The 57,671-nt window shown below is 55.4% G+C and carries 52 protein-coding genes and 2 pseudogenes (1 of these 54 running past the window's edge); 18 read left to right on the top strand and 36 right to left on the bottom strand.

The window, feature by feature from the left end; all coding sequences use genetic code 11:
* Positions 1 to 758, bottom strand: partial view of a helix-turn-helix transcriptional regulator gene (locus NLX71_RS17895; RefSeq protein ID WP_254365161.1) — the 5' portion only. It extends 25 nt beyond the left edge of the window; the window shows 758 of its 783 coding nt (coding positions 1-758); its start codon is at positions 756 to 758; its stop codon lies off the left edge, out of view.
* Between the two features lie 179 nt (positions 759 to 937).
* On the opposite strand from NLX71_RS17895, the gene pyk reads away from it, so the two are divergent.
* Positions 938 to 2,365: a pyruvate kinase gene (gene pyk / locus NLX71_RS17890; RefSeq protein WP_254365160.1), complete on the top strand. Its 1,428-nt coding sequence runs from the start codon at positions 938 to 940 to the stop codon at positions 2,363 to 2,365.
* 125 nt (positions 2,366 to 2,490) lie between these two features.
* Here pyk and NLX71_RS17885 read toward each other — a convergent pair whose 3' ends face one another.
* Positions 2,491 to 3,282 (bottom strand): alpha/beta fold hydrolase, encoded by a 792-nt coding sequence (locus tag NLX71_RS17885; protein WP_254365159.1) that lies wholly within the window; start codon positions 3,280 to 3,282, stop codon positions 2,491 to 2,493.
* Between the two features lie 192 nt (positions 3,283 to 3,474).
* A complete protein-coding gene (locus NLX71_RS17880; RefSeq protein ID WP_254365158.1) occupies positions 3,475 to 4,416 on the bottom strand; it encodes a protease complex subunit PrcB family protein in 942 nt (313 codons plus the stop codon).
* Positions 4,417 to 4,692: 276 nt separating this feature from the next.
* Here NLX71_RS17880 and NLX71_RS17875 point away from each other — a divergent pair, with 276 nt between their 5' ends.
* From NLX71_RS17875 to NLX71_RS17865, 3 genes are all read left to right on the top strand, one after another.
* Entirely contained in the window at positions 4,693 to 5,796 is a 1,104-nt protein-coding gene (locus NLX71_RS17875) for a sugar ABC transporter substrate-binding protein (protein ID WP_254365157.1), read from the top strand.
* 74 nt (positions 5,797 to 5,870) lie between these two features.
* Positions 5,871 to 7,376 carry a sugar ABC transporter ATP-binding protein gene (locus NLX71_RS17870; protein WP_254365172.1) on the top strand — a complete coding sequence of 502 codons (1,506 nt, stop codon included), beginning with the start codon at positions 5,871 to 5,873 and terminating at the stop codon, positions 7,374 to 7,376.
* A 4-nt stretch (positions 7,377 to 7,380) separates the two neighbouring features.
* Complete coding sequence (locus NLX71_RS17865; RefSeq protein ID WP_254365156.1) at positions 7,381 to 8,367, top strand: ABC transporter permease; 987 nt, start codon at positions 7,381 to 7,383, stop codon at positions 8,365 to 8,367.
* A gap of 89 nt (positions 8,368 to 8,456) precedes the next feature.
* Here NLX71_RS17865 and NLX71_RS17860 read toward each other — a convergent pair whose 3' ends face one another.
* Complete coding sequence (locus NLX71_RS17860; protein ID WP_254365155.1) at positions 8,457 to 8,867, bottom strand: hypothetical protein; 411 nt, start codon at positions 8,865 to 8,867, stop codon at positions 8,457 to 8,459.
* 173 nt (positions 8,868 to 9,040) lie between these two features.
* On the opposite strand from NLX71_RS17860, the gene NLX71_RS17855 reads away from it, so the two are divergent.
* Positions 9,041 to 9,184 carry a hypothetical protein gene (locus tag NLX71_RS17855; protein WP_254365154.1) on the top strand — a complete coding sequence of 48 codons (144 nt, stop codon included), beginning with the start codon at positions 9,041 to 9,043 and terminating at the stop codon, positions 9,182 to 9,184.
* Positions 9,185 to 9,283: 99 nt separating this feature from the next.
* Here the strand turns inward: NLX71_RS17855 and NLX71_RS17850 are convergent, their stop codons facing one another.
* The 7 genes from NLX71_RS17850 to NLX71_RS26650 all read right to left on the bottom strand — a co-directional run bounded on the left by NLX71_RS17850 (position 9,284) and on the right by NLX71_RS26650 (position 14,121).
* Positions 9,284 to 9,940: an amino acid ABC transporter permease gene (locus tag NLX71_RS17850; RefSeq protein WP_254365153.1), complete on the bottom strand. Its 657-nt coding sequence runs from the start codon at positions 9,938 to 9,940 to the stop codon at positions 9,284 to 9,286.
* Positions 9,941 to 9,969: 29 nt separating this feature from the next.
* Entirely contained in the window at positions 9,970 to 10,629 is a 660-nt protein-coding gene (locus tag NLX71_RS17845; protein WP_254365152.1) for an amino acid ABC transporter permease, read from the bottom strand.
* A gap of 47 nt (positions 10,630 to 10,676) precedes the next feature.
* Positions 10,677 to 11,528 carry a glutamate ABC transporter substrate-binding protein gene (locus tag NLX71_RS17840; protein WP_254365171.1) on the bottom strand — a complete coding sequence of 284 codons (852 nt, stop codon included), beginning with the start codon at positions 11,526 to 11,528 and terminating at the stop codon, positions 10,677 to 10,679.
* 45 nt (positions 11,529 to 11,573) lie between these two features.
* Positions 11,574 to 12,302 carry an amino acid ABC transporter ATP-binding protein gene (locus NLX71_RS17835; RefSeq protein ID WP_254365151.1) on the bottom strand — a complete coding sequence of 243 codons (729 nt, stop codon included), beginning with the start codon at positions 12,300 to 12,302 and terminating at the stop codon, positions 11,574 to 11,576.
* 243 nt (positions 12,303 to 12,545) lie between these two features.
* On the bottom strand, positions 12,546 to 13,247 hold the full coding sequence (locus NLX71_RS17830) for an AIM24 family protein (protein WP_254365150.1): 702 nt from the start codon (positions 13,245 to 13,247) through the stop codon (positions 12,546 to 12,548).
* Positions 13,244 to 13,753, bottom strand: a complete 510-nt coding sequence (locus tag NLX71_RS17825; RefSeq protein ID WP_254365149.1) for a coiled-coil domain-containing protein — start codon at positions 13,751 to 13,753, stop codon at positions 13,244 to 13,246. The genes NLX71_RS17830 and NLX71_RS17825 overlap by 4 nt, the downstream gene beginning before the upstream one ends.
* Before the next feature lie 236 nt (positions 13,754 to 13,989).
* Complete coding sequence (locus NLX71_RS26650; protein ID WP_302058305.1) at positions 13,990 to 14,121, bottom strand: hypothetical protein; 132 nt, start codon at positions 14,119 to 14,121, stop codon at positions 13,990 to 13,992.
* A gap of 402 nt (positions 14,122 to 14,523) precedes the next feature.
* Here NLX71_RS26650 and NLX71_RS17820 point away from each other — a divergent pair, with 402 nt between their 5' ends.
* Positions 14,524 to 14,997 (top strand): ribonuclease H-like YkuK family protein, encoded by a 474-nt coding sequence (locus tag NLX71_RS17820; protein ID WP_254365148.1) that lies wholly within the window; start codon positions 14,524 to 14,526, stop codon positions 14,995 to 14,997.
* Between the two features lie 292 nt (positions 14,998 to 15,289).
* On the opposite strand, the pseudogene NLX71_RS27095 reads toward NLX71_RS17820, so the two are convergent.
* The 7 genes and pseudogenes from NLX71_RS27095 to NLX71_RS17785 all read right to left on the bottom strand — a co-directional run.
* Positions 15,290 to 15,400, bottom strand: a pseudogene (locus NLX71_RS27095) (sugar phosphate isomerase/epimerase); the annotation flags it as partial.
* A 94-nt stretch (positions 15,401 to 15,494) separates the two neighbouring features.
* Positions 15,495 to 16,313 (bottom strand): annotated as a pseudogene (locus tag NLX71_RS17810) (Gfo/Idh/MocA family protein); the annotation flags it as partial.
* A gap of 78 nt (positions 16,314 to 16,391) precedes the next feature.
* On the bottom strand, positions 16,392 to 17,261 hold the full coding sequence (locus NLX71_RS17805; protein WP_254365147.1) for a carbohydrate ABC transporter permease: 870 nt from the start codon (positions 17,259 to 17,261) through the stop codon (positions 16,392 to 16,394).
* Positions 17,262 to 17,280: 19 nt separating this feature from the next.
* Positions 17,281 to 18,156: a carbohydrate ABC transporter permease gene (locus NLX71_RS17800; RefSeq protein ID WP_254365146.1), complete on the bottom strand. Its 876-nt coding sequence runs from the start codon at positions 18,154 to 18,156 to the stop codon at positions 17,281 to 17,283.
* 69 nt (positions 18,157 to 18,225) lie between these two features.
* Positions 18,226 to 19,563, bottom strand: coding sequence for an extracellular solute-binding protein (locus NLX71_RS17795; RefSeq protein WP_254365145.1), 1,338 nt, complete (start codon positions 19,561 to 19,563; stop codon positions 18,226 to 18,228).
* Between the two features lie 99 nt (positions 19,564 to 19,662).
* Positions 19,663 to 21,198 carry a response regulator gene (locus NLX71_RS17790; protein ID WP_254365144.1) on the bottom strand — a complete coding sequence of 512 codons (1,536 nt, stop codon included), beginning with the start codon at positions 21,196 to 21,198 and terminating at the stop codon, positions 19,663 to 19,665.
* The gene (locus tag NLX71_RS17785; RefSeq protein WP_254365143.1) at positions 21,195 to 22,955 is read right to left on the bottom strand and encodes a cache domain-containing sensor histidine kinase; all 1,761 of its coding nucleotides are present in this window, start codon (positions 22,953 to 22,955) and stop codon (positions 21,195 to 21,197) included. The genes NLX71_RS17790 and NLX71_RS17785 overlap by 4 nt, the downstream gene beginning before the upstream one ends.
* 276 nt (positions 22,956 to 23,231) lie before the next feature.
* Here NLX71_RS17785 and NLX71_RS17780 point away from each other — a divergent pair, with 276 nt between their 5' ends.
* From NLX71_RS17780 to NLX71_RS17770, 3 genes are read left to right on the top strand one after another with little or no spacing between them, the layout of a single operon-like run.
* A complete protein-coding gene (locus NLX71_RS17780) occupies positions 23,232 to 24,338 on the top strand; it encodes an alanine racemase (RefSeq protein ID WP_254365142.1) in 1,107 nt (368 codons plus the stop codon).
* Positions 24,339 to 24,357: 19 nt separating this feature from the next.
* A complete protein-coding gene (locus tag NLX71_RS17775) occupies positions 24,358 to 25,962 on the top strand; it encodes an N-acyl-D-amino-acid deacylase family protein (RefSeq protein ID WP_254365141.1) in 1,605 nt (534 codons plus the stop codon).
* A 29-nt stretch (positions 25,963 to 25,991) separates the two neighbouring features.
* Positions 25,992 to 26,456: a RidA family protein gene (locus NLX71_RS17770; RefSeq protein ID WP_254365140.1), complete on the top strand. Its 465-nt coding sequence runs from the start codon at positions 25,992 to 25,994 to the stop codon at positions 26,454 to 26,456.
* 100 nt (positions 26,457 to 26,556) lie between these two features.
* Here NLX71_RS17770 and NLX71_RS17765 read toward each other — a convergent pair whose 3' ends face one another.
* Positions 26,557 to 26,706 (bottom strand): hypothetical protein, encoded by a 150-nt coding sequence (locus NLX71_RS17765; RefSeq protein ID WP_254365139.1) that lies wholly within the window; start codon positions 26,704 to 26,706, stop codon positions 26,557 to 26,559.
* Positions 26,707 to 26,959: 253 nt separating this feature from the next.
* On the opposite strand from NLX71_RS17765, the gene NLX71_RS17760 reads away from it, so the two are divergent.
* Positions 26,960 to 27,823, top strand: coding sequence for a polysaccharide deacetylase family protein (locus NLX71_RS17760; protein ID WP_254365138.1), 864 nt, complete (start codon positions 26,960 to 26,962; stop codon positions 27,821 to 27,823).
* 69 nt (positions 27,824 to 27,892) lie between these two features.
* Here the strand turns inward: NLX71_RS17760 and NLX71_RS17755 are convergent, their stop codons facing one another.
* Positions 27,893 to 28,903, bottom strand: a complete 1,011-nt coding sequence (locus NLX71_RS17755; RefSeq protein ID WP_254365137.1) for an LLM class flavin-dependent oxidoreductase — start codon at positions 28,901 to 28,903, stop codon at positions 27,893 to 27,895.
* Between the two features lie 332 nt (positions 28,904 to 29,235).
* Here NLX71_RS17755 and NLX71_RS17750 point away from each other — a divergent pair, with 332 nt between their 5' ends.
* Both NLX71_RS17750 and NLX71_RS17745 read left to right on the top strand, forming a co-directional pair.
* Complete coding sequence (locus tag NLX71_RS17750) at positions 29,236 to 30,102, top strand: ABC transporter ATP-binding protein (protein ID WP_254365136.1); 867 nt, start codon at positions 29,236 to 29,238, stop codon at positions 30,100 to 30,102.
* A gap of 217 nt (positions 30,103 to 30,319) precedes the next feature.
* The gene (locus NLX71_RS17745; RefSeq protein ID WP_254365135.1) at positions 30,320 to 30,970 is read left to right on the top strand and encodes a hypothetical protein; all 651 of its coding nucleotides are present in this window, start codon (positions 30,320 to 30,322) and stop codon (positions 30,968 to 30,970) included.
* A 103-nt stretch (positions 30,971 to 31,073) separates the two neighbouring features.
* Here NLX71_RS17745 and queF read toward each other — a convergent pair whose 3' ends face one another.
* Positions 31,074 to 31,568, bottom strand: a complete 495-nt coding sequence (queF, locus tag NLX71_RS17740; RefSeq protein ID WP_254365134.1) for a preQ(1) synthase — start codon at positions 31,566 to 31,568, stop codon at positions 31,074 to 31,076.
* Between the two features lie 352 nt (positions 31,569 to 31,920).
* Between queF and NLX71_RS17735 the strand changes: the two genes are divergently transcribed.
* The 4 genes from NLX71_RS17735 to NLX71_RS17720 all read left to right on the top strand — a co-directional run bounded on the left by NLX71_RS17735 (position 31,921) and on the right by NLX71_RS17720 (position 41,829).
* The gene (locus NLX71_RS17735) at positions 31,921 to 33,042 is read left to right on the top strand and encodes an S-layer homology domain-containing protein (protein WP_254365133.1); all 1,122 of its coding nucleotides are present in this window, start codon (positions 31,921 to 31,923) and stop codon (positions 33,040 to 33,042) included.
* 882 nt (positions 33,043 to 33,924) lie between these two features.
* Positions 33,925 to 40,299 carry a fibronectin type III domain-containing protein gene (locus NLX71_RS17730; RefSeq protein ID WP_254365132.1) on the top strand — a complete coding sequence of 2,125 codons (6,375 nt, stop codon included), beginning with the start codon at positions 33,925 to 33,927 and terminating at the stop codon, positions 40,297 to 40,299.
* Positions 40,300 to 40,492: 193 nt separating this feature from the next.
* Entirely contained in the window at positions 40,493 to 41,227 is a 735-nt protein-coding gene (gene nfsA / locus NLX71_RS17725; protein WP_254365131.1) for an oxygen-insensitive NADPH nitroreductase, read from the top strand.
* A 167-nt stretch (positions 41,228 to 41,394) separates the two neighbouring features.
* Positions 41,395 to 41,829, top strand: coding sequence for a DUF6526 family protein (locus NLX71_RS17720; RefSeq protein WP_254365130.1), 435 nt, complete (start codon positions 41,395 to 41,397; stop codon positions 41,827 to 41,829).
* Here the strand turns inward: NLX71_RS17720 and NLX71_RS17715 are convergent.
* A complete protein-coding gene (locus NLX71_RS17715; RefSeq protein WP_254365129.1) occupies positions 41,817 to 41,990 on the bottom strand; it encodes a hypothetical protein in 174 nt (57 codons plus the stop codon). The genes NLX71_RS17720 and NLX71_RS17715 overlap by 13 nt on opposite strands.
* A gap of 161 nt (positions 41,991 to 42,151) precedes the next feature.
* Between NLX71_RS17715 and NLX71_RS17710 the strand changes: the two genes are divergently transcribed.
* On the top strand, positions 42,152 to 43,057 hold the full coding sequence (locus tag NLX71_RS17710; RefSeq protein ID WP_254365128.1) for a M15 family metallopeptidase: 906 nt from the start codon (positions 42,152 to 42,154) through the stop codon (positions 43,055 to 43,057).
* Positions 43,058 to 43,149: 92 nt separating this feature from the next.
* Here the strand turns inward: NLX71_RS17710 and NLX71_RS17705 are convergent, their stop codons facing one another.
* The 13 genes from NLX71_RS17705 to NLX71_RS17645 all read right to left on the bottom strand — a co-directional run bounded on the left by NLX71_RS17705 (position 43,150) and on the right by NLX71_RS17645 (position 57,191).
* Complete coding sequence (locus NLX71_RS17705; RefSeq protein WP_254365127.1) at positions 43,150 to 44,721, bottom strand: copper amine oxidase N-terminal domain-containing protein; 1,572 nt, start codon at positions 44,719 to 44,721, stop codon at positions 43,150 to 43,152.
* Positions 44,722 to 44,840: 119 nt separating this feature from the next.
* Positions 44,841 to 45,848 (bottom strand): YeiH family protein, encoded by a 1,008-nt coding sequence (locus NLX71_RS17700; protein WP_254365126.1) that lies wholly within the window; start codon positions 45,846 to 45,848, stop codon positions 44,841 to 44,843.
* Between the two features lie 123 nt (positions 45,849 to 45,971).
* Positions 45,972 to 46,247 (bottom strand): hypothetical protein, encoded by a 276-nt coding sequence (locus tag NLX71_RS17695; RefSeq protein ID WP_254365125.1) that lies wholly within the window; start codon positions 46,245 to 46,247, stop codon positions 45,972 to 45,974.
* Between the two features lie 127 nt (positions 46,248 to 46,374).
* On the bottom strand, positions 46,375 to 47,385 hold the full coding sequence (gene mglC / locus NLX71_RS17690; RefSeq protein ID WP_254365124.1) for a galactose/methyl galactoside ABC transporter permease MglC: 1,011 nt from the start codon (positions 47,383 to 47,385) through the stop codon (positions 46,375 to 46,377).
* 33 nt (positions 47,386 to 47,418) lie between these two features.
* Entirely contained in the window at positions 47,419 to 48,927 is a 1,509-nt protein-coding gene (locus NLX71_RS17685) for a sugar ABC transporter ATP-binding protein (RefSeq protein ID WP_254365123.1), read from the bottom strand.
* 90 nt (positions 48,928 to 49,017) lie between these two features.
* Positions 49,018 to 50,091 (bottom strand): galactose ABC transporter substrate-binding protein, encoded by a 1,074-nt coding sequence (locus NLX71_RS17680; protein ID WP_254365122.1) that lies wholly within the window; start codon positions 50,089 to 50,091, stop codon positions 49,018 to 49,020.
* Positions 50,092 to 50,329: 238 nt separating this feature from the next.
* Positions 50,330 to 51,316 carry a substrate-binding domain-containing protein gene (locus NLX71_RS17675; protein ID WP_254365121.1) on the bottom strand — a complete coding sequence of 329 codons (987 nt, stop codon included), beginning with the start codon at positions 51,314 to 51,316 and terminating at the stop codon, positions 50,330 to 50,332.
* The gene (locus NLX71_RS17670) at positions 51,313 to 53,109 is read right to left on the bottom strand and encodes a sensor histidine kinase (RefSeq protein ID WP_254365120.1); all 1,797 of its coding nucleotides are present in this window, start codon (positions 53,107 to 53,109) and stop codon (positions 51,313 to 51,315) included. Before NLX71_RS17670 ends, NLX71_RS17675 begins: the two co-directional genes overlap by 4 nt.
* Positions 53,106 to 54,761 (bottom strand): response regulator transcription factor, encoded by a 1,656-nt coding sequence (locus NLX71_RS17665; protein ID WP_254365119.1) that lies wholly within the window; start codon positions 54,759 to 54,761, stop codon positions 53,106 to 53,108. The genes NLX71_RS17670 and NLX71_RS17665 overlap by 4 nt, the downstream gene beginning before the upstream one ends.
* 140 nt (positions 54,762 to 54,901) lie before the next feature.
* Positions 54,902 to 55,513 (bottom strand): class I SAM-dependent methyltransferase, encoded by a 612-nt coding sequence (locus NLX71_RS17660; protein ID WP_254365118.1) that lies wholly within the window; start codon positions 55,511 to 55,513, stop codon positions 54,902 to 54,904.
* Positions 55,514 to 55,590: 77 nt separating this feature from the next.
* Positions 55,591 to 55,818, bottom strand: coding sequence for a cold-shock protein (locus NLX71_RS17655; RefSeq protein ID WP_090671732.1), 228 nt, complete (start codon positions 55,816 to 55,818; stop codon positions 55,591 to 55,593).
* 73 nt (positions 55,819 to 55,891) lie between these two features.
* On the bottom strand, positions 55,892 to 56,095 hold the full coding sequence (locus NLX71_RS17650; RefSeq protein WP_090671735.1) for a cold-shock protein: 204 nt from the start codon (positions 56,093 to 56,095) through the stop codon (positions 55,892 to 55,894).
* Positions 56,096 to 56,840: 745 nt separating this feature from the next.
* Positions 56,841 to 57,191, bottom strand: coding sequence for a hypothetical protein (locus NLX71_RS17645; protein ID WP_254365117.1), 351 nt, complete (start codon positions 57,189 to 57,191; stop codon positions 56,841 to 56,843).
* A 15-nt stretch (positions 57,192 to 57,206) separates the two neighbouring features.
* Between NLX71_RS17645 and NLX71_RS26645 the strand changes: the two genes are divergently transcribed.
* Positions 57,207 to 57,332, top strand: a complete 126-nt coding sequence (locus NLX71_RS26645) for a hypothetical protein (protein WP_302058304.1) — start codon at positions 57,207 to 57,209, stop codon at positions 57,330 to 57,332.
* 83 nt (positions 57,333 to 57,415) lie between these two features.
* Here the strand turns inward: NLX71_RS26645 and NLX71_RS17640 are convergent, their stop codons facing one another.
* Positions 57,416 to 57,562: a hypothetical protein gene (locus tag NLX71_RS17640; RefSeq protein ID WP_375377938.1), complete on the bottom strand. Its 147-nt coding sequence runs from the start codon at positions 57,560 to 57,562 to the stop codon at positions 57,416 to 57,418.
* Positions 57,563 to 57,671: the final 109 nt, after the last annotated feature.

Raw genomic sequence — 57,671 nt, 5'->3', positions numbered from 1 at the left:
ATGTAGAGGGAAGGCTTCTCGCCCGTGATCCGTTTGAAGGTGCGCTGAAAATACGACTGGTCGCAATAGCCCAGATGGTCGGCGATATCGCCGATCGTCAGCTCCGAATGCCGGAGCAAATACTTGGACGCTTCGATCCGCAAAGCATGAACGTATTCCCCGATCGTTTGCCCGGTCGTTTCTTTAAAGATCGTCGCCGCATAAGCGGGACTTTTGCCGATGAACCGGCCGAGCTCTTCCTTCGTCACTTTTTCCCGGTAATGCTCTTGTACATACTTTTTCATCTGGGCGGTCTGCGCGCTCTTGACATCCGGTCTGCGGAAGGCGTCATAGTCCCGATTAAACTCGGCCAGCAGATCAAGCAGAAGGCTCAGACACTTCACCTGGTAATAATCGGGCCGGTCCGTCCATTGCGCATGCAGCTTCTTCATCAGCCGCAGCAGCAGATCCATATTTCTCGGCTTAAATACAATCGGTCCGGCTTCGTCCAGCACCGGCAGCAAACCCGCTTCCGGCTCTGCGGTGAACTCGACGCGGTATTTCTCGTGAGCGACGGTCGGAATGCTTTTGGCGTAAAACGGCACGTCACGCGGCACAAACAGCACGTCGCCTTTTTCCATCACAATCTTCTCGTGGCGGACCCAGTAGCAGCATTTCCCGTAGGCTACGGCATGAAGCGAATAGGCTGTCGGGTTGTCCTCGGAGTCGATGTTCCACCCGTGCCCCAAATCGTGCGCCGAAGCTATGAGCCGAATCATTTTTCCGCGCCTCCTTCACAAGATGATCAAACTATTTTACAAAAAGTGTACTATATTTCATAGTCCAACGGCAATTTTTTCGTTACAATACGTTCATTACAGACATCATGCACTTGCCCGGAAAATTCGGAGATAACGGAATCCCGGATGTCCGGACAAGCCGAAGGAGAATGAGACCCATGCGAAAAACGAAAATTGTATGTACGATCGGCCCGTCCTGCGAGACGGTGGAGCAGTTGAAAAAGCTGATTGAGGCGGGGATGAACGTCGCCCGGCTGAATTTTGCCCATGGCGAGCCGGCCGAGCACAGCAGCCGCATTGCAAATATCCGGCAAGCCGGGAAAGAGCTGAACCGGCCCATTGCCATTATGATCGATATCAAAGGCCCCGAAATCCGCACCGGCAAGCTGGTTGAAGCCTCGTGTACGTTGAAGCAAAACGAGCAGGTCGTGCTAACGACCGAGCCGATTCTCGGGGACGGACAGCGCATTCCCGTATCATACTCGGACCTCCCGAAGGATGTGTCCGTCGGTACGTCCATCCTGATCGACGACGGGCTGATCGAGTTGAAGGTGGAAGAAATTGCAGGCACGGAAATCCGCTGCCGGATTTTGAACGGCGGTGTCCTTAAAGCGCGCAAAGGCGTCAACCTTCCCGGCGTGAGCACCTCGCTGCCCGGCGTGACCGAGCGGGATATCGAGCACATCCGTTTCGGGGTGCGGGAAGGCATCGACATGATCGCGATGTCGTTCGTCCGCAAAGCGGCTGACGTGCTGGAAGTGCGGCATCTTCTGGAGCAGTACGGGGCGCCCGACATTCAAATTATTTCGAAAATCGAAAATCTGGAAGGCGTCGACAATCTGGATAAAATTTTGGAAGCTTCTGACGGCTTGATGGTGGCGCGCGGGGATTTGGGCGTGGAAATTCCGGTCGAAGACGTACCTATCATTCAAAAGCAGATGATCCAAAAGTGCAACTGGGCCGGTAAACCGGTCATTACGGCGACGCATATGCTCGACTCGATGCAAAACAATCCGCGTCCGACCCGTGCGGAAGCAAGCGACGTTGCCAACGCCGTGCTCGACGGCTCCGACGCCGTGATGCTGTCCGGGGAAACGGCCTCGGGCAAATACCCGGTCGAATCGGTCGCCACGATGGCGCGCATTGCCGAGCAGACCGAATCGTCGCCGGATTACGGCAAGCGCAAGCTGGGCCACGTGCTGGTCCGCAACAGCGTGACCGAGGCGATCAGCCAGGCTGTCGTCGGTTCGGCCGACGATCTGAATGCCAAGGCGATTCTGACCTCCACCGCGACCGGCTTCACCGCCCGCATGGTGTCCAAGTATCGTCCTGACGCTCCGATCGTAGCGATCACGCCGAACGAGACGGTCATGCGGAATTTGAATTTGGTCTGGGGCGTCGTCCCGATCCTGGGCGAACCGGTCAGCTCGACGGACGAGCTGTTCTCCTCCGTCGTCAGCCGCGGAGTAAAAGTAGGCTTGCTGGAGGCCGACGATCTGGTCGTTATAACGGCCGGGGTGCCTCTCGGAAGCACGGGCACGACCAACCTCATCAAGATCCAGCATGTGTCCGACTTGATGCATTAAAATAAACGCAAAGGGATGACTAGCGTCCGTGTGTGCAGGTTCAGCCTGCCGACGGTCGCCGTCATCCCTTTTTTTGAACCGATCCGCTCACTCAAGCGGGACCTTGCTTTTGCTTCATCGAACGATTAAAGCTTCGCCGTAAACGCAAGGACCGCCTGCGCCAGCTCGCCCGGCGCTTCCATTATGCTCATGTGTCCTGCTCCGTCGATCTGACTGCGCTGAAAAGTCTCCTTGTCGACGGAGAACGTACGCTGCGGCGGAATGATCTGATCGCCCGTCCCGGCGACAAGCAGCACCGGCACCTGCGCTGCGGACAATACGCCATTGCGGTCCGGCCGCTGCCGCATCCCTTCCAACGTTCGGACCGCGCCTTCCGCGCTGGTGCCCAGCCCGATCTCCTTCGCTTTGCGCACCGCCTCCGGCATCGTCTCCAAATGGACCGGAGCGAACAGCTTCGGGATCAATCCTTCGATAAACGCCGGCAGCCCTTGCTCCCGGATCGTCTCCATCGCCTTCAGTCGGCCTTCCTTGCCCTTCTCGTCGTCCGGAAAGGCGGTCGAATGAAGCAAACCGAACGCGAGCAGCTTGTCCTCGTACTTCTCGGCCAGCGCGAGCGTCACGTACCCGCCCAACGAATGGCCGAGTACGACCGGACGGCCGATATTCAGCCGGTCGATTAACGCGGCGATATCGTCGGCCATCGCCTCCATCGTATACGTCCCTTCAGGGGCGTCGGATGCGCCGTGCCCGCGCAGATCCGGTATAATTAACCGGCAGCGGCCTTCGAGCAGCGGCGCGACTTCGTCATAATAGGCGGAGCTCCCGCAAAAGCCGTGAAGCAAAACGACAGGAATTCCTTGTCCCCGGTCGATGTAGGCCAGCCTCGTGCCGTTTACGTCCGCATACCGCTTGTCCATGGTGATCCACTCCTCTTTTTTTCGCACGCTATCGATAGATAGCTTTCAAGGGTATTATACCCGTTTTACCCGGGAATTTCTGTCTTGAATCCGAAGCGGCGGCAAAAGAAGCGGCAGCACAAAAAAGCACCGGATGTTCGCTCCCTCGACGGGGATTGGCGGACATCCGGTTTCTGGCGGCGCTCAGGCCGCTTAGGATTGCAGATTGGCCGGGCTGACGCCCGTCGAAGCAGCGGGCTCGGCTACCGGTTTATATTTGGACGACACGTACGTTTCCGCTGTCGGCTCGGTAATCGCCTGGGTGTTCATGCTGTCCGGCTTCGGATCGCTCAAGGTGTACGTAATCACTGCCCGGCCGCCCGCTTCGAACCGGATGCCGCTAATCGTGATACCGTAGCCGCCGGTCGGCTTCTCGCCGCGGGTCAGCACGACTTTGTTCACGTCATCGTTCACTTTTTCTACCGTTACTTGAATGTCTTCCTGCGGCGCGGGCTTTGGCGCATTTGCGTGCGATTCGACGAACTTGATCGCGCCGTGCAGCCAGACGGCCGCTTCGCCGCGGGTCAGCTCCCGCCTCGGATAAAACTTCGCATCCTCTCCCAATTTGATCAGCTTGTGCAGCACCATCCGCTGCACGCTGCCGCTCGCCTTCGGATCGATCTCGTCCTGATCGGCGAAGACGACGAGCATGTTGACGACCGGGTACATTCCTTTCGTATCGATCGCATGGATCAGCAGATCCGCGTACTGCTCGCGGGTAATCGTGCCGTTCGGGTCGACATCCTTCGGAATCGGCAGGTCGTTCAATTGAGCGATTACGAAAGACTCGGCGTACCACGCGTCATCCGGAACGTTCGTATAGTAGTCCGAAGCTTCGGGCTTCTTGATGAAGCGCATCGCATCGATATTCAAATTCAACCCTTTGACCAGCATATGAACGGTTTGCGCATAGCTGGCTTTTCCCATCGGGACAAAATGCTCGCCGTCCACTCCGCTGACGATTCCGCGCTGCTTCAATGCCATGATCGGCTCCTTCTGATCGGCGCTCAAATCGTTAAATGCCGAGGCCGAACCGGCTGCCAAGCTGCCGAACAGCGCCGCCGCCGACAGAAATGCCACTGTTTTTTTCATCATAATCAAGAACCACCTTTCGTTGGTTATTCCAGAGTTATTTACTAGACGGACGGGGCCTGCCCAAGGTTGCAGGAAAGCCGAAACAGTGGCGCCCATTTCGAGGCGGGGGGATGCTGGCTAGCAAATTGTCGTATTTTGTGTTTTTTTGAAGGATCGTCTCTAAAAATATTCCCCTGCATATTGACCATTTGTGAAAAAGAATGGTAAAGTATTTATCACCTACTAATTCCATTGGAATTATATAATTATAACGATTCGGGGGAGGAACTCATCATCATGTCTCATTGGAGAAAAAGCGTTCTGCTGATACTCATCTTCGTGCTTTCGATCGGCATGATCGCTTGCGGCGCGAAACCGCAGGCTTCCGAACAAGGCGGCAAGCCAGCGGAAGGCGCGAAAGCTCAAAGCAGCGCGGACAACCCGCTCGCGAATAAAAAGATCGCGCTTATTATGCAAATCAGCCTCGGCACCTTCTCCGCGCAGTATATTGAAGGCGTGAAGGAGCAGGTCGAGAAGCTCGGCGGCAAAGTGACCGTCACCCCGGCCGACGGCGACCTTGCCAAGATGGCTTCGAACCTCGACGCCGCCATCAACCAGAAGGTCGACGGCATCCTGATCGACCACGGGACTGCGGCAGCGCTTGAAGCAGGCGTGAAGCGGGCGCTGGAGAAAAAAATCCCGGTCGTCGCTTTCGACACCGATCTGAAGGTTCCGGGCGTAGCCGTGCTGGAGCAGGGCGACGCCAAGATGGCCGAAATGACGCTGGACAAGCTGGCGAAAGACATCGGCGGCAAAGGCAACATTGTGAAAATCTGGGTTGCGGGCTTCGCCCCGATGGAACGCCGTCAAGTCGCTTATAAGGAGTTCCTGGGCAAAAACAAGGACATTAAGGAAATCGCCGCTTTCGGCGCCGCTTCGCAGAACACCGCTCTGGACACGCAAGCGCAAATGGAAGCGATTCTGAAGAAATACCCGAACAAAGGCGACATCGCGGCCGTTTGGACCGCTTGGGACGAGTTCGCCAAAGGCGCCTCGCGGGCCATTCAGCAAGCGGGCCGCACGGAAATTAAAGTCTACGGCATCGATATGAGCGACGAGGACCTGCAAATGATCCAGGATCAAAAGAGCCCGTGGGTCGCTTCCGCCGCCGTCGATCCGAAGGATATCGGCCGCATTCAGGTTCGTTACCTGTACCAAAAGCTTCACGGCGACCAAACGCCGGATAACGTCGTTCTCGACCCGGTATTCGTCTCCCGCGAGCAGCTGCCGCAGCAGCAGATTTCGACCGCTCAGCTGAGCGAGCACGTAAAAGGTTGGGGCAATAGCCAGCAAGGCTACACCGATTGGCTGAAGAAAGCCGAGAAACCGGCGGCCAAGTAACCATCTGAATAACCCAATCCCACCCGCTGCGGAGCGGGTGGGATTTTCCATTGAAGGAGCGTGAGACTGTCCCGATGACCACTTCCGCAACTCGATTAGAAATGAAAGGCATATCCAAATCGTTCCCCGGCGTCCGGGCGCTGCATCAAGTCGATTTCGAAGTGCGCGGCGGCGAGATTCATGCGCTGCTCGGCGCGAACGGCGCCGGAAAAAGCACACTGATGAAGGTGCTGTCCGGCGCGTACAGGCCCGATGAGGGCAGCATCCAGATCGACGGGGCCGCGCTGTCCATCGGCGGTCCGCTCGACGCCATCCGCAGCGGCATCCAGTGCGTATATCAAGAGGTCGATACGGCGCTTGTTCCCAAACTGACCGTAGCGGAGAACATCATGCTGGACCGGCTCACCGCCGGGCGCGGCTGGATCGATTGGAGCGGTCTGCAGCGGGAAGCTTCCCGCGTGCTGGCCGACATCGGCTTGACCGGACTCGACGTCCGGCAGCAGGCCGGAGAGCTGTCCATCGCCCAAAAGCAGCTGGTGCTGATCGGCCGGGCGCTGGCGCAAAAAGCGAAATTTATCATTTTCGACGAGCCGACCGCCCCGCTCTCCGGTGAAGAGGCGGAGCAGCTCTTCCGCATCATGAACCGGCTGAAGGCCGACGGCGTCGGCTGCATCTTCATCTCGCACCGGCTCGGCGAAGTGTTCCGCATCAGCGACCGGGTCACCGTCATGCGGGACGGGCAGCGTATCTCGACGAAAGCGGCAGCAAGCACGGACGCGCAAGCCGTCGTCGAAGAAATGCTCGGCAAGCCGTTCGAGGAGGAGTTCCCGAAGGCGGAGGTCGCCATCGGCGAGCCGCTGCTCGAAGCGCGCGGCCTGACCAGCGGCACCAAGGTGCGCGGCGTCGATTTGACGGTGCGCCGCGGCGAAATCGTCGGCGTCGTCGGACTGGTCGGCGCGGGCAAAACGGAGCTGTCGCGCCTTCTGTTCGGCGCTGACCCGCTGGACGCGGGCGAGCTGCGACTGCGCGGTCGCGCGTTGAAGCTCCGCGCCCCGGCCGACGCCGTCCGTGCGGGACTTGCGCTCATCCCGGAGGAGCGGCGCAAGCAAGGCGTGCTTGTCGAGCTGTCGGTCAAAGCGAATCTTGCATTGACGCTCCTCGAACGGCTCAGCCAGCTCGGTTTCGTCAGTCGCCGCAAAGAAACGGAAAATGCGGACGCCCGCATCTCCGAGCTCGGGATTCAGCCGCCGAACCGCGAGCAGCAGGTCAAATATTTGAGCGGCGGCAACCAGCAGAAGGTCGCAGTCGGCAAATGGCTGCCGACGGATGCCGAGGTGTATTTGTTCGACGAACCGACCAAAGGCGTCGACGTCGGCGCCAAAAGCGATATTTTCCGCTTGATCGGACGACTCGCTCAAGAAGGGAAAGGCATCGTGTACTTATCGTGCGAAATCGCAGAAATTCTCGGCATTGCCGACCGGATTCTCGTCATGAGCTACGGACGGATCGTGAAGGAGCTGTCCCGCGACGAAGCGACGCAGGAGAAAATATTGTACTATGCAGGCAGCGGGGAGGCTTAAGCAAGTGAAAGGCAAATGGCTGGATGTTTCTTATAAATACGGGGCCTTGTTCATCATCGCCGCCGTCATTGCAATTTTTTCTTTCGTCAACGAAAATTTCTTATCCTACGACAACATGGCGGACATTCTCCGCTCTATCTCGATTGTGACGTTTATCGCGATCGGCGTGACGTTCTCGCAGATCGTTGACGGGTTCGATCTCTCGGTCGGCTCCACCGTTTCGCTGACGACGGTCGTCACGGCAACGATGATGGTCTGGTTCCAGTTCCCGCTTATCGTCGTACTCATTGTCCCGCTGCTGCTCGGCATCGTCATCGGACTGCTGAATGCGCTCTTGATCGTCAAAGTCCGCATCCCGGACCTGCTGGCGACGTTAGCCGTCATGTACATCATCGGCGGCGTGCACAAAACGTATACCCAAGGCTTCTCGATCTATAACAACATGCAGATGACCGACGGAACGAAAGCGCCGGGCAAATTCACCGAGACGTTCCTCTGGATCGGCCAAGGCAAGCTACTTGGCATCCCGGTGCCGGTCGTGCTGATGATTATCGCCGTCATTCTCGTCCACGTATTTCTGACGTATACCCGCTGGGGCCGCCAAATGTACGTGACCGGCGGCAACCAAGAGGCCGCCCGCCTGTCCGGCATCGCCGTCAATCGCGTGCGTACGTTCGCTTACGTGCTGTCCGGCATCTTCGCCGCCATCGGCGGCATTCTGTTCGCCGCCCGCGTCGGCTCCGGCCAGATCGATGCCGGGGCGCCGTTGCTGATGGAGTCGGTCGCCGCCGTGTTCGTCGGCTTCTCCGTGCTCGGCGCAGGCAAGCCGAACGTGATCGGCACGTTTTTCGGCGCCGTCCTGATCGGCGTACTGCTGAACGGGCTGACGATGCTCAACCTGCCTTACTACGCCTTTGACATCATCAAAGGATCGGTGCTTGTCTTGGCGCTTGCCATTACGTTCATTCATTTGAACCGGCGGCGCGCTTAAAGCTTGGGGTCGCTCCTGCCGTGAATGCCCGCTGCCGCCGGAAATGCGTTTCCGTGCCGCAAGCGGGCATTTTTTTCCGCAAGCCGCCTTCAGTCGAGCTTGGCCACGTGCCCCCGGTGACGGCGGATCAGATCGACGATCTCGTCGTACTGCTCCGCGGCCACCTTCGTGCTGAGCGCATAGCGAAGCTTCCGGTCGTCTACGCCATCGCCATCTTTGTCGTGCCCGGCTTCGTCCAACGTACGGAAGCCGAGATAAGCACCGGCCGCCGCCACGCCGGTTGCGGCGATCGGTCCGGCTTCACTGCCCGCATAACCGACGCCAACCGGAATCGTCCCCGTGCCTGCGATAGCAATCGGAAACAGCAGCGGCGTATCGCGGTCCGGCGCCTCGTCCAATTTTCCGATTTCGACCTGCTCCACCTGGTACGTTTGCAGCTTGATCCGAACGTCCTCGGCTTCGTTTTCCGTATGAAAATAAGCTTGAATCGGTCTGCTCATCCTCCATCGCTCCTTTGTATGGAAATGGCTTTCTCTTTTTCCTTACCCTATGTTGTCCATTTTTACTCAAGTATGTCCGCTCCGTTCATTCTCCATTCGAAGGCTTGAATAAAATAATGAAATAATTCGTCCCTCCTCTTGGTACGCTAAATGTAGAATGGAGGTGAGCAGCCATGACAGGAAGAAACAACAAGCCGGACAACGACGGACCGGCCAGCCAGCCGGGACGCCTCGACCAATTCGGGGACAAGCTGGCGGAGGAGACGGTATCCCGCGAGGCTGGCGCTTGCGACACCCGCTCCGGCCAGAAGAAGTAGCCTCGCAATCCGCGTAAAGAACAGAACCGACTCGCCTGATTGTTTCCCAGAGACTCAAGCGAGCGGTTCTTTTTTGACGTCGAACCGTTTTATTCCAAACTACGCTTGCCGGACTTCCAGCCGCTTGGCCAGCAGCGACAACGCGTAGTTGACCACAAAATAAATCAGCGCTCCGGCGATAAAAACCGGGATGACCCAGTTCGGGTTTTTGGCGGCTACAATCTGCATATTATGCATGAGCTCCGCAAGCACGATGACCGTCGCCAGCGACGTATCCTTGAGCAGCGAGATGAACTGGCTGACGAGCGGCGGCACCATCCGGCGCAGCGCCTGCGGCAAAATAATATGCCACAACGCCTGAACGTAAGTGAGTCCCGACGAACGGGCCGCTTCCATCTGCCCCTTCTCGATCGACAGCAGGCCGCTGCGGACAATCTCGGCAATCATCGCCGCTTCGAACACGGTAAGCGCAGCGATGGCTGCGTACTCGGTATTCTGGAACATTTTCAGGCCGACCTCGGGCAGCGCAAAGCGTGTGAAAAAGATAATGAGCAGCAGCGGCAAATTGCGGATCGTCTCCACGGCCACCGCCAGCGCCTGAGAAAGCACGGGAACGCGCGCATATCTGAGCGTGCCGACGAGCGAACCGAGGATAAAGCTGAAAACGATCGAGAAAAAGGCCACTTTTAACGTCACATAAAGCCCCTGCATCAGAAACTTGAGATTTTCCGGGGCATAAGCTCCGGCGAAGTCCATGTCGCTTCCCCCTCCTCCTGCGCCGGTTGTTAGAACGCCATCCGTTTCTCCAAATACCGAACGCCGAAGCTTAACGGAACCGTCAGCGCAAGATAGAACAGCGCGATAAAAATATAGACGCTGAACGTGACGAACGTCTGCGTCGAGACGATATCGCCGAAGTACATCAGGTCGAGACCGGCGACGACCCCAAGCACGGACGTATTTTTGACCAGATTCAAAAATTGGTTGCCGAGCGGCGGAACGACGATCTTGATCGCTTGGGGAAGCACCACGTGACGCATGGTTTGCAGGTACGTCAGCCCCGACGAACGAGCCGCCTCCGTCTGCCCCTGCGGAACGGCCAGAATGCCCGCCCGGATCGCTTCCGCAATGAAGGCCGCCGTGTAGATCGACAGCGCGATCGTCCCCGACGTAAATCCGTCGAACGGCAGACCGAGCGTCGGGGCCGCCAAATAAATCAACAGAACGATCAGCAGCAGCGGAATGTTGCGGATAAATTCGACGTACGCCGTGCCTAGCCAGTTTAGCGGCTTCAGCGGAGCGATCCGAAATACAGCGATGACCGTTCCCAACACAAAGCTTGCCAGCAGCGCGATCACGCTCGATTTAATCGTATTGCCGAAGCCGAGCATGTAGGTGTCCCAATGCTTGATCAAAATATCGAACCGCAAGAGCTGATCGTTCATGTCCGGTTGAGCCTCCCTTCGGGCAACAAGGATGTAAGCTTAGCTTGTTATTTTGCCGGCTTTTCTCCGAACCACTGCTCATACAGTTTGTCGTACTCGCCGTTCGCGTTCATATCCTTCAGGAACTTGTTGATGTAAGCGACAAATTCACTGTCGCCCTTTCGGATCGCCATCCCGTACGGCTCGTCGGTGAAATTGCCCCCGGCCAGCTGGAAGTTCGGGTCCTGCTTCACCATCCCGAGCAAAATCGCATTGTCCGTCGTCAGCGCATCCCCTTGACCGGCCTTAAGCGCGGTGAACGCGTCCTGATAATTGTCGAACTCCAGCACGGTCGCCTCCGGCGCTTTGGCCCGGATGTTGACCGCCGACGTGGAGCCTTTGACCGCCATGACCTTCGTGCCTTTCTTCAGATCGGCGATTGATTGAATCGCGCTGCCTTTCTTCACAAGCAGCGACTGGCCCGCTTTGAAATACACGTCCGTGAAATCAACCTGCTGCTTGCGCTCTTCATTGATCGTCATCGTAGCGATAATGATATCGATTTCACCGTTTTGCAGCATCGGAATACGTGTTTTGGAAGTAACCTCCTTTAGCTCAACCTTCGTTTCGTCGCCCAAAATGCTTTTCGCCAGCCGCTTGGCCATATCGATATCGAAGCCTTCAGCCTTGCCGGTGCCCGGGTCCTTCAGCCCGAACAGCTTCGTATCGTATTTGACCCCGGCTATAAGCTTGCCTCGTTTCTTAATGGCTTCCATCGCGGAAGCGGCCGCTTCCGGCTTCGCGGGCGTTCCGCCCCCGGCTCCCGCCTGCTCCGCCGGTTTGGCGCCGCAGCCTGCCATCATCGTCAGCATGAGCATCGAAGCGAGCGTTAAGGAAAACAGCTTCTTCACTTTGAGCATTTTCACCATCGAGTCTCCTCTCGAAATTGGAATTTGAAAATCAGATCAGTGATTTAACACCCGGCTAAGAAACGTGCGCGCCCGCTCCTCGCGCGGACTCTGGAAAAATTCGGACGGTGGCGTCGTCTCGAGAATTTGCCCTTGATCCATAAAGACGATCCGGTCGGCCACTTCGCGGGCAAAGCCCATCTCGTGAGTGACGACCACCATCGTCATGCCTTCTTGGGCCAAGTCGCGCATGACGTCGAGCACTTCTCCGATCATCTCCGGGTCGAGCGCCGACGTAGGCTCGTCGAACAGCATGATCTTCGGCTTCATGGCAAGCCCGCGCGCTATCGCCACGCGCTGCTGCTGCCCGCCCGACAGCTGCGACGGATAGGACTTCGCCTTATCGGGAATGCCGACTTTGTTCAAAAAAGCCATGGCCGTTTCCTCGGCCTCCTGACGCGAGAGACCGAGCACCTTCATCGGGGCCAGCGTGATGTTTTCCAGCACCGTGCGGTGCGGGTATAAGTTAAAATGCTGGAACACCATGCCGATGTTTCGCCGCAGGCTGTTGATGTCGGTTTTCTTGTCGTGAACGTTGATATGGTCCACCGTCAGCTCCCCTCCGGATATCGTTCCCAGCCGGTTGATGCAGCGGAGCAGTGTGCTTTTTCCCGAACCGGACGGTCCGATCACGACGACGACCTCGCCCGATTCAATCGTCAAATTGATGTTTTTCAATGCGTGAAAAGGACCATAGTGCTTGTTCACATCCCGGAATTGAATCAAGACGCAACCCCCTTTGGGCAATTCGGCTTTGAAGGATGACGCTTTTTTGTCCTACGGTCTCAGATTAAGTATGCGAGAGCGCCGTAAATTATGACTCGGCAACCGAAATTCCCCCTAGATAGCAAACGCTTTCATTCTACTTTTTATTTCGTATACTTTTACACTCCGTAACCCCGTTTGAAACAGCAAACGCCCCATTCCCGGCGATTCATCGCTGGAAAACGAGGCGTTTTTTCGTACATTTTACTTTATAATGACTCCGCCGAACGGAAGCGCTTCTCTCAAAATCCGTTTGAACAAGGAATCGCCCTGCAAAGGATCGGCCAACCCGAATCTCGGTCTGGAAGGCTGCAAAAGCACCTTGCCCGAGCCGGTAATTTCCCAATGGTAGTTCATGCGCTGACTTGCAAGCGGATTGCCGTAGACGCATAGCTGCAGCTTGGCTTCCTCCGGATAAGCGACGAGACAGCCGATATCGACATAGACCGGCTCCGACGGATCGATCGTCAGCTCGCACAAGGGGCCGCAGCTAAGCAGACCGAGCGTACCGCCGCCGGAAAATTTCATCCGAATCCAGTCCTGCGTTACAACGGCTTGCTTGATTTTTTGAAAGCGGCTTTGTAGCTTCATCCCCTCGCTGTACAACAGCACATACCGGATGTCGAACAGCAGGCTGCTATCCTCCGGCAGCTCCATCGCCCGGAAGCTGAAGCCTGCCGGAACGCCCAGCACAAAGCGCGCAGGCCCGGTCAAACGCGACTCGATCCAACGCTTCTTCCGATAAACCCCGGCCACATTCAGCAGACGGTCCTCCCGGCTTCCGGAACGGCCCTGAAAAGCGATGATTTGCTTCGGGTGCAGCACCAAGGCGGCTTCGCCGGCCGCAAGCTCCACGGCTGCCGCTTTTGCGTCGCTTCCGGCTCCTTCTTCTACATGAATCTTCATCTGTTCCCTCCCCGGTGGCTTGCGCTGCGGTTCCGGCGCCATACGACGAGCCGGATCACGCGCATCAGAACAAAATAGAGCACAACGAGCAGCACTCCCGTCAACGCCGTCCGAACGATTTGTCTCGTGCGCTGCGCACTCGCCTGCTCGGCCTCTTCCAAACGCCGGGTCAGCTGCTCCAATTGCTCATTGCGGCTGCGAAGCTCGCGATTTTCTTCCTTCAGCCGCTGCTCCGTCGCCTTGTATTGCTCCGCGGCTTCCTGCGAGCGCTTAAGCGTCGTCTCAAGCTGCTCCCGGTTCCGCTCCAGCTCCTGCTTTGTCTCGTTATATTGATTCTGGAGCTGTCCGATCTGCTCCGGCATGTCGTAAATGTCTTTCACCCGGTCCAAAAAGCCTGCTTGCGCGACAGGCCAGGGAAGCGTCAGCAGCAGAAAAAGGCAGACCGTCCCCGCTTTGACTTTGATTCCCCATCCCGTTTTTTTAAACGGACGCCGTATCGTTTTCATACGTGCTCTCTCCCCTTCCTATCGTACGAATAACAGGCGTATTTCCTTTATTTTACCTGTTTTTTCGACAAAAAGGAACATGCTCCCCCTCGGCTCTGCGGAGGACAAAGAAAAGACCGCGTTTTTCCGAAAGCTTTCGCCTGCGGAAAGTGCGGTCTTAGTGACGATAGACAAGCAAAGGAGCGAGACGTCCGGGACGGGTCCCCAGGCCATCTTCGCAGCACGTTGGCTGATCATTAGATGATATGAAGGCGGAATACATATTTTAATGCGAAGCCTACGAGCTTCATCCAGCCGATGGCGGATATCCATAGCGGTATACTGAGCATCGTTCCGACAACAAATCCGACGGAAAATCTTCCCTCCATGGCGCCAATCCTCCTTTGTACAGCGATACCGCTGACAGGTTAATTCCATTATATGATGAAAGCGCTCTATTTTGTATGATTTTTCACATTTTTAATGAAATTTACCGATGTTTAACGATTTGAATTTGATCTCCCGTTACTTTACAATAAAAGAGGATGTTTTTTTCATTCGCCTGAGCCGCAAGGCTTAGGCTCTTTTTTAAATTGTTTAGTACACTCAACTCTCTTACCACCGAACTCCTTTTTGAGCCTCGCTTTGTTCTTTGCTTTTCCGTTGATTACTCGTTGCGTTCCAAGTTCCGATTCCAGTCGATTCACTGCAAATTTAAACTATTTTAACGATTTTTGGCGTAAACTGTAGCTATGGGGTCATTTTCAATCTTGGAGGGAGTTGGATAACAGATGATGTTCCTTAGCCCGACTAGAGGTTCCGTTGCATTGGAGGAAATGGTTAAAATCCTGCACGACTTTGTCCAAGAAGATCAGGAAGCAAGCTATAAATTGGTGATCGGAACGGATTCCCATACGACCCGGCGCAGCACGACGCTCGTCACAGCCGTCATCATTCACCGGATCGGCAAGGGAGCCCGCTTTTTTTACCGCAAACGGAGCAGCCGTCCGCTCTTCGACCTGCGCACGAGAATTTACCGCGAAACCGAGCTCAGCCTGGAGCTGGTCGAGCTGTTGAACCGCAGCGGAATGAGCGACCTGACTGCCCAGTGGCCGCTGGAAATTCACATCGACATCGGCCAGCAGGGCGAGACGAAGGTGCTGATTCAGGAAATTTGTGGCTGGGTCACGTCCGTCGGCTACGAAGCGCGGATTAAGCCGATGTCGTTCGGCGCCAGCTCGGTGGCGGACCGATTTGCGGAGTGAATGCAAAAAAAGCGGGCTTGGATGCCCTTTTTTTTGCGCCTATATTATAGTAGATAAAATTCGGTCCAGGTTTGCGATTGAACCGGCTGCATGAACGCTCCATACGCCAGCACAATTTTCATGCTCGTCGCTCATCCGCAGTTGTTCACCGAGCTTCCATGGCTCACGTCCGTTATTTATAGCGGCGAATAAAATCGACCGCGAGCCGGATGTCGACTTCCGGCTGCACGCCGACTTCGCGCTCGATCGTCAGATAGCCTTGATATCCGATCTCCTGCAGCGCGGCAAAATCCGCATAAATCTGCACGCCGTCGGCACCGACCTCCTTCGCCTTGCGCAGCCCTTCGCGAACCCCGACACCGAAGCTGTCGACGATGACGCCGATTTTGTTCGTCAATTTCATCTCCGCTCTCCTCCATAGCCAGAAGTCCGGTGAACGAAGCGGAGCAGACGGACCTTACTTCCACCTGCGCAGCGCGCCATTCACCGGACTTCGTTTAGAATTGAATTTCGATACCTTTTTCGCTCGACTCGTAAATGCCGGAGATGATCTTGGTCAGCTCTACGCCGTCTTCGACCGGACTGATCAACTCGGCCCGTCCGAGACAGCAGTCGACGAACGTATTGATTTCGTTCTGGAAGCCTGCCACAAAATCAAAGGTCGCATTGTCGATCTGCGGCGTCACGTTCAAAATCGTATCGTGCTTTTCCGTGACGATCGTAAAGTCGGGCTCGACCTCCGCGCCGCCCCGCTCACCGAATATTTTCACGGCCACCTCGTTGCTTTTCGCATGCAGTGTAAAGCTGACGTCCACCATCAGCGAAGCGCCGTTCTCGAAACGGATCAAGGCGTTGGCCATATCCTCAACGGAGTTTTTGGAAGCGTCGAAGTCCGCCGCCTGATAATAACTCAGGTTTTGCACGTTCGAGCGGTTGCCGAGCTTCTTGTACGTGTTGCCCGTCACCGATTTCACTTTCGGACGGCCCATCAAGTACCAGCACAAATCGATCACATGCACGCCGATGTCGAGCAGCGGTCCGCCGCCCGAACGCTCGATGTCCGAGAACCAGCCACCGGGATTGCCGAGGCGGCGCAGGTAAGACGCTTTCGCATAATAGATCTCGCCGAGCTCGCCCGCGTCGATGAACTTTTTCAACACCTTGGTGTTCGTCCCGTACCGGCGCACGAAGCCGACCTGCAGCAGCTTGCCGCTCCTGCGGACCGCCGCTTCTACCTCAAGCGCCTTATCGACGGTCGTGCACAGCGGCTTTTCGCACAGTACATGCTTGCCCGCTTCGAGCGCCGCAATGCTGATCCCCCTCTCTCCACCCGGATACTACCACATTTGTCCAAACCTGTGAATTACAAATTTTTCTCCCCGCATGAGACCAATTTATCCCTTGACCGCCCCGGCCGTCATCCCTTTCATAATCTGCTCCTGGAACAGCAGGTAGACGATAATGGTCGGCAGCACCGCGATCGCCATCGCAGCCATCGTCAGCTTGTAGTCGGTAGCATACCCCGTTGCAAAGACGGACAAGCTGAGCGGAATTGTTTTTAAAGCGGGCTTGCTGATAAAGACGAGCGCGAACGCGAAGTCGTTCCAGAATCGCAAAAAGCCAAGAATCGCTATGGTCGACAAGGCCGGCATACTGAGCGGCAGCATCATGCGGAAGAAGATGCCCCAATACCCCGTGCCGTCGATCAGCGCGGCTTCTTCGATCTCTTTCGGAATCGCAGTCAGGTAGGCCGCGACGACGAAAATCGCCAGCGGCAGCTCAAACGCCGTATAAGGGAACACGAGCGCCGCGTACGTATCGAGCAGCCCGACTTTTTTCATCAGGACGAAGAGCGGCACAAGCGTGCTGTGAACCGGAATGAGCATGCCGAGCAAAAACAAGCCCATGAACAAAGGCTTCAGTTTAAAATCAAAGCGTGCCAGCACGTAAGCCGCCAGCGCACCGAGCACCAGCGTCAAAACCAGCGACAAGATGGTAACGATGGTCGAATTGACAATCGACGTACCCATCGCCGAAACTTCCCAAGCCCGGACGAAGTTGTCCCACTGCCATACCTCCGGCAAGGAGAACGGCTTGGAATGAAACTCATCGTTCGTTTTAAAAGCGCTGACGAACAGCCAGAACAGAGGATAAAGCGTAACGAGGGCGTAAGCGGTGAGCAGGACGTTAATCAGCCCGCGGCTCCATTGTGCCCCGGTTTTGCCCGCGGCGCTTCCCGTTTTAACTGAAAAAGCTTGTTCCATGACGGGTCCCTCCTTTCGGTTATCTGTAGTTGCGTTTCATGAGGAATTGGCTTCCCAGGATCAGCAGCAGGCTGAGAATAATGATCGCGGTCGAGACAGCGCTGCCGTAGCCAAAACGGAAGACGTTGAACGTGTTGTTGTACATATACGAAGCGAGCAGCTCGGTTGAGTGCGCCGGTCCTCCGTTTGTCATGACGTAAATCAGGTCGAATGCCTTCAAGCTGCCCGAGATGCAAAGCACGACGGCAACCTTGATCGTGTCCCAAATCATCGGCAGGGTGATCGAGAACAATTTCCGCACCGGCCCGACACCGTCGATTCGCGAAGCGTCGTCAATTTCCGGGGAAATATTTTGCAGCGCGGCGATAAACATAATCATGTACGGCCCGATGTAGTTCCAAATGGTCGGAATCATGAGCATATACATGGATATTTTCGGATCGGATAACCACTGCATCTTCCAGGATTCGAGGCCGAGGCCGTCGAGCAGGAAGTTCAAAATGCCGATTTGCGGGTGGTAAATGTAGCTCCAAATGATCCCCACGACGACCGAGGAAAGCACCATCGGCATAAACACCGAAGCGCGGATCATTCGTTGAAAGAGCGAGCTTTTTGTGAGCACAAGGGCCAAAATAAGCGCGATCGGAATTTGGCCGAACACCGACGCGACGACAATTAGCATGTTGTTTTTAAACGAAAGCCAGAAAATCGGGTCGCGGATTACTTCCACGTAGTTGTCGAAGCCAATGAACTTCGCAGCCCCGATGCCTTTCCAATCGAAAAAGCCGTAATAAGCGGACCAGAAAATCGGTATAATCGCGAAAAATACGAAAATCAGCGTGGCCGGGAGAAGACCTATCGCAATAAACCCTCTAATACGTGCCGCTGCCGTCATGGAATCCCCTCCTTCTTCCGGAACTGGCGATTCCAGCCCCGGTGAAGAGCTGGAATCGCGCGGCCCATCTTATTTTGCGCCGACCGACTTGGCTTGCGCGTCTTGAATTTTCTTCGCTATGTCTTCGGGCTTCGCGCCCATGAGCAGCTCCTGCAATCCGTTGTTCACCACATCGGCTGCGGCGGAGCTCAACCGTCCGTCATAAACCGGCGTCCGCTTCACGGTGCCTGCCATGTTGTGGACTTTGGCGAACAGCGAGGAGACTTTGGTTGTGTCCAGATCGACCTTGTAGCTGACGAGCTGGTTGCTTTCCAGCGTCGCTTTTTGCGCCGCCGGACCGGACATCGCGTAGATCAGCTCATACGCCGCTTCTTTGCTTGCGCCGGACGTCTTCTTGCTCATGCCAAGACCGGTTCCGACGACACCGGCAAGCGAGTTCGGATCGCCTTTGCCGTTCGGAACGGAAGGCAGCACTGTCACGTCAATCCCGTTCAGCACTTCTTTGGTCGCATTGGCCGCAAGGTTCGTCAGCGCCCAGCCGCCGTCGATCATCATCGCCGCTTTGCCTTGCGCGAACATTTGCTCCATTTGCGTGTTGTCGATGCTGTTGAAGCCGTCCTGGAATGCGCCGGCTTTGCCAAGCTGCTGCATGTACGTCAGCGCTTGCACGAATTCCGGATCGGTGAACTTCGCGCCTTTTTGCTCGGCTGCGTTCAAGAACCATTCCGTTCCTGTCACGCGGTCAGCCAAGGAGCTCAAAATACTGGATTGGGCCAGCCATGCCGCTTTGTTGCCGAGCGCGATCGGCGTTATTTTTTCTTTCTTGAACGTTTCGACCAAGCTCATCATGTCGTCCCACGTTTTCGGCGGCTTGACATTATGTTTATCGAACATCGCTTTGTTGTAGTATAAAATCGACGTCGGGGACAGCCCCATCGGAGCGGCATAAATGTTGCCGTTCAGCGTGAAGTCGTCGAAGGAGTTCGGCAGGAAGCCGTTCTTCCAATCCGCCTTGCTGTCCAGCAGCGGGTTGATCGGCTGAAGCAGATCGCCTCCGGCGAACTCCTTGGTCATGACGCCAGGCCACATCACAAACAGGTCGGGCATTTCGTTCGCCGCCGCAACCGTTTTCAAACGAGCTCTGTAACCATCGGGCGGAATGCCCTGAATATCCAATTCCACGTTCGGGTGATCCTTCTTGTACTGCTCCATGATCCCCCGCATCGCTTTGGCGCGCAGATCGTCGCCGGTGAAGTTATGCCATAGCGAAAGCTTTACTTTATCGGACGCTTTTCCTTTGTCTCCGCCCGCGCTGCCTGTGCCCGCTTGACCTCCACCCGAGCCGCAGCCGGCGAGGAGCGAAAGCGAGAGGGTCAACAGGACTCCCGTTGTAGCCGCTTTGTTCATCTTCCGAACCCTCCTTGTGTATGTGTGTACTGCTTCAGTATAGAGGACAATCCTCGGGATACGTAACGGGAGAAATTTCGGCCCTAGGGTGGAAAAAATTCAGGCCTTGACCGACTGCCTGAATTCCGTCGGCGTCTGTCCGGTATGCTTTTTGAACTGCTGGCTGAAATATTTGATGTCCTCGTAGCCGACCCGGCCCGCCACTTCGCTGATTTTCGCCTGCGACTCCTGCAAAATTTCCGCGGCCCGCCGCATCCGCTCCTGCGTGACGAATTCGATATAGTTCAGCCCGGTCTCCCGCTTGAACACTTCGCTGAAGTGGTTCGGGTTCAAGTGAACGAATTTGGCCACCTGCTGCAGCGACAAGTTTTGGTCCAGATGCTCCTTGATATAGGCGATCGATTTTGGGATATACGCAAAGGGCTTGTCGGCAATCGCCTCGTGAAACGCCGTCATCACCAAGGATAGCAGCTTGAACACCTCGTCCCCGGCGCGCGAATCGACCTCGAACGTATGAAGAGCCGCCTCCGGCTTCCCGCCGCCCTGCGACCGCTCCAGCCAGCGGTGGCTGGCAATGACCATCGATTGCAGAAACGCCTGCACCGAAGACGGCGTAGCCGCCGGATCTTCGAGTTGTTCCCGCACCTTCCGGTTCACCCAATGCCGCAGGTCGGCCCTGTTGTTGCTCATCAGAATAGTGGCCAGCTCCGACTCCTCCTTCTGGGAACAGACGGTCCGGCCGCCGCAGCGGCCCGCGATGTCCTCGGACATGTACAGCCCCTCGGCCCCGAGAAGTCCGCGGTACGCATACACCGTCCCGGCTTCCCGGTAAGAGGCCTGCAGCTCGCCGTACGAAGCCACGGAGCGGCCAAGCGCCGCGAAAACCGTACATTTCAGCGTCTGCCGTACCCGGTCGAGCGCCCGCTCCAAGCCGCTGCGGTCGGATACGCGGGCTTCCTCCCGCACGACAAGCACGATTCGGTCGGCCTTCAGCATCGTCACCGCCGGAAGCAGCTCGTAGAGCATATTTTCGGCTGCACCGAGCAAAAGACCGGCGAGCGCTCCGTCCCCCCAGCCTGTTGCCGCGAGCAGCAGCACCCGCATCGGCGCCAGCGCCGATTCGTCCGGCTGCACGCCGTTTTTGCGGAACCAGGCCTGAACCGGCGCCAAAGACGACTCGTCGCCCTGGATCAGCAGCCGATCGAGCAGTTGGTTGCGCAACGCCGCCGTTTGCATCGTTTCCTGCTTGGCGTTCTCCCATTTGTCCATGATGCGCTGCTTCGCTTTCATGGCCGCTTTGATGATTTCCTCCGGGCGGCTTGTCTTAAGCAAATAATCGGTCACTCCTTCGCGCAGCGCCTGCTGGGCATACGCAAAATCGTCGTAACCCGTCAGAATGACGGTTTCCGTATCCGGGAGCAGCCGCTTCACCTCGTGCGCGAGCTGAATGCCGTCCATTCCCTGCATGCGGATGTCCGTCAGCAAAATATTCGGCTTCTCCACCGGGATACGCTCTAGCGCTTCCTCGGCGGACGAAGCCGGGGGAAGCAGCGTCAAGCCAAGCTCCTTCCAGTCGATGACGGTACACAGTCCGTTCCTTATGATCACTTCGTCGTCTACGATTAAAATTTTCATGCAGGCTCCTCCAATACCGGAATGCTAAAAGAAACGCGGGTGCCTTTGCCCGGCTCGCTGTCGATCGTCAGCCCCGCTTCGCTGCCGTAATGCAGCAGCAGGCGCTGATGCACGTTGCGCAAGCCATAGCTGGTCTTGACCGCTGGCGCGCCGTTCCCCGTCCAAGCGAGCTGCCGGCGAATTTCGCGCAGCTTGTCCGCTTCGATGCCGACGCCCGTATCCTCCACGACAAACTTCATCTGCGCGCCGCTCAGTTCACCGTGAACATACACGAAGCCGGGCTGCTGCTTTTTCTGAATGCCGTGAATCAGACTGTTCTCGATCAGCGGCTGAAGCAGCAGCTTCAGCATCGGCGTCTGGAGCATGGCCGGGTCGATATAGACCTCCATCTCGAATTGGCCGGGAAAGCGGATCGATTGCACATACGCATAGTTCTGCGCATGCGCGATCTCCTGCTGCACGGGACAAAACTCCTCGCCCTTGTTCAGGCTGAACCGTAGAAAATCGCTGAGCGCCCCGATCATCTCGGCGATCTGCCGGTCCTGGTTCATCAAGGCCATCCAATGGATCGAGGAAAGCGTATTGTACAAAAAGTGCGGGTTGATCTGCGCCTGAAGCGCGAGGATGTCGGCTTCCTTTTTCTTCGCCTCGTTCAGCTGCACCTGCTCCTTCAGCCGCTGAATCCGGTCGCTGAGCTTGTTGTAGCTGTGCAGCAGCAGGCCGACCTCGTCGCTGCTTTTCACCTCGTACGTCGGGATCGGCTCGTCCGGGTTAATGTCCTTCATCGTCTGCGTCATCCGGGTCAGCGGCCGCGTCACCCACTGGATGAAATAAAGCACCAGTCCGGCCGCCAGCAGCAGGGAGATGCCGACCGCTACGGCAGTAACCGTCAGCACATAGATGTTCTGCGCCGTATAGATTTGGGTCGGGATAAAGCCGACCAGCTTCCATTTCAAGCTCGGGAGCGTGTGGTACAAAATCGTTTTCTGCTCGTCCCCTTGACCGTAATTGAGCACGCCGCTTGCCTCCGCCATCGGCCCGATATCCGGGAACGGCTCGCTGATCGGACGGTTCAGCCACTCGGACTCGCCGCCGGATAAAATCCGGTTGTTCGCGTCCAGCAGCAGAACGAAGCCTTTGGCTTCCCAGCCGGATTCCTTCAAGTAGCGGGCAATCTCGGCTTCGTCCAGGCTAATGGAAAGCTCGCCGAGCGGCTTGAAGTTGTTCACGTTGCGGATCGGACGGACAAGGGAGACGACCTTCTTCAGCCCTTCCGTCGTCTGATTCGCGTACAGCGGGGTCCACCATTTGGTGCTGTTGCGGTAAACCTCCTCGTTTTTCCGCAGCACGTCCGGAAGGCCCGAATAAAGCACCGTCGTGCTCGACAGCGGCGGATAGCCATTGGCCGAATTGATGGTGATGTTGGAAATATATTTTTTGGAAAAGGCCAGATTGGTCAAAAAGCCGACGTTGAGCGTATAACGGGCCACGTCCTCCCGGTCGTTGTCCAGATACGCCTGAACCTCCCGCTGGCCGATAATGAACAAGGACATGTTCTCGACGTCCTGTATTACGAACTCCAGCTTGTCCGCAATTTGACGCAGCGTGTTCATGCCTGATTGCTTCGCCTTCTCCTCCGTGGCGGAGGTCGCTATATTGTACGAAACCGCTCCCGTGGCGAGCAGCGGCAGAACAATCGCAATCAGCAGCAGCAGGGACAGCTTGTGTTTGAGCGACTTTGACAGCCACCGTTTCATTGTCTCGTTCCCCCGTTTAGCTTGGAAATGGAATTGTAAGCGTTGCGATGCCTTAATACTAGCATATTTTTAAGGGGAAGCTAACATACTTTTTTTCAACCAAAAAAACTTTTTGTTTGATTTCGGGCTGGATTATGTTAGTATCTTTTTCAGAATGACCCGGGGACCCTCTAGCCCCCGGAAACGACCGGTCTGAAGAGGGGAATTCGGCTCGAATCAGGGCGGCGCTCTTATGTTTATCAGAATATTCGAAATATTATGGGAGTGAGTGAGACGATGAACGACCGACTGGATACCCCCAGCGTAATCATCGACACGGACATCATGGAGCGCAACATCCGTTCCATGGCCGATTCGGCCAAAAGGCTCGGCATCGCGCTGCGGCCTCATGCCAAAACGCACAAAATGCCATGGGTCGCGCAGAAGCAGTTGGACGCCGGTGCGGTGGGCATCACCGTCGCGAAAGTGTCCGAGGCGGAAGTGATGGCGGAGCACGGGATCAAGAATATTTTTGTCGCCTACCCGCTCGTCACCCCGGCCAAAATCGCACGGGCGGTACGGCTCAGCGGGCAAATCGAGCTGATCGTCGGCGTCGACAGTCTGGACGGGGCCAAGCTTCTGTCCCAAGCCGCCCTTGAGGCCGGACGCGAGCTGCAGGTCCGCCTCGAGATCGATACCGGTCTGCGCCGGACAGGCGTGCCGTACGACCAAGCGGAAGCGCTGGCATCCGCTATCCATGCGATGGAAGGCCTGCGCCTGACGGGCATCTACACGTTCCGCGGCGCGCTGCTCGGCGGCAAGTCGACGCTCGATCTGCAAGCGGCCGGCGCAGAGGAAGGCCGGCTGATGGCCGAGCTCGCGGACCGCATTCGCTCACAGGGCGTGCCGATCGCGGACGTCAGCGTCGGCTCCACGCCGACAGGCCTTCAGGCTGCGATGGCCAAAGGCGTGACCGAAATCCGGCCGGGCACGTACGTGTTCCAGGACCGGATGCAGGCCCGCCTCGGCGTCTGCTCGCTCGACGATTGCGCCGGCGCCGTCCGCGTGACGGTCGTCAGCCGGCCGGCCGCCGATCTGGCCGTGGTCGACGGAGGAAGCAAGACGTTCGCCACCGACGTACAGCCGAACACGGACCCGATGCAGCTGCAAGGCTTCGGGCACGTCGTCGAGCTGGAGGACGCGGTGCTGGAGCGGATGTCGGAGGAACACGGCATGTTGCGCCTCGGGCCGGCTGCCCAAGCTTCCGGCCTGAAGGCCGGCGACGTGCTGCACATCATCTCGAATCATATTTGCAGCACGGTCAATCTGCATGACAAGGTGTATTTCAAGAGCGGCGACAACTATGAGGAGCGGGCCGTTCTGGCGCGCGGCAAGCTGCAGTAAGCGGGGAGGGCTCGAAATCATGCTGGATCTTATCATTCGTAACGGACGTATTGCGGACGGCACCGGAAACCCTTGGTTTTTCGGCGACGTCGGGGTCAAGGACGGGCGGATCGCCGCCGTCGGCCGGGTGGAGCAGGAAGCGCGAAGCGTCATCGACGCGCACCGCCAAGTCATCGCTCCGGGATTTATCGACGGCCATTGCCATTCCGATCTGATGATTTTCGATCATCCGCACAGCGAGATCAAAATCCGCCAGGGCGTGACGACGGAAGTCGTCGGCAACTGCGGACTCGCGCCCGCTCCCTTCGTGAAGGAGCGCGCAGAGCTGCTGCAGAGCTACGTCCAGCCGGTGCTGGGCAAGACGGACTGGGCTTGGCCGTGGGAAACCGTCGAGCAGTATATGGAGCATCTGGCCCGCTCCGGCCCGTCGGAGAACGTCGCCACCTACGTCGCGCACGGCGCGCTGCGCATCGCCGTCATGGGCTTTGCGAACCGTCCGGCCGCGCCGCACGAGCTGGAGCGCATGAAGCTGATGCTGGAGGAAGGGCTGCGGGCCGGGGCCATCGGGCTATCCATCGGCCTGTTATACGCCCCCGGCAGCTACACGGCCAAGGAAGAACTCGCGGAGCTGTGCTCCATCCTGCCGAAGTATGACGGGCTGTTCTCCACGCACATCCGCGGCGAAGGCAACAATCTGATTCCTTCCGTCAAGGAAGTGATCTGGATTGCGGAGAAAGCCGGTGTGCCGCTGCATATCAGCCATTTGAAGGCAGCAGGCAAACGGAACTGGGGCAAGGTGCTGGAAGCGCTGGAGCTGGTCGAAGACGCCCGCGCCCGCGGCATGGACGTGACCTGCGACGTGTACCCTTACCACGCGGGCTCCACGACGCTGACGACCGTTCTTCCGCCATGGGTGCTCGAAGGCGGCATCGAAGGCACGCTGGAAGCGTTCCGCGATCCTTCGCTGCGCGCCCGCATCCGCGAGGAGCTCGGCCGCGAGCAGGACGATTGGGACAACCTCGTCTGCTCCACCGGCTGGCAGAGCGTTGTTATCTCGGCGGTGCATACGGAGAAAAACCGGCATCTGGAAGGCAAGCATATCGCGCAAATCAGCGAGGAGCGCGGCCAGCATCCGGCGGATTGCATGATGGACCTGCTGCTGGAAGAGGAAGGCCGCATCTCGATCGTGTACTTCCATATGTCGGACGACGATGTCTCGCAGGTGGTCCGCTACGAAAAGTCGCTGATCGCTTCCGACAGCCTGACCTGCGAAACCGGCAAGCCGCATCCCCGGCTGTACGGCACGTTCCCCCGCGTCTTCGCCAAGTACGTGCGCGACCAGCGGGTGCTGTCGCTGGAGGAGGCGGTCCGCAAGCTGACGTCGTTCCCGGCGCAGCGTTTCAAGCTGGGCAAGCGCGGACTGATCGTTCCTGGCTATGCCGCCGATCTGACCGTCTTCAACCCGGATACGATTCAGGATCTTGCCACGTTCGAAGAGCCGAGACAGTATCCGAACGGCATCTCGCACGTCATTGTGGCGGGCAAAACAACGCTCACCGGCGACCAGCACACGCATGCCCGTGAAGGCGGACTTATTCGCGCAGTGTCGTGCTGCGCCCATTAATTTAACGAAACTATCGGAGGTATCATTTTATGTCCCAAATCGAACAACGTTTACAAGAACTCGGCATTACTTTGCCCCCATCCCCGGAGCCGCGCTTTACGTACATCCCGTGCAACCGGACGGGCAACCTGCTCTATTTGTCCGGTCAAGATTGCCGCATTAACGGCGAGTTGATGTACGAAGGCAAGCTGGGCAAAGACGTTACGATCGAGCAAGGCCAAGAAGCGGCCCGCCAAACGATCATCAACTGCCTGGCCGTGATGAAAGGCTACCTGGGCAACCTCGACCGCGTGGTCAAAATCGTCAAGCTGCTCGGCTTCGTCAACAGCACACCGGGCTTCGGCGACCAGCCGTATGTCATGAACGGCGCATCCGACCTGCTCGTCGCTGTTTTCGGCGAGAACGGCAAGCACGCCCGCTCCGCGATCGGCACGAGCGACCTTCCGTTCCACACGCCGGTAGAAATCGAGCTGATTGTGGAAATCCGCGACTAAGCGCGAATCGAAGATGTAGACGGTCGGCTTACATTTAGAAGCACCTCCGGCATTGGAATCGCAGATTCCCGTGCTAGAGGTGCTTGTTTTATGCTTCGCCTTACTCGTTAAGCTGCCGGTCAACCAACGCGACGAGCTTGCCCCGCTCCTCCTCCGTTATGCTCTCCACAAGCCGGGCGGCCGCAAGCGGCAGCAGCCACGCCTCCATCGACTCCATCGTGCTGCCGGTGAGCCGTCGGTATTCCTTCAAGTACGTCCTGCACAACTGCCGGCCGAAACACTTTGATGATTTTATCGCTCCCCCACTCGAATACTTCCGCCGTATATCCTTGTCCGATGCGCTTGCCCAGTTTCACGATGTCGACTTCCCCTTCTTTTGCCGGGTTATGGTTGTGCCGGGACGGTAGGACTAAACTTGAAATTCGGCCCCGGAACCGATATAACTGACTATAGACGTTTTTTATCCGGAAGCTGTTTCAGCTTTACCCGAGGGAGACCCTGCTATGATCAAAAAAGTATTGGCTGCTCTGCTGCTTGCCGTTGTCTTGATCGGCGCGCTTGACGCCTGGTCGTATAAAGACGCGCTGCGCTATCGCAACCAAGTAGCCGTCCTGATGTACCATCATGTCCATGATACGGACCAAAGCTCAAGCACCGTCTCCACCGCTTTGTTTCGCGATCAGCTCAATTATTTGAAATCGAAAGGCTATCATTTCATTTCGCTCAACGAATTCAAGCAATTTTACGAGGGCGGAGCTGTACCGGACAACGCGGTGCTCGTGACCTTTGACGACGGCTACAAAAGCTTCTACGATTACGCGTATCCGATCTTGAAAGAGCTCGATGTGCCGGCCGTTAATTTCGTCGTGACGAAGGATTTGGACGACCCGCTGGCCTCGTTCATTCCGGCGCTGTCCCGCGACCAGATCCGGCAAATGCTGAACGAGCGCCCCGGGCGTTACGATTTTCAATGCCACTCCAACAATATGCATTTCAAACAAGGGAAAACGGCAGCGATTACCGGACCGCTTACTCGGGACGACGGCGCGCTGGAAACGCCCGACCAGGCCGTCGCCCGAGTGGCGGCGGACACCAAAGCCTGCGCGCAGCGGCTAAATGAGCTGTACGGTAGCGATCATGCGGCGGACAGCTTCGCTTACCCGTTCGGCATTCATTCCAAGACGGCGCAAGAGCTTCTTACGCAAGCGGGCTTTCGTTACGCCTTTACCATTGTGAACGAGATGGCGACCCGCGCCAATCCGAAGCTGGAAATTCCGCGAATCAACGCAGGCAATCCGGCCATCCGGCCTGAGCTGCTGGATAAGCAGATCATGCTGCGCGTCCAAAGCGTCAAGCCTTTTCCCTAAAAGCTCGCCATGACGCGATACTGGACTCCTTAAAGACCTGTCAGGTCCGATCGGAGTCCCGTTTTCGTGTTATCGGCCGAGCCCGAACACCTCTGCAAGCAGGTCGTACGAGCGCAGCCGGGCCTGGAAGTCGTACGTGTAGGTCAGCACGATCAGCTCTTCTACCCCGTAGCCCTTGCTGAACTCAAGCATCTGCGTTCTCACTTTCTCCGGGCCGCCGACGATCATCCGTCTCCGGTTCGCCCGAATCCGCATGCGATCCCAGTCGGTATACGGGTAATTGGCCGCTTCCTCCGGTGTCGGGAAGGGCCAGCGGAACTGCCCCTGTTCCAGCAGCAGCAGGCGCAAATCGGTCGATGCCGCCAGCCGTTCCGCTTCCTCGTCCGTGTCGGCGCAGATGACGATCACGCATACGTTCGCCTGAGGAGACGCGCCGAGTGGGCCGGGCCGGTAATTAGCAAAATATCGCCGAACCGCTTCGTGTCCGCCGTCCCCATTAATGAAATGCGCGAACGAGAACGCCCCGCCCAGCTCCGAGGCCCGATCCGCGCTGAAGCCGCTGGACCCGAGCAGCCAAAGCTCCGGCGCCGTATCGACCAAGGGCGTCGCCCGCACGCCTTCGAAGCGGTGTCCCGGCTCCATCCAGTCGGACAGAAAGCCTCCGAGATCGCGGAGCATCACGGCGAAATGCTCTTCCCTGTCCTTCGGCCGCCCGTACCGCAGCGCCTCCGAAGCGATCGGCATGCCGCCGGGCGCCCTTCCGATGCCAAGATCGATTCTTCCCGGATACAGAGCTTCGAGCACCCGGAAATTTTCCGCGACTTTATACGGGCTGTAGTGAGGCAGCAGCACGCCGGCCGAACCGACCCGAATCCGCGACGTATGCGCGGCAATGGCTGCGATCAGAACCTCCGGAGAAGAACCGGCGAGTCCGGGCGTGTCATGATGCTCCGACACCCAATATCGCGTATAACCGAGCCGTTCAACCGTCTTGGCCAGCTCTAACGTGCGCCTCATCGCGTCTGCCGCCGTTTCTCCCGGAATGATCGGCGATTGATCCAATACGCCCAGATTTAACATTCGAATCCTCCATTCCCCTCCTCTTATGACGTTCGGACACGTTCATGAAGCCGGAGGATGCCACTTGTTTCTCCGTTCATTATACGCCTGGAAGCCCGGTTGTGCACTTTTACCGTTCCGCGCTGCCCTCTTTCGATCTGGAATTCACAACTTGTAAGAAAACGGACAAGGAAAATTCCCATAAAGGGTTGAAATCCCAGCATGTTCTGTTATACAATTCAATTGATAAAGATTCTCATTATCATCGTTCTTGTCATGGTGCTCTTGTCGGCACCTTGTTGAATAAGATCTCCTGCCTCGGAGTTCAGCTAAATTTTAAGGGAGTGGTTGAATTGGAACGGTTATATACGGAACGGTTGGATATTTCCTACGGGGAACGGTCTATTGTACAAAATTTGAATATCAGCATCCCTTCGGGACAAATTACGGCGCTGATCGGTGCGAACGGGTCCGGTAAATCGACGATCCTGAAAGCGATGGCCCGCATGATGAAGCCGAAGCAGGGCAGCGTCTTCTTGGACGGCAAGTCGATCCATCAGCAATCGACCAAGGAAGTGGCCAAGCAGCTTGCCATTTTGCCGCAAAACCCGACGGCCCCGGACGGATTGACCGTCTCCGAACTCGTCACCTACGGCCGCTTCCCCCATCAGAAAGGATTCGGCTCGCTGACCAAGGAGGATCGCGAGATCATACGCTGGTCGATTGACATGACCGGAATGGAGGAATTTTACGACCGTCCCGTCGATCAATTGTCCGGCGGACAGCGTCAGCGCGCATGGATTGCCATGGCGCTCGCGCAAGGAACCGACATTCTGTTCCTTGATGAGCCGACGACGTTCCTCGATATGGCTCACCAGCTTGAAGTGCTCAAGCTGCTGGAAAAGCTGAACCTCGAAGAGCGGCGCACCATCGTGATGGTCGTCCACGATTTGAACCATGCGACCCGCTACGCGCATCATATGGTGGCGATTAAACGTGGAACGGTTGCGGCGGTAGGCAGTCCGGCGGAAGTGATGACACCGGAGATGCTGCAAAACGTCTTCGGCATCGAAGCGGACATTGTGCCGGACCCCCGCACCGGCGTTCCGTTGTGTATTCCGTACGAGCTGGCGGGCCACAGCCGGCCGGTTCAGGTCGCTTCCGCCTCCCCTGTCGCCAGACGCTCCGAAGTGCGGGAGCTTGTTGCGGCTGCCAAGTAGAACGGCGAACCGCCGTATGCTACATATAAGATTTTTCAGGACTCCTTCGGGGGGTCCTTTTTTTTTTGCTGCTTCTGCTGTGGTTGCTGCCCTCCTCCTTCACAATCTAAGCCACAAATGGGTTGCGGAAAGAAACATTTCCCATGGATTTTTCGTCTAATTTAATATCACAAGTATTCGGAACGATTGTATTCCCGAGCGAAGGAGAGGACGCGAAATGAGCAGGCGCCAACGGTTTGCTATCGCTTTTATGCTCATCACAAGCACCATTATTTTGAATTGGTCCTATCCGGATGCCAAAGCGCTCGGCGTGCGGCTTTTTCAATGGATAGGGCTGCCCATGTGGTCGCAAGGCACCAGCGGCTTGAACTACGTCAACATCATCTCGATGATGCTGCTGTTCGCGGGTGCGTTCACGCTCAGAACCTCGCTGCAGCGCCACGCAAGAAAGGTTGCCCTGCTTGCTTTAATTTTGCCCTTCTGGCTGCCCTCCCAACTGATCGTAGCCTATCAAAGCGTGTGGGCCAAAGGAATCTACGCCCTGGAATACGTCAAGGAAGAAAGCAGATGCAACTACAAAAAAGAAGCGGATCGGGTCACTGGGACGTGCTTGCTGACCTTCGTTAATCATAGCGGTCAAGATATCTTGTTCACCGCTTCTATCCGCGATCGCGACCTGCACACCGGCTCGTTCCTAGAATCCCTTGACATCCTTGAGGATCAAACCTTGACTATGCCTCCCAGGCAGAAAAAGACACTCAACGTAGCTTTCACAAAAATAGCTGCTGACGCCCGCGCTTCTGCCAGTGGATCGTTTCCCGTACTGGAATTGACGGTAACGAGTGGCGAACAAGAACGAGATATATAGGCGTTTCGGCGCCATCGGATGCCAAAAAGCCGCATCGCCCCTGCTGCCAGGGGGTGCGGCTTCGCTTTTGCTGTTAGATGATGCCGGGTTTTAAGGACTCGACTTAGCGATTGTCGATCTTCTCCGGGTACAGATCATGATTCAGGAGCCGGTGCTCGGCCATCTGTTCGTATTTCGTCCCTGGACGTCCGTAGTTGCAGTAAGGATCGATGGAAATGCCTCCGCGCGGGGTAAATTTCCCCCACACTTCAATGTACTTAGGGTCCATTAGCTTTATCAAATCGTTCATGATGATGTTCATGCAATCCTCGTGGAAATCGCCATGATTCCGGAAACTGAACAAATACAGCTTAAGCGACTTGCTCTCGACCATTTTGAGGTCCGGGATGTAGCTGATATAAATCGCCGCGAAGTCCGGCTGGCCGGTAATCGGGCACAGGCTGGTAAATTCCGGGCAATTGAATTTGACAAAATAATCGCGATACGGGTGCTTGTTATCGAACGATTCGAGCATCTCCGGCGCATAGTTCATCGGATATTTCGTTTGCTGGTTACCGAGCAGCGTCAAGTCGAGCTCGCCTTCTTTTCTTCCTGTCATAGTGTGCTTGGCTCCTTTCTTTTTCTAACCATTATTATAGCCGATCTAAGGGCAAAAGGTAAAATTTTGTAAGAAAAAGGAAGTCGATCGATTCGAGTATGATTGAGGGCTTCGGAAGATAGAAATTACGACAAAAATTGCAAAACCTCTTGAAGGTTTCGGCATAAGATGGTAATATAACAACGAATGATGAGCGGAAGAACCGCCTTATCCATGCTTTTGTGGGTAGGGCGGTTTTTGTGTTTTGGCGGAAGAAAAATCTGTAAACAAAGCACTGTCATGGTACAATAGACCTAGTCCTTTTGGATCTGGAAATACATAACTTTGAATTCACTTGAGAGGAAGATTTTTGATGAAGCGAGTTGTCCCTTTAGTCGTATCCATGATGTTAATGAGTGCCTGCAATCCCAATGCCAATATGCTGGTTGCCGCAGAGCAGCCGAAAACGGCTGCGGAGTCAAAAGCAGGTGTGTCTTTAAGCGATATTTCCGGGCATTGGGCGGAATCGGATATTAAGGCTATCGTGGCAGCAGGGTACGTCGACGGTTATCCCGACGGATCATTCAAGCCGGACCACACCGTTACGAGAGCGGAATTTATCACCATGACGGCAAAAGCAGCCGGTTTGAAGCCGGTGCCGGGCAGCGATAACAAGGAGTGGTATGCTCCCTACGTCGCAGCGGTTGTGCAAGCGGGAATCCATCAATACAAGGACTTTTCTTCCGGTGACTGGAATACCCCGATTACCCGGATGGAAATGGCCCGCCTCGCCGTCCGGGCAGCGGATAAATCGCTGCAATCGCCTGAGGATAGCACCGATGCGAAGAAGTTTATGTTTTTGGCGACGCAGAAGGGTTTGATTACGGGGCTGGCCGGCGGCGAGCTGGGTAAAGAAGAGTCGGCTACAAGGGCGCAGTCGGTGAAGATCATTCAGCGGATTTTGGATGTGAGCCAAGGTAAGAAGCTCGAAGTGGACAAGCGTGCAGCGAGCTATGCGGAGGTGGAGCTGACGGGGAGTAATGTGCAAACCATGTGGGGGAGCCGTGTGGTTGAGCTGCCGTATAGGATGCCGTTACGGAATACGAAAGCAACGGTGAGAGTGCATCAGATTCTCATTATGGATTTGAAGGAAAAGGATGGAGCATTTCGCTCGATGTTTGACGGTACACTTGAGAAAGTTAATGATAAGCCGATCGAAGATGAATATTTAATCGCACTGAAAGTGGATATCACCAATGAAACAGGGGCTCCTTTTAGCTACGGATTATTTGGGGAACTATCTCCATATTCAGGGACACGGGTAGTTGTCATAAAATTGGATAAAGTTGATGAAAGGTTTTTCCTTCCTAGCATTGGTACCAAGATGAATCATGCGGAAGGATGGTACCTTTTCGCAACTCCGAAAGGAAAAGTCCGTTCCTTAAGGTTATTAGAAAACAATGGAGCTGAGATCAATCTTGGCAAAAAAGAGTAAGGGAGTGAGGCTGCTGTGGTCAAAAAAAGAAAGTGGAAGATAGCAGCAGCCTCAATCATAATTTTAGGTTTATCCGTATTCGTGTTTCTGAGACCTGACTATATAATGGCCGCAATTAACTTTAAAACATTCGAACCGATGTCAACCTTGACGAACTACTCGGTGCCGTTGAATTCAGGGACTCAGATTGTTAATAAAGTTGATGTGTATATGAGAGATGCTAACGGAATGGAAAGAAAAATCAATGGGAACGCCTACGAGATAGTCAACGACCAGATTGTGTTTAAAAATTTAACGGATGGGGTCCCCGTTACGTTATACGGCAAGAAGTACACGAATCCTGGACACATCATTTGGCGTGATCCGAGCGGGCGATATTGGGACACCGAAGGGGAGAGGACAAAGCACTATCAATTTCCGGGAAGCTGCAGTGGTTCGCCAGATCCAATTCCTTCCCCCTGTCCTGGGTTGTTTCCGAGCGATGCAACAATCTATCCGCCAGATGGAAAAACTTTTCCAGGGAAGTATGTTCTTTTTGACGAACCGGACTTGAGAAAATGGGACGGTTCCGCTGTAACGACAGCATATGAAATTGATTCGCCAGAACAATTTTATTTTAACGAACAATCAGAAGATGGAGAGGCACCTATAGCTCCGGATCGAATAGATCCTAAAAGTATAACCATTACTAAGGCATTCGCAAAAGCCAAAGGATTACAGATCGAAGATTTAGGGAGGAAAGTAGATGGATTCGGATACTTGAAAGTTTCTAAGCCCTTGACTTCTACTTACAATAGATGTGATAGCGACTACATTCTTTGGCCGAAAGGTAGTAGTCGTTGTTCAGATTATCCAAAACTCCAAGAAGGCCGGAATTATGTTATGGATGCGGATACATATTGGAACGCCACGACGTACAAATTCGAAGGCCGAATCGAAGTCTTCTACAAAAAACCGACCTTTCCCGACCTGATCCCGATCGATCTCAAATCGAACGGGCCGGTCAAAATCGGCGAGCCGACGACGTTCACCTACACTTTCCGTAACGTCGGAGAGCCGTTCAAAAACAAAACCTTCTCAATCCTGATCCAAAACCGTTCCAACGGCAAAACGATTCACAAGGCATCGTTTACAAACGCCGAGCAGAACGTGGATATTACCGGCACGTTTCAGTATACGGTGATGGACCCCGGGAAGCTATTAACCGGATTTTATGTCGATTCAGATAATACGATCGATGAAGGCCCGGACGGCGGGGAAGACAACAACTATAAGCCGTTTGATTTTCCGGTCGATATCGGTATCGACGGCGATTTTCGAATTAGGCCCGGACCGACGATCAAAATCCGGGACAATTTCGAGCTGGAGCCTGTTAATTTTAAAATTCCGAAAGGCTGCACCTATTTCGGTCATCAATATCGGTTCAACTATAACGGCCAGACATGGTCGACGAATCGGGTGAAAGGGCAATCGCAGAACAGCGCATTCCCCTATCCGAACGGGAGACCGTTTTATTTTGGAGAAGGCAGCAACTATATAAGTCTGAAAATTCAAACCTCTTGTGGTGAAACGGACTGGATTAAAGAAAAACCATTAACGGTTCTCCCCGATCCGAACAATAAACCGCCCTATTTTAAGGCAGGCTGGTTTTACGATCAAGATCGGAACGGGATCTATCCTCCGGAATATTTTTTGGTAGGCGACATGGTGAATGTCCGTGTTATTCATAACCAGTACACAGACCCGAAATCGCCTTCAGACCCGGACAACGATCCGATCCAGTGGAAATGGGACTTCGATTCAGGTATACACCCTTGGGTTCAAAAGATAGCGAAGCAGCTGCACGAAGATTGGGGCAAGATGCTCGACGCGGAAGGCTATTACCATATCAAAGCGGATACGCCGGGAACCTTCTCCGTGAAAGTTACGGCGGATGACGGGCGCGGCGGGACGCGGACGGAAAACGTTTCCTTGACTGTGATGGAGCCAAACCCTATTGCGGTCTGTACAGCGCCCAAGGAGATTAAAGAAAATCGTCCCGTCCCTCCTGGAGCGATCCATGCAGATAAGAGCTGGAGCCCGGCAAGGAAGTCTATCGACCACTCAAAGGACTTATGGTTTAACAAGCTCGATAAGTACTATAACGGCACCCTGCAGGACGTTACAGCGACTGTTACGCTCGCCAAAGTCGTAGATTACTCCGGCTTGGAATCGACCAGCCCCAGCACCTGCGAAATTACTGTGCATCCGGACTTGCCTCCCATCGGCAAAATCGTCGTACCGCCGCTCGGTATCCGGAATCAGCAGGTCACCATCCGGAACCAATCGTACTCGCCGGACGGCGATCAGATCGTCTCCGTCAAATGGCGGTTTAAATACGACGCGGCTAACAACGGTTTTCAGGACGATCCGTGGCTGGATGTTCTTGGGACAGACGGCAGAGTCGTATCCTTTGATAACAACACGCTTGTATTTAAGGCCGGCATGATCGGTAAGTATCTGTTCGATGTCCAAGTGACGGAGGACTACGGGAAAAGCGCCATGGCATCCGATACGCAGCCGGAAGCACCGCGAACGCTGGATATTGTCAATAATGCGCCGCACGTTTCCTTTGCCATCGAAGGGCAGAACGATCAGCCGGGCATGAACCCGCCAATCATGTTTAACGCCAATTCGATCGTAAATTCGTGGGCTCTGTTCGATACGAACACGAATAACCGGCTCAACAACTATGTTTATCAGTGGGCGGCCCAAGGCAACGCTGCCCTGCGGGCTGGCTTGGGAAGAGAAATGGAGCGCCAGGAAAGCATCATCAAGCGAGATAATCCAATGCAGGGACCCACCAGCGTCTTCGGCACGTTCCTATGGCCGGATCTCGGGTTCGGAGCGAATTTTATCAGCTCGTACAAGGGGACCGTATACAAGTGGATGCACGGCAGCCCCTCGCTCACCAGTACGCCTATCTTAGTCCCTTCTAACCTGTGGGATCCAGATACGAGGACATATATAACCGGGTATGCTCCGGCGAAATTCAATTCGCTCGTCCGCACGAACAAAACGTATCTATATTTTGACGAGGGTTCAAAGCTGTATGCCTTGAATAAAAAGAAGCTGCCGCAGTACAGCAGAAAATGGAACGATGCATCTAACAACTTGACGCATGTTTGGGACCGGGACCCGTATGATTTTACCCTTACGACAGACACGTATAGCGTTCCCGTCCCGTTCCGTGATTCGAAGAACGGGCCAACCTATACCAAAGAAGTTTACTTACCCAGCGAGTACCAAGGTTCTCAAAAGTATGAGGTCGCAGGCGGAATAATCTACCGAGTTTCAAACTACATGATGTACGATTACTTCACCAAGTGCGAAGGCCAAACGACGTGCGGCGTCGGCAAGAGGAATAACTCCTTTGTGATCGAGGCATACGACGCGTATACCGGTAAGCTGATTTCAAGCAATAAGGACAATCCGCTCAAGACCGGCTGGGAAGATCTCGGGATATCGGTTGATGAAAAGGAGTATACAGCAGGGCGGAAAACATTCTCGCTGTTAACCAAAGGCGAAAGCCTGGTTATTGTATATCAAAGAGACCCTAATCGGCCGCGTGAAATTGGATTCATCGAGATGAATCCGCAGCTCCAGGAAGTCAGAAGAGGCGGACAATCGTTCCCGGACAGCACGATTAAGTACCAAAGAAAATATTATAATACGATGGAGGGGCGCGCGGTTCCGGAGCAGTATGTCGAAGATTACCAATGTAGATACAGCGATCTAAACGGGTTATGGAAAGGCCCTGACGGGGAGTTTTACACCTACATCAAGCGTTCCTGCGACCGGGACGACGGGTACATTAAAATCGACAGAAGGTACAACGAAGATGCCCCGATCGGCGTTTATCTGCTGCGGATCAATAACGACTTGAGCATGGGGTGGACCGCCAGATTGGCGGGTATGGACTGGTTCTACCCTTCCAACACGATCTTGGGTGAAGAAATGCTTTACAACGATTTTACGGCACTCGTTGTAAATCCATATAACCGGACCCTTCTAACCCGCAGTTACACGAATATGGATCTTATGAACGGTCGTGGCGATCACCATAGCTTCGGACAATACGTGAATATGGACACCGGCGCGGTATCGGAAGGACCTTATCCGTCCAACCATCCATACACCGTTGGCGTAACTCCTGGTGGCGGATTCGGTGGGATGACAGGCTGCTCCTGGTCAACGGATGGAAAATGCAGCATCTTCAATGTGCATGTAAACGAATTATTGAACGAATCGCCAGGAGAGCAAGAACGGGGAGATACTTACCTATCCGGATTTTATGTAGGGGACGGCCTGTTTTTAGGCATGTACAATACGCTGAAAAGACAAGCTGGCAATGGCTATTACTTCACGCAAACGGATATGTACATGTATCTCGAAAGCGGTCCTTTAGATCAAGATCCGGAGCTACGGAAAGGGTTTGTTCTCGGCCAGTTCGTTTCTCCGGACCGCTATCGCGACACGGACATTACGTTCCGAATGAAGATGACAAGCCCGAACGAGGATACAAGCCTAAGCGGCTTTTCGTTCCGGATGCTCGACCCGACGAACCGGTACAGTCTGGAAACGGACGGCTCCACGCTCTATCTAAGCCGTTACGTCGGCGGCAGCCGAACCGTGCTGCGCAGTCAGGCGTGGCCGTTCGATAACACGGACAATTTGTTCAAGATCAGCCTGTTGGGCGATACGATTCAAGTATTCATGAACGGCGTGCCGGTGTTTGAGGTACAGGACACCACGTTCGCCGATGGAAAAATGGGACCGTTCACTGACAAATCGTTTGTCACTTTTACGGGCATTTCCATCAAGCAGAACCAGGATAGCCGGGATTGGATGTCCGACTACGCGATTTGGGAAAATGGATCGGCATCGGCCAACGTCAGGTATAATAATATTTTGTTCGAAGATCCGGAAAACGATCCGATGGCCGGCAACTTCCGCTGGGGAGTAACGCACATGCCGAAGTTCCTAAATAATCAGGGGCTGTCAGCGCTGAACGGGAAGACGTTCGATTCTCCGCAGCAAACCTTTGACGCGGTCGGCGTCTATCTGCTCACGCTGCGGGCACAAGACGATCCGAACCGAAACTACTTATGGGCGAGCATGGTGTTTGATCAATACCGTAAATGGTCCAATACGTTCCATAAAAAATTGACGGTTCACCGCAGGCCGATCGCGCAATTCACGCTTTCGGAGAACGGGGACGGCACGGTCGCCTGGAACGATACGTCCTACGATCCGGACCGGTTCGATCCGAATCGGGCGGCTTGGGACCCGGCACGCTGCAGCGCGCCCGATGTGACGGGCTACGATTATTGCAGCATGCGCGGGATCGTTTCCCGGGAGTATGGCTATGTCGATCCGGACGGTAATTTTGTCGCTGAAAAGCTGACGAGACCGAAAAAGCCGGGACTTTATACCGTGTATTTGCAAGTCATTGACGAGTATGGGGCGAGGTCTTACCCCGCCAACGCTTCGATCCAGCTCAAAGGCAACGTCCCTGAAATTCCAAAACCGACGATCCAGCTAACGTATCCGACCGGAACGCGGGATCATCCGACACTGGAACACGGGACGAGACCGACGATCCATTGGAGGCAGGATGACCCGGCGGGCCATACGTTTACGGGGTACGAGGTTCAAATCATGGATTCGCGCGGAAGTCTCGTCATCAGCAGCGGGGAAACAAACCAGAATGCGCCGCCCCATAGCACGGCTTCGTGGCAGGTAACGACGGATTTGATCCGCGGCGAGCTGTATCAAGTACGGGTACGCGCACAAAATCCGTACTATTGGACGGAATGGTCCAATATCGGTTGGATGGTCATCAATTCAGCGCCAAAGGTTGTCATTACGAATCCGAACGGACCCGATGCCTATAATCCAACGCTTATTCTGGATAACAAGCGACCGGCGATTACTTGGGTTCAATCGGACGGCCAGAAGAACTACTATGCGAAAATGTACATCGAAATTTTGAACGAGACCGGCGGCATGGTTTACAATACCGGATGGAATGCGTATCAGAACACCACGGCAACAACGAACAGCTTCCAAGTGCCGACAGACCTGCCGACAGGCGTTCCTTTGCAGGCGCGGATGAAGGTAACCGACGATGATCCGAACCTATGGTCCGCATGGAGCAACACCGTATGGCTCTACATCAACATGACGCCGACCGTGACGATGAACGTTCCTTCCGGAACGCAAGCGAATCCGACGCCGATGAGCCCAACGCCGACCGTTTCGTTCACGCAAAGCGATCCGGACCCGAATACGACGTTCACAAAATATCAGGTCCAATTCATCAATGAAGCGGGAAATACCGTACTCTATGATACGGGAGAGTTAGGGCAGCACCTTCAAGGGCAAGTGTCCGTACAAAGCGTCTCTGTTCCTAAGGACCGTCCACTGCCTGCTGGAGCCAAAGTTCAGGTTCGGGCGCGTACTTTTGACGGCTTCGTGTGGTCGGCATGGTCTGCTCCGACTTGGCTGCTGACCAACCGTCCTCCGACGGGAAATATTACGTTTGTCACGCCGATTTACGAACATGACACGCCGGTATTCACCGTTTCTGTCTCCGATCCGGACGGCGATGCGATCGACGTCACGGTGGAAAGCAGCTTGAACGGCGGCGCATTCGGAATCATTCAGCAGTGGAGCGGCGTTCCGTCCGGGCAAAGCAAGGCGTTCACCTACGGGCCGCTGCCTCAAGGAAATTACACCTTGCGGCTATCCCTCAGTGACGGCAAGGGCGGAACGTTTAACCAGACCTATTCGTTCGTCGTACTGCCTTTGTCGATCAAGGGCTATGTCACGCATACGCCGGAGTGGGAAAGCTACCGGCTGCTGTGGAACGAGAAGCACCCGGGCGCGCCTCGGGAAGCCGACGTCTTTTGGGCCGGGGAAGCGTTCGAGCTATCGGCGACGGTGACCGATACCGGCACCAGCGCAACCAAGCCGCAGTCGGTCGACGCGACGCTCCTGGATACCGGAGAACAGGTCAAGCTTGGCTCTGCCGACCGCATTCGATTCAGCGGGCAGTTGGTCAACCCGGATCATGCCCAATCGCTGCGCAGCGGCCAAACCTACACATTCCGATTCCGCGTGCATTGGAGCAACGGGTTGGTTCAGACCGACGATGTGCCGGTCAAAATTCAAGGCAGCATGTACGATGTGATCGTCAATCAGATTCGGCATTGATGGCGCGCAAAATTCGTCCGCTTGTCTCTGAAACTAACCGTCAGCGCGAGAATAGCCGCACATTTTCCCGCCCGGTTTGACGATATGAATCTAAACATTTACAATTTAAGGCATGTCAACCAGTCTGCTGGAGGCCCCCGACAGGGGGTCTTTCCTATTTGAATTCCATTCCATTCGGAGGTGCAACGATTTCATGAACGCCGTAATTGATCTGCTCCAAAGCCACCGTTCCATCCGCAAATTCAAGGACATTCCGCTGCAGCTGGAGCATATTGACGCCATTGTCGCTTCCGCTCAAATGGCCTCGACTTCAAGCAACATCCAAGCCTACAGCATCATAGCCGTGACCGACCCGGAGAAAAAGCAGGAGTTGGCCCGGCTCGCCGGAAATCAGGCCTATGTCGAGCATTCCGGTCTGTTCCTGGTATTTTGTGCAGATTTATACCGGCTCCGCGAAGCAACTGCGCTGAACGGTGAAACGTTCCATCACAATACGGAAAGCTTCATCGTCGCCACCGTCGATGCGACGCTTGCCGCGCAAAACGCAGCCGTGGCTGCCGAATCGCTGGGATTCGGCATCGTGTATATTGGCGGAATCCGCAACGCGCCAGAGGACGTAAGCCGGCTGCTCCAGCTGCCCGAGCTCGTTTATCCGGTGTTCGGCATGTGTATCGGCGTGCCCGATCAAGAGCCTTCGTCCCGTCCGCGGCTGCCGCAGCAAGCCGTCCTGCACTATAACGGCTATCAAGGGGACGGTGTGCGGCGGCAGATCGAAGCGTACGATGAAACGATGCAAGAGTATTACCGGGAGAGAGTCGGGGGCAAAACGGTGACCACATGGTCCAGAGGGATATCGGACAAATTCCGGCAGCCGGTGCGCGCGCATATGCGCGGCTTCCTGGAAGCCCGGGGCTTTAAGCTGGAATAGCGTTATTGCAGCTTCCGCCGATCCACATATTTGAGCGCTTCACGGATACTGAGCGGCGATAGCGCGGTTTCGGAGACGAACCTGCGGACAGGCAAGCAAGAATGGGCATGGTAAATTGTCGCAGCGGGATATACAATAAAACTAACCTGACTACGGGAGGAAATCGTTTGGAAACCCAACAGTACGCCAACCACCGCAAATTTGATCCGCTGTTCCATTTCGTGCTTCTTTGGCTGACTTTGATCGTTCTCGTCGGTGCCGTGGTTTATGCCGTCCGTTCCCTGATAGCTGGAGAAGGCGTGTCCGTTGCGCTGCTTCTGCTCGGGCTGAGCGTCATCGCCGCCATCTTGGTCATGCTGGTGCGGACGTACGCGCTTAAGGCTCAAGACCGGGCCATCCGGGCGGAAGAGCAGCTTCGGCACTTTGTCCTGACCGGCAAGCCTATGGATTCCCGATTATCGCTGCGGCAAATCGTCGCTTTGCGGTTCGCGAGCGATCCGGAATACCCGGAGCTATGCCGTAAAGCGGCAGAAGAAAACATGCGGCCCGATGACATCAAGAAAGCGATCCGGACTTGGCGGGCGGATCACTACCGGCTGTAACAAGCCGCAGCATCCATAGGACTCGCCCCCATTCCCCGAAGGAGGCCGTAAATTTTCTGTTTATAGCGATCGACCAAAAAGCAAAATTCTTGCTTGCTCCCTGCCACAATCCGATGAATAAGCTCTCGTTCCGACTCCTGCCGGATCTCGCGTTCTTCCACCACTCGGTCCTCCTAGCGTCCTATACTGTATAGACGACGAACCGGAATCTAATCTCTCACCTTAGGGAGAAAAATACGGAACTTTTCGTATCCATACGTCGTCTATGTAATAAGACCGCTAAAACGCGTGTGCATTTACGTACAGAAAGGATTTGGCTCTATTGAACTCTCGTCGTACGACCGCCGCAGCACTGCTGCTGGCCGCCATCATGCTCGTATCCACCGCATGCGGAGACAGTGGCGGTAAAAAGCAGGCCGACACCGCAGCCGGAACCTCGGCGTCTCCCGCCTCATCGAATACCGGCTCGACTGGCACTAGCGCAGATGCATCCAAGTCAAAACCGTCCGAGATACCTGCTGCTGCTTCGACGAACGGACAGGATCAAGCTGCCGGCGCCCCGGGCGGGGTAAAGCAGACGGCTCAAACGGATACCAAATCCGGTAAGAAAACAGGTGATGTTCAGGTTGTCGCAAGCCCGGCGGACATTGCGGTTCTTGTGAACAAAACGTTCAAGCTGCCGGACAATTACAAGCCGCAGGACTTGGTTGACCCGAATGTTTCTTTTACGTTCAAAGAAAAGCTTGAAAAGCGCAAAATGCGCAAGGAAGCGGCCGCGGCGCTTGAAAAGCTGTTTGAAGCGGCCAAAAAAGACAACCTGCCGCTGGCCGGCGTCTCCGCTTACCGCTCCCATGAAACGCAGAAAACGGTGTATAACCGTTACGTGCAAAAAGACGGCGAAGCCGCAGCGAACAAATACAGCGCCAAACCGGGACACAGCGAGCATGAGACGGGGCTGGCCATCGACGTGGCCGGCAGCTCGGGCAAATGCGCGGCGCAGGATTGCTTCGGCGCGACCAAAGAAGCCAAGTGGCTTGCTGAGCATGCGGCTGACTACGGGTTTATCATCCGGTATCCGGAAGGTAAAGAAAACATTACCGGTTACCAATACGAGCCTTGGCACCTCCGCTATGTCGGCGTAGACACCGCCAAAACGATCGCCAAGCAAGGCGTGACGCTGGAAGAATACGTTAAGAACGCCGTGCCTGTTACGAAGCCAAAATCATGACCCGCTTCATAAAAAAAACGACAAACGCCTGATTCTTTTTCCGCGAAGGATGAAGAATCAGGCGTTTTGTTTTTTTCTCTTTGAGTCCTGTACTACGGTTTATATATTTCGATGGAGTACACGCTTTCCTCTCCCTCGGTTTTCACCTTTGCGCCCAATTGCTCGGCCACGAAGCGGACCGGAACGTAGAGCGCGCCGTGTTTCATCGCGGCAGGTTCGCCCATGCTTTTGTCTGTGCCGTTCACCCGGGCCGTCGCGCTGCCCGCTTTCAATACGATCTCCGTCTGGGAGCTGGCGATAGTCATCGTTTTCGTCCCGGCATCCCATACCACCTTATAGCCTAGCCCTTCCCCGAGTTCTCTCCCTTGCACATAAGCGGTATTATTGGACGAGATATAAGCGGTGTAATCGTAGGCCAGATAAGCCTCTGTCCCCCCTGCCTCTGCCCCTGATGCGCCGTCCAGATCGGATTCGGGCCAAATGTAGAAGTACAAATATTTCTCCGTGATCCGAAGCTGTTCCTTGAGCAGCTTATAGAACGCGGAATCCGGCTGCACAGCCTGTCTCAAGTTGTCCTCGTTCGATAAATCCTCGTACGGGATCGCATCCTTTGTGGAGATGATGTCCGGCTTCACATCTCCATTAATATTCCAGCGGTCCATCCGGACAGTAAGTTTGCCGCCGCGGATTTCGTCTTCCAACCCTTCAGGACTTTGCACAGCGATCTCGGCGTTCCACCGGCGGATATGCTTGCTCTCGTCGACGAATGCCTCCGCTTTGAGCTTGATTGGGCTCAACAGCTCCCGCTCCCAAGTTCTGCCCGCTTCGGAGGACAAATAAAGCGCAATCGCTTTCGCCCCCGTATAGACCGCTTCCGTACCGAGCTGCCGATCTTCGAACAGCTCCTCGACGAAGCCCAGTTCTTTTAGCTCCGGATGGAACTTATCGTAGATAACGACAGCCAGCTCACGCAAGCCTTGGTCGTCCAAAGCCATGTTTTTGAACATGGACCGGAATAACGAGGCAAATTCCTTATCCGACATATCAAACCGGAGCTGATGTCCGCTTACCGTCTGCCCCTGAATCGTTTCCGTCTTCTTATCAACAGCAAAGGAGGTGGCGTTTGGAAGATTTTTGGCAAGCAAGCCTATTGCTTTCTTGGTCACCTCTTGTTGATCTGCCCAGTGCAGTTCCTTCATAAGCCTTTTCAGACTATAGAACCAATAGTCATCGTACATCGTCAGCTCGTGAGACAGACCGGTCAGCTCGTTCGTACGCCAATCGGCAATAACAATCGGCTTGTTCGCGCCTTCCACGTTGAGCACCGCGCCGTTCTTATCCAAGGAAACGGCAAACGGAAGGTTCAGCTTGGCAGCAGAGAGCGAGCCTTTGGCCGACATCGTCTGCTCTTTTCGGTTCACCTTCAAGCTGGATACGTTTAATTGAAATCCGTTCCACAAGGGCAATCCTTCCTTGTCGGATTTAGACAAGGCGCTCGTATCTCCCACACCGTATTGCAGCCCCATCGACAGCGAAGCCTCGTAAGTGTCCGTCTTCCATTCGTTTTCGATGGCCTGATTCATATCCAAACCGCCAAGCGGCTGGCAGCCGGCCGTAAAAACAAGTGCTGCGCCCATGACCCATGCGCCGATTTTTTTAAACAATGGGATCTCTCCTTCGGTAGTCTTACGTACTTGACTAAAAAAGATTCGGCGAGATGGAACGGTTTTCCTCCTTTCGTGCCTTTGCAAAAAGAAAAAGACGTTCCCGCATAACGGAAACGTCACATTTGGCCGGTCAGCGTGCCGACCGCATATCCGCTGACGGAGACGACCAACCAGACGATTAAGCCGAGAATCATCGGTCTTACCCCGGTTGCGGTCATTTGCCGGAAGTCGGCGGATAAGCCGACCGCAGTCAGCGCTACTACGACCATAAACTGCGCCGCCACATGAATCCACTGCAAAAGCTGCTCCCCGAAAAGTCCGAGCGTGTACAACAGCGAGGCGGCGAGAAACCATAAAATAAACCAAGGAAACACCTGCTTGACCGAAAACGATCCTCCCGCCGTACCGGCGGCTTCCCGCTTCTTGCTCCAACCGACGATGACCGCCATAAGGATCGCAATCGGCACGATCATCGTGGTGCGCGTCAGCTTAACGATGGTGGCGTAATCCCCGGCGGCGGCGCTGAACGCGTACCCTGCGGCGACGACGGAAGAAGTGTCGTTCACCGCGGTGCCTGCCCATAGACCGAACCCCGCATCGGATAAGCCGAGCGCATGCCCAAGCGCCGGAAAAACAAGGACCGCGACGATGTTGAACAAGAAAATCGTCGAGATTGAATACGCGATCTCCTCTTCCTTCGCTTCGATGACCGGCGAGATGGCCGCGATCGCCGAACCGCCGCAAATGCCGGTGCCCGCGCCGATTAACGTCGCCATGCGCTGCGGAATGCGGAGCAGCCGTCCGAAGCCGTAAGCCGCGGCGAACGAAAGCAGCAGCGTGACGATCATGACCACGAACGTCTCCGTGCCGGTCTTCCATACCTCCGACAGGCTGAGACGGCAGCCGAGCAGGATAATTGCCCATTGCAGCACTTTTTTGGAACAAAAACGAATGCCCTGCCATGTATGTTGCGGCTTGCGCCATAGATTGTTCACCAGGATGCCAATCACGATGCCGAAAACCGAGCCGCCGATCAGCGGAAACAGCAGGCCGAGCCCGTAAGACACGGCCGCAATAACTCCCGTGAGCGCAAGACCCGGGCCGAGCGATTTCAAACCGTTCATCGATGTTCCCCCCGATTCCCCATGTACTTCCGACAGGTGTAATCGTAAGAGATTCGGGGGGAAAACACAAATACGAATCCTTGATGCTATAAATAAGCTTTTATTATGATTGACGGGATGGCTTCAAACTTTGATCGTGAAGAAGCGATATAGAAGCGCGATGACGGCGCCGGTCCAGAAAAGCGCGGGAAAATGCAGCCAAGCGGCCGCCCCGCCGGCGACGACAACGATCAGAAGGGCTATCAAAGAAGGATACAGACGGGAAGCTGCAGCCGTGCCGTCCCAATAAGTCAAAGCGTCCAGCAGCCGGTCTTGCGTCTTCGCCTCGGCTCCGCAGTGAGGGCAGATCGAAACGTCCAAGGGCTGAACGCCGGAGCAGTGAGGACAACGTGCCGTCATCGGAATCACCCATTCCTTTCGGTTAATTCATAGTTATTTTATCGGATAAATAAAGATTTTGCAATCCTTCTTGGGGCCTATCGCAAAAAAAACTTGCCGCCTATGCGACAAGCTTTTTGCGACTCCCTTATTTTTTCGCTAAATACTTGCGAATATCAAAAGCGACGGCGGCAACGATGATCAGCCCTTTAATAATGAGCTGCCAATACGGGCTAACGCCGATGAAGGTCAAGCCGTAGTTGATGACGCCGAAGATGAGCACGCCGGCCAGCACGCCCGGCACGGTTCCGATCCCGCCCGCCGTCGATACGCCGCCCACCACGCACGCGGCAATCGCGTCAAGCTCGTACATGTTGCCGTAGTTGTTCGTCGCGCCGCCCGTTCGGGCCGCTTCCAGCACGCCGCCCAAGCCGTACAGCGCGCCTGCGATCGCATATATATAGATCAGGTTGCGCTTGACGTTAATCCCGGAGACGACCGCCGCTTGGCTATTCCCGCCGATGGCGTACATATTTTTGCCGAGCCGCGTCTTGTTGAAAATGACCCAGACGATAAAAGCGACGACGACCGCGATAATGACGATATACGGCAGCGAATACGGCCCGTTCGGTCCGACGAAGCCGGTGCCGATGGTTGTGAAGTCCTGGCGCAAGCCGGCAATCGGTTGCGATTCGTTCGGCTTCAAGTCGAAGTAGATCGAGTTGGCCCCGTAGACGATGACCATCGTGCCCAGCGTCGCGATGAACGGCGGCACGCTCAGCCTGGACACGATCCAGCCGTTGATCAAGCCGACGAGCAGCCCTGCGGCAATCCCGATCAAAATCGGCGCCCAGACCGGCAGATCGGGCATATCCGGGAAAAAGCGGCGCGGGTAATCGGCCGTCTGCAGCATCGAAGCGGATAGTACCGCCGTCAACCCAACGACGCGTCCCGCGGACAAGTCGGTTCCTCCCGTAATCAGCACGAACGCGGCTCCCAGCGCGATAATGGCGCGGGTCGAATTTTGCAGCAAAATGTCCCGCAAAATATCGATCGACAGAAACCGCGGATCGGACGTCGCAATGCCCGCTACGAGAAGGATCAGAACGATATAAATCGCGTATTGTGTAAAAAAATGATTCAGCTTTCCCGTCTTCATAAGCCCGGTTCTCCTCCTTCGCGATGTCCTCTTCTAGTTGGCGGCCAGCCGCATAATATCTTGTTCCGTCGCCTGCCGACCGTCCAGAATACCCGTCAGCCGCCCCTCCGACATGACCATAATGCGGTCCGACATGCCGAGCAGCTCGGGCATTTCCGAGGAAATCATGATGATGCTTTTGCCTTGCTTGGCCAGATCGGCGATGATCGTATAAATCTCGAATTTGGCCCCGACGTCGATGCCCCGGGTAGGCTCGTCAAGCAGCAAAATGTCCGGCTCGGTCAGAAGCCACCGCGCCAGCAGCACCTTCTGCTGATTGCCACCTGACAAATTTTTGATCAGCTCCTTAATCGAAGGCGTCTTAACGCGCAGCTTCTCGACGCTCGCGGTGACTTCCGCCCGCCCCTTCCGCTCGTTCAGCAGGAAGAACGGATTGATATACCGGTCCAGATTGGCGATCATCGTATTTTCCAGAATCGACAGCACGGGAAAAATGCCCGTCACCCGCCGTTCTTCGGTCAGCAGCGCGATTTTATGCTTCTTGGCATCGATCGGCGATTTGATCTTGACCTTGTGTCCGCGAAGACGGATTTCGCCGGAGGCGACCGAGCGCAGGCCGAACAGCGCTTCGATCAGCTCGGTCCGCTGTGCGCCGACAAGGCCGCCGACCCCTAGAATCTCCCCCTGCCGCAGCTCGAACGACACATCCCGGAACGATTTCGGAAAAGGCGAGGTCAGCTTCTCCACCTTCAGCAGCACGTCACCCGGCGTGTTGTGACGCTCCGGGAAACGCTCCTTCAGGTCGCGGCCGACCATGCGGGAGATGATGAGATCCGTCGTCAGCTCGGCCGCCGGCCACGAGCCGATCAATCTGCCGTCCCGCATAATGGTCACATCGTCGGAAATGCGAAGTATTTCCTCCATCTTGTGGGAAATATAAATGATGGATACGCCGCGCCCGCGCAGCTCGTTAATGATCTTGAACAGCTGCTCCACTTCGTTGCCCGTCAACGAAGACGTCGGTTCGTCCATCACGATGACTTTGGAGCGGAAGGAGACGGCTTTGGCGATTTCGAGCGATTGAATCTTCGAGACGGACATCGAGCCTACCAAGGCGTTCGGATCGATATCCATATCCAAATCCCGAAGCAGCGTTACCGTATCCGCGCGCATTTTTTTGTCGTCGACGATGTGAAACAGTCCGAGTCCCTTCACCGGAAAACGGCCAAGCCAGATGTTCTCCATCACATTGCGGTGCGGCACCGGGTGCAGCTCCTGATGAATCATCGAGACGCCCAAGCTCAGCGCAGCCTTCGAGTTGTTGATCTCCACCCGCTGGCCATCCAGGACGATCTCGCCGCCGTCCGGCTTATAAATGCCGAACAAGCATTTCATCAGCGTGGACTTGCCCGCGCCGTTCTCCCCCATCAAGGCGTGCACCGTGCCCGGGCGCACCTTCAAGGTGACGCCGTCCAGCGCTTTGACGCCGGGAAATTCCTTCGTAATTCCGTTCATTTCAAGCAAATATCGGGTTTCCGTCATGCCAAGGCCCCCTAGCGTAAGGATGTGCGCATACGGCAAAGGGGCAACGTCCGCAGCCATTGCCCCCTTGCCGCTCGGCCGGGTAGCCGATTATTTCGCGTCGTTTATGTTTGCTTTTGTGATTTTTTTGTAAGAAATCCAGACGTATTTGCCGTCGGTAATGTCATAGCCGGTGTTTTCTTTGTTTGGCGTCTGGCCTTGTGCAAGCACGTTCGCGATGTTGAACGCCGCTTTCCCTTGATTCTTCGCATCGTTCAGCACGGTGCCGAGCAGCGTGCCTTCTTCGAGCGCTTTGAGCGCAGGCGCCGTGGCGTCAACGCCGACGACCGGAATGAATTTGTTGTCTTTAAAATAGCCCTTCGCTTTCAAAGCTTCGATCGCGCCAAGCGCCATGTCGTCGTTGTTCGCGAAGACGGCTTCGATTTTGTCGCCGTGGGAAGCGAGGAACGCGGCCATTTTCTCCTGCCCTTTGACGCGGTCCCACAACGCGGTGTCTTCCGAAAGCCTCTCCACCTTAATGTTCGCGTCCTCGACAGCTTTGATCGCGAACTTCGTGCGCAGCTCGGCGTCCTGATGCCCCGGCTCGCCCTTCAGCATGACGTATTGCAGCACGCCGTCCTTGTTTTTATCCGCTGCGGGGTTCGCTTTGAAGTAATCAACGATGAGCTGGCCTTCCATCGTGCCGGACTGCTCCGCTTTCGCGCCGACGTAGTACACCTTATCCCATTTTTTCATGTCGTCGGCGAGCGGCTCGCGATTCATGAAAACGACGGGGATGTTCGCGTTTTTCGCTTTGTCGATGATGACGCCGGCTGCGGTGCGGTCGACCGGATTGATGGCGAGCGCATTGACCTTTTTCGTAATGAACAGATCGACCTTATCGTTCTGGGCCGGCTGGGAGTTCTGGCTGTCGACGATGTCTGCCTTGGCTTTGCCTTCCGCCGCTTGGGAAATCGCATTCCGTACGCCCGTCATGAACGTATCGTCAAATTTGTAGATGGCGACGCCGATGGTCGGATTTTTGGCGGCCGCATCGGGCTTGGCCGCTCCTCCGCCGGCATTCGTGCTCGCGCCGCCCGCGGGAGCATTGCCAGAGCCGGAACAGCCGACAGCGGTCGTAAGCAGAGCTGCCGCGATGATCATGGATACAGCTTTCTTTTTCATAACATCTGACCTCCTGTTTTTTTGTATGACGTTACGTTAGGTTAGCTACGTTCCCATTATCTTGGATTTTCGGAAAAAAACCCATGCAAAATTCTCATGTGTTCTATCGAAATCCTCATGTGTTTTTGGAGGAAATGCAAAAAAACGTCCTTCGGATTCAAAGGACGTTTCTTTTATGGGGAGGGCCAATTCCAAAACGTCAAAAGCGACCGCTCATACGGCCGCCCTCTCCATTTTCTCACTTCACAAAAGGAAACAAAAGCTTCTGGTTGTCCGACCAGAACATATTGTCCTGATCGATCACCTTCGTTTCGGTATCGAAGCGGGCGGGCACCTTCTTGCCTTCCAAGGCTTCCACCGCATATTTGACGCCCAGGTAGCCCATGCTGAACGGATTTTGGATAATCGTCGCCTGAATGACGCCTTCCTGCAGCGATTCGATATTTTCGGCCGTGCTGTCGAACGTGACGGCCTTTACTTTTCCCTCCAGCCCCATCTCCCCAATCGCCCGGACAACCTCAATGGACGAAACGGCATGCAGCGCAACGATCCCGTCTACAGGCTCCTGCAGGAGCCGACGGATTTGTCCTGCGCACGGAGCGGGGTCCGAGGCGCACTCGACCTGCTCCATCACCTTCATCTGGCTGTGCTTGGCGAGTTCGTCCAGTACGCCCCGCTCCCGCTGCTCGGTCGTCCTCACGCTCGGCTTGAAGCCGATCACCGCGATGCGTCCCTGGCTCCCGACCAGCGACGCCATTTTGAGCCCCGCCTTGCTTCCGGCCTCGAAGTTGTCGATGCCGATGAAGCTGCGCACCCGCGACGAGTCGATCTCCGTATCGATGGCGATAACCGGCATGCCTCGCTCCGCCGCTTGTCCGGCCGCTTCCGCGAGCGCTTGATCGTCGTTCGCCGCCAGGACCAGCGCAGCCCGCTTATAGTTGACCGCTTCGTTCACGAGTTGAATTTGGCCCTGCACGTCCTCTTCCTGCTTGGGCGCCCCGACCGACAGCTCGATGCCGAACTCTTTTGCCGCAGCTTCGGCCCCCGTGCGTACCGTTTTCCAATAATCGCTGTTATGCGTCTTCAGCACGAGAGCAATTTGCTTCTTCGGCTCCGCGATGTGCGGCTCGGTGTTCTCACTCCCGCAAGCCGGAAGCAGCAGGAGGCAGAGCAAGGCTGCAAGCAGCACCGGAACCGTTTGAATCACTGCGTTTCCGTTTGTCATCGCTCCTCCGCCCCTTCCGTTCGAATCGCCGGAAGCCACAACGTCACCGTCGTACCTTCCTCCACCCGGCTCTCGATCTCCAGCCCGTAGGCTTCGCCGTAGCCAAGCCGGATACGCTCATGCACGTTGCGTAAGCCGACGGAAGAGCCTTCGCCGCTTGCCGCCTCGCCCGTCAGCAGCCGTTCCAGCTTGTCCGCCGGGATGCCGAGCCCGTTGTCGATGACCTGCAGCCGTACCTTTTCCCCGGCAAGCTCTGCGGTGATCCGGATGAAGCCTTCGTCCGCCATCATTTCGATGCCGTGGTAGATGGCGTTCTCCACAATCGGCTGCAAAATCAGCTTCAGCGTCCGGCAGTCCAAGACCTCCGACTCCGCTTCGATCGCGAATTCGAATTTGTTCTTGTAGCGCATCTTCTGGATGATCAAATAATTGCGGACATGCTCCAGCTCGTCCTGCACGGAGATGACGGTCTGGCCTTTGCTGAGGCTGATGCGGAAAAACTTCGACAGCGCCGTAATCATCGTAATGACCTCTTCGCTCTTGCCTCCGCCGGCCAGCCGCACGACCGAATTCAGCGTATTATACAGAAAATGCGGGTGAATCTGCGCATGCAGCACCTCAAGCTCGCCCCTGCGCTTCGCTTCCTGCTCGCGGATGATTTGACCCATCAGCTCGCGGATGCGGGCCACCATATAGTTGAACCGGCGTGACAGCCGCCCCACCTCATCGTCGCCCTGCACCTGGATGTGAATGTCGAACACACCCTGCTCCACCTTGCTCATCGAACGCTCCAGACGGCGAATCGGCTGCGAAATTTTGGCCGACATGAACGCCGAGATCAACAGCACGAAGACGACGACAAATAGCAGCAGCCAGGCAATGAAGCCGCCGATTTCTTTCTTGGCAGTCACGATTTCGTCCATGTAAGAAACTCCGATGATTTTCCAGCCGATGTTGTTGACCGTGGCGATGGTGATCAGCCGCTTGTCGCCGCTGGAGGAATCGAGATAATTGCCGTACGTGTATTTGAGCGCCTGCTCCACATTCTCGTATTTCAGGCCGATATAAATGAGCTGCTGCTGAGGGTGATACACGATGTTGCCTGCGGACTCGTCGATGATGTATACGTAGCCTTTCTTCCCCAGGCTGACCCGGCGGCACAGGTCGTCGATTATCTTGAAGTTGAAATCGACGAGCAGTACGGCGTTCCGCTTCTCGCCGCCGCGTTCGATCGTGATCTGCTTGCTCATGGACACGACCCACGTATATTTGCCCTTGTACAGGTTCTGGATGTGCGGCAGCGAGAAGGTAAGATGGTTCGGGTTTTCCAGCGCCGTCTTGAACCAGCTCTGCTCGGCCAGCTTCGTGTTCTTGCGCATCTCCATGACCGGAAGCCCCGTCATCGGCTCGCCGTCTGCCGTAAACAGCGCCATCGACACGATATCTGTGCGGCTGTCCAGTATCGTGCCGAGCTGCTCGGTCAGCCGTTCTTCTCCCGATACCACGGAATTCATCCGCACCTTCTGCTCCACGGTCTGAAACACCTGGGACATATTTTGCAGGTAAATTTCGAGGTTGTATTTCACCTGCGCGACGATCTGTTCATTGCTGAGAAACGTGTTCTGCTCCGCCGTCTTCGTAAATTTGTTGTACAGCATCACGCTGACGAACGCCATCACAAGCAGCGTCAGCAGCGTGAACGACGCGGTGATGATCACCTGAATGCTCTTAACCCTCCACGTATAGACAGCGGATGCAGCCATCCGCCGAAGCCCTCGGGGCACCCGCTTCATCCGCGCTGTCCCTCCATGGCGGCGCTGCGGTATTCCTTCGGCGAGACGCCGACATGCTTGCGGAAGCTGAAGCTGAAGTAGTTCGGCTCCGCATACCCGACCCGCTCGGCGATCTCGAACGCTTTGAGATCGGTCGTCCGCAGCAGTTCCTTCGCCGCTTCCATCCGAATGTGCATCAGGTAGTTCACGAACGTCATTTTCGCCTCTTTCTTGAAAATGCTGCTGAAATAACCGGCGCTGATATGCAGATGGCCGCATACTTTCTGGATTGAAATGTCGGTCTCGTGGTAATGACGCTTCGTATAGTCGATCGCCTGCTCCACCAGCGATTTGTACGTATACTGCCGCTGGCTCGCGATGCTGTTCATAATGTTTGTGCACAGCCCGAAAATGCGGCTCTTCGCCTCCTGCAAGCTTGTGAACTTATGCAGCTCCGCGAAAGGCACGAAGTCCGTCCCAAGCACCGCATCCAAATCGACGTTCGCGTCTTTGGCCGCTTTGAGTATGGCGGTTAGCAGTTCCATCAAGTAAATCTGGTAATCCTTGAACGACACCTGCGTTTCACCGATGCCGTGAAACAAGCCGTCCACCGTCTCCTGAATTTCCTGCGGGGTGCCAACCTTCAGACAGCGGATCAACGCATGCTCCTTCAATTCGTCAAAGCGCAGCTTCTCGACGAAACGCGTCTCCACATCGTCGATGCAAATGATCCGGTTGCCCCCGAGAATGCCGCGGTAATCAAGCGCCAATACCGCATCCTTGTAAGAATAGGATACGTTCGTCAATTCGCCGCATACGGTGCCGACGCCGATCGTGACGGTAAATTTCAAATATTTCGCAATGCTCTGCCGGATGTCCTCCAGCGCAGTAAGCGTTTTCTTAAGTGCGGAGGCTTCGCCCTCCGTCCCCTGTCCGGCTACCGTCAAAAGCACCAAGGTATCGTTGTGCAAAAACACCCGTCCCAAGCGGTGCTTCTCGACGATTTCTTCGGCAATGTTCAGCACGGCGAAGCGTTTCAGCTCCGTATCCTTCGAGCCTTTGAGAGAGGCTTCGGCTGCCCCCTCTGTTTCCTCGCTGTCCCCTGTATCCATGCTGATGACGGATACGACGTAGGCGTCCGCCGCCAGCTCCAGATTGTAGCTGCGGCACTTCTCCTCGATTTCGCGCCGCGGGAGCTTCCGCGCGACCAGCGAGGCCAGAAAAACCTCGCGCAGCACAGGCAGACTTCTGCGGTAATGCTCCTGAAGCGTCTGGACGTTTTCCTTTTCCGCCGCTTCTTCGTCAATCCGGTGCTTGATTTTCACCAGCACGTCGATCAGCTCCTGTGCCGAATACGGCTTGAGCACATATTCGTCGATATGCAGCTTGACCGCTTTTTGCGCATATTCGAACTCGTCGAAGCCGGTCAGGATGACGATCTTCGTCGCTTCATGCCGCTGCCTGATCCACGCCGCGAGCTGCAGCCCGTCCATAAACGGCATGCGGATGTCGGTGACGACGACGTCCGGCACCTGCCGTTCGAACAGCTCCGCCGCCTCCTGACCGTTTTCCGCGGTTTCGATCACTTCGAATCCGTGGCGGGCCCAGTCGATCTCCCGCAGGATGCCTTCGCGCACATCTTCTTCGTCTTCCACAAGCATGAGCTTGTACATCGGTCGCAGCCTCGCTTCGTTACGCCTGAAGCGGGAACCGGCGTTCCCGGCTTCGGCGGCATGGAATATTATGACAACAAATATACCAGTACGGCGTCCCGTTTGAAAAGTGGAGGAGATAGGTGCTGCGCGGGGTCCCGCTACTTCCGGCACACCGCCACGCCGATAAAATACCGGATTCCGTCCCGCGGCTTCTCGAAGGTGACGCCCCGCTGGTAGTAAATGTCCACCTCGGCAAAGCCGGTAAACAGCTCCTCGAACTCGCTTGCTGTAAGCTGGTGAACATGAAACGGTTCGCTGGTCGGCATGCCCCGCCCCCGGCCGAACGGGCTGGACAGGACCAGAATTCCCCCCGGCTTCAGCATGCGGTAGAGGTTGTCCATGAACGTCCTGTCGTCCTTCAGGTGCTCGATCGTTTCAAAGCTCAAGATCGTATCGAACAGGCCAAGCCGCTCCGGAAGCCCGGAGTCCGTTGCGTCCCCTTGCACATACGTCACCTTCTGATGATGGTATTCCCGACTCGCATACCGCAGCGTCTCCTCATCGTTGTCGACGGCGACGATTTCCGTCACTTCCCGCTTCCGCTCCTTGGCCGTCATATGGCTCCCGTATCCGGTTCCGCAGGCAATGTCCAGCACCCGCCCCTTCACGTAAGGAGCGGCAAAATAATATCTCGCGATATGCTCCAGCAGCATGCCGTTCGTCGGCTTCATCTGCTTGGGAATAATTCGTTCTCCCGTCCATTCGAGCATCTTCGTCACCTCACTCGAAACCTAAAAAGACCGCTCATCCAAGTTAACAACTTGAACGGCGGCTGTCAGATGCGTGCCTATTCCTCTTGGCCGGCGTTAGCCGGACGCTGATCCAGCGTCGAGTTCACGAGCACCGGCAGCATTTTCGTATCGCTGACCATCGGGGACTGGCACAACGGACACGTCGGGTTGTGCTCGAACATAAAATTGTCCCGCATCCACCCATTGCAATCTTCTTTTGTACAGGACCAGATCTTGGTCTCTTCCTTGGGAATCTCCTCAAACATCTTTTTACGATAATTCATGGCCATTCCCCTTTCCGATCTCAATACTAAAAGAAAAACCGCCCCTAACTTGCGTTAAGAGCGGGCTTGCTGCTTAGTAAACTTTAACAACGTTCTCGGCTTGCGGTCCGCGGTTGCCTTGAACAACGTTGAATTCAACGCGTTGGCCTTCGTCCAGGGACTTGAAGCCTTCGCCTTGGATCGCGCTGAAATGCACGAATACGTCGTTGCCGCCTTCAACTTCGATGAAGCCGTAGCCTTTCTCTGCGTTAAACCATTTTACTGTACCTGTTTGCATGGGTGTGACCTCCACTAAATGATATTAATATGCTCATTTTTAACCAAAATTAAAAAATTCACACATTGAAAAAAGTATCATGTAAAAAATGTCACCTTTTTCAATATGTGAATTTCGGTTTCATTTATAAACATTGGGTTTATTTTACCACATTCCGTACGTAAAGGCAAATATCCCCGTGGAACAAAATAATGTTGAAATTATATACCGTTATGCCGATCTGTCGTGAATTATTGTTTGGGTTTTGTAATCTAATTGAAATATAATTTTCATCGTTCTTTAATGTTCGCAGGCTATAATAATCCTTGACCCCCTTTTTAATATATAAAACCTTTAGACCCACAGCCCGTTGCTTGTGGGTCTCTTTCTGTCTATAAAGAACCAAACCCATGGAAACCGAATTTCCAAATCCCGGTGTGCATAACCTATTCTGTGGATATGTGAATAACAAAGGCCCGTAGGCATTTTTTTTCGTGTACAGGCTGTTTATTATGTGTATAACTCCGTGGATAACTATGTACCCGGTTCGAAAATTCACCCAAAAACAGAATACCTAATTGGTAATTGGCTTGGCTCCAACCATGGCAAAAAAGACTTCCTCCCCTCAGAACGCCTATGCGATCACCTGAAGTCATGAAGTCTTTTTCCGCAATCGTATTATTGCTTCTTGTTGTGCATCGACCGCAGCGCCGTACGGAAGTCGTCGTCCTTCATGGAAGCTTCGACGGCTTTCTCGGACGGCGTCTCAGGCCTTGCCGGTTGAGTAAACCCGCGTAATGCCTGACGATATTCCGGATCGGCAAGCTTGGCCGAAGTCCGCGAGGCTTCCGCATCGGCTTCGGGAGCAAGCGCCCGGCCAGAAAAAGGCGTCGTTAATCCCCATCACCGTCGCCTGCAGCTTCGCTTGCCCGGCTAACGCCGCTGCCGCTTGCGTTTTCGCTTCGGTCAGCGGCAGATGCGCCGCCGTGGCAATCCGGTTAACGAGCGCATTGAACGAGTCCACGAAGGTCGGGTCCGTCGTATCCATCCGGTCCGTGAACGCGGCATAATGAGCGATTCGGACCGGCGCACCGTACGGATCGCGCTCACGGAGCAAGGCGCTGCCTTCGTGATGAGCGCCATGGAGATCCGGCGGCAGCTGCTTACCGACATGCTTGAACCGCTAAGCGACGAGGAAAAGACGCAGTTTTTCTCTATGATCGACAAAATTACCGAACAGCTCGCCTTGAAGCTCTAAAATACAAAATGACCCGCAAGCGGGGCGCTTTTTGCAATGCGTCCGTCTACAGGTCATCGAACTGGCCAAGTATTGAAACGGGACTAGAGCCGCGCATCCTCTTTTCCTTCCAGATTGCGCGCCGTTTCGCTTTTTTCCACCTGCTGCTCGTCGCGGAACGTGCCCAGCATGACATCGAACAGCGGGTTCGTTACGCCGTACCAGTAATGTTCGCTTTTTTGAGCCTCCAACACGGCTAAAGCCGTGGGATTCTTAGCTAGTTAACGCACGCAGGCCATTTCTGTTTTGTGCCGACTGCTAAGTTAAGAGCTAGCTCATTAGCTCATCCTAGATCAGAGC

The organism is Paenibacillus sp. MZ04-78.2 (assembly GCF_024213375.1).
Lineage (GTDB): Bacteria > Bacillota > Bacilli > Paenibacillales > NBRC-103111 > Paenibacillus_G.
This window is presented reverse-complemented; position numbering and strand designations above follow the sequence as displayed.

Excerpts from the sequence above, each read along its gene's own strand:
- pyk (WP_254365160.1), top strand. The coding sequence starts at position 938 with ATGCGAAAAACGAAAATTGTATGTACGATCGGCCCGTCCTGCGAGACG.
- NLX71_RS17885 (WP_254365159.1), bottom strand. The coding sequence starts at position 3,282 with ATGGACAAGCGGTATGCGGACGTAAACGGCACGAGGCTGGCCTACATC.
- NLX71_RS17880 (WP_254365158.1), bottom strand. The coding sequence starts at position 4,416 with ATGATGAAAAAAACAGTGGCATTTCTGTCGGCGGCGGCGCTGTTCGGC.
- NLX71_RS17875 (WP_254365157.1), top strand. The coding sequence starts at position 4,693 with ATGTCTCATTGGAGAAAAAGCGTTCTGCTGATACTCATCTTCGTGCTT.
- NLX71_RS17870 (WP_254365172.1), top strand. The coding sequence starts at position 5,871 with ATGACCACTTCCGCAACTCGATTAGAAATGAAAGGCATATCCAAATCG.
- NLX71_RS17860 (WP_254365155.1), bottom strand. The coding sequence starts at position 8,867 with ATGAGCAGACCGATTCAAGCTTATTTTCATACGGAAAACGAAGCCGAG.
- NLX71_RS17855 (WP_254365154.1), top strand. The coding sequence starts at position 9,041 with ATGACAGGAAGAAACAACAAGCCGGACAACGACGGACCGGCCAGCCAG.
- NLX71_RS17850 (WP_254365153.1), bottom strand. The coding sequence starts at position 9,940 with ATGGACTTCGCCGGAGCTTATGCCCCGGAAAATCTCAAGTTTCTGATG.
- NLX71_RS17845 (WP_254365152.1), bottom strand. The coding sequence starts at position 10,629 with ATGAACGATCAGCTCTTGCGGTTCGATATTTTGATCAAGCATTGGGAC.
- NLX71_RS17840 (WP_254365171.1), bottom strand. The coding sequence starts at position 11,528 with ATGCTCAAAGTGAAGAAGCTGTTTTCCTTAACGCTCGCTTCGATGCTC.
- NLX71_RS17830 (WP_254365150.1), bottom strand. The coding sequence starts at position 13,247 with ATGAAGATTCATGTAGAAGAAGGAGCCGGAAGCGACGCAAAAGCGGCA.
- NLX71_RS17825 (WP_254365149.1), bottom strand. The coding sequence starts at position 13,753 with ATGAAAACGATACGGCGTCCGTTTAAAAAAACGGGATGGGGAATCAAA.
- NLX71_RS26650 (WP_302058305.1), bottom strand. The coding sequence starts at position 14,121 with ATGGAGGGAAGATTTTCCGTCGGATTTGTTGTCGGAACGATGCTCAGT.
- NLX71_RS17820 (WP_254365148.1), top strand. The coding sequence starts at position 14,524 with ATGATGTTCCTTAGCCCGACTAGAGGTTCCGTTGCATTGGAGGAAATG.
- NLX71_RS17805 (WP_254365147.1), bottom strand. The coding sequence starts at position 17,261 with ATGGAACAAGCTTTTTCAGTTAAAACGGGAAGCGCCGCGGGCAAAACC.
- NLX71_RS17800 (WP_254365146.1), bottom strand. The coding sequence starts at position 18,156 with ATGACGGCAGCGGCACGTATTAGAGGGTTTATTGCGATAGGTCTTCTC.
- NLX71_RS17795 (WP_254365145.1), bottom strand. The coding sequence starts at position 19,563 with ATGAACAAAGCGGCTACAACGGGAGTCCTGTTGACCCTCTCGCTTTCG.
- NLX71_RS17790 (WP_254365144.1), bottom strand. The coding sequence starts at position 21,198 with ATGAAAATTTTAATCGTAGACGACGAAGTGATCATAAGGAACGGACTG.
- NLX71_RS17785 (WP_254365143.1), bottom strand. The coding sequence starts at position 22,955 with ATGAAACGGTGGCTGTCAAAGTCGCTCAAACACAAGCTGTCCCTGCTG.
- NLX71_RS17780 (WP_254365142.1), top strand. The coding sequence starts at position 23,232 with ATGAACGACCGACTGGATACCCCCAGCGTAATCATCGACACGGACATC.
- NLX71_RS17775 (WP_254365141.1), top strand. The coding sequence starts at position 24,358 with ATGCTGGATCTTATCATTCGTAACGGACGTATTGCGGACGGCACCGGA.
- NLX71_RS17770 (WP_254365140.1), top strand. The coding sequence starts at position 25,992 with ATGTCCCAAATCGAACAACGTTTACAAGAACTCGGCATTACTTTGCCC.
- NLX71_RS17760 (WP_254365138.1), top strand. The coding sequence starts at position 26,960 with ATGATCAAAAAAGTATTGGCTGCTCTGCTGCTTGCCGTTGTCTTGATC.
- NLX71_RS17755 (WP_254365137.1), bottom strand. The coding sequence starts at position 28,903 with ATGTTAAATCTGGGCGTATTGGATCAATCGCCGATCATTCCGGGAGAA.
- NLX71_RS17745 (WP_254365135.1), top strand. The coding sequence starts at position 30,320 with ATGAGCAGGCGCCAACGGTTTGCTATCGCTTTTATGCTCATCACAAGC.
- queF (WP_254365134.1), bottom strand. The coding sequence starts at position 31,568 with ATGACAGGAAGAAAAGAAGGCGAGCTCGACTTGACGCTGCTCGGTAAC.
- NLX71_RS17735 (WP_254365133.1), top strand. The coding sequence starts at position 31,921 with ATGAAGCGAGTTGTCCCTTTAGTCGTATCCATGATGTTAATGAGTGCC.
- NLX71_RS17730 (WP_254365132.1), top strand. The coding sequence starts at position 33,925 with ATGGATGCGGATACATATTGGAACGCCACGACGTACAAATTCGAAGGC.
- nfsA (WP_254365131.1), top strand. The coding sequence starts at position 40,493 with ATGAACGCCGTAATTGATCTGCTCCAAAGCCACCGTTCCATCCGCAAA.
- NLX71_RS17700 (WP_254365126.1), bottom strand. The coding sequence starts at position 45,848 with ATGAACGGTTTGAAATCGCTCGGCCCGGGTCTTGCGCTCACGGGAGTT.
- NLX71_RS17695 (WP_254365125.1), bottom strand. The coding sequence starts at position 46,247 with ATGACGGCACGTTGTCCTCACTGCTCCGGCGTTCAGCCCTTGGACGTT.
- mglC (WP_254365124.1), bottom strand. The coding sequence starts at position 47,385 with ATGAAGACGGGAAAGCTGAATCATTTTTTTACACAATACGCGATTTAT.
- NLX71_RS17685 (WP_254365123.1), bottom strand. The coding sequence starts at position 48,927 with ATGACGGAAACCCGATATTTGCTTGAAATGAACGGAATTACGAAGGAA.
- NLX71_RS17680 (WP_254365122.1), bottom strand. The coding sequence starts at position 50,091 with ATGAAAAAGAAAGCTGTATCCATGATCATCGCGGCAGCTCTGCTTACG.
- NLX71_RS17675 (WP_254365121.1), bottom strand. The coding sequence starts at position 51,316 with ATGACAAACGGAAACGCAGTGATTCAAACGGTTCCGGTGCTGCTTGCA.
- NLX71_RS17670 (WP_254365120.1), bottom strand. The coding sequence starts at position 53,109 with ATGAAGCGGGTGCCCCGAGGGCTTCGGCGGATGGCTGCATCCGCTGTC.
- NLX71_RS17665 (WP_254365119.1), bottom strand. The coding sequence starts at position 54,761 with ATGTACAAGCTCATGCTTGTGGAAGACGAAGAAGATGTGCGCGAAGGC.
- NLX71_RS17660 (WP_254365118.1), bottom strand. The coding sequence starts at position 55,513 with ATGCTCGAATGGACGGGAGAACGAATTATTCCCAAGCAGATGAAGCCG.
- NLX71_RS17655 (WP_090671732.1), bottom strand. The coding sequence starts at position 55,818 with ATGAATTATCGTAAAAAGATGTTTGAGGAGATTCCCAAGGAAGAGACC.
- NLX71_RS17650 (WP_090671735.1), bottom strand. The coding sequence starts at position 56,095 with ATGCAAACAGGTACAGTAAAATGGTTTAACGCAGAGAAAGGCTACGGC.
- NLX71_RS26645 (WP_302058304.1), top strand. The coding sequence starts at position 57,207 with ATGAGCGCCATGGAGATCCGGCGGCAGCTGCTTACCGACATGCTTGAA.